30 protein-coding genes and 2 pseudogenes are annotated in these 44289 nt (G+C 38.2%); 24 read left to right on the top strand and 8 right to left on the bottom strand.

Translation table 11 applies throughout. The annotated features are described in order from the left end of the window. From AWW78_RS00800 to AWW78_RS00750, 13 genes are all read left to right on the top strand, one after another. The coding region (locus AWW78_RS00800) for a LacI family DNA-binding transcriptional regulator (protein ID WP_047133799.1) at positions 1-855 on the top strand (855 nt) is incomplete at its 5' end. Between the two features lie 18 nt (positions 856-873). Next, positions 874-1386, top strand: coding sequence for a carboxypeptidase-like regulatory domain-containing protein (locus tag AWW78_RS10255; protein ID WP_082359529.1), 513 nt, complete (start codon positions 874-876; stop codon positions 1384-1386). Next, entirely contained in the window at positions 1352-3658 is a 2307-nt protein-coding gene (locus tag AWW78_RS00795; protein WP_218059841.1) for a TonB-dependent receptor plug domain-containing protein, read from the top strand. Before AWW78_RS10255 ends, AWW78_RS00795 begins: the two co-directional genes overlap by 35 nt. A 23-nt stretch (positions 3659-3681) precedes the next feature. Then, positions 3682-7230, top strand: a complete 3549-nt coding sequence (locus AWW78_RS00790) for a fibronectin type III domain-containing protein (RefSeq protein WP_047133798.1) — start codon at positions 3682-3684, stop codon at positions 7228-7230. A gap of 15 nt (positions 7231-7245) precedes the next feature. Beyond that, positions 7246-8256 carry a PorV/PorQ family protein gene (locus tag AWW78_RS00785; protein ID WP_047133797.1) on the top strand — a complete coding sequence of 337 codons (1011 nt, stop codon included), beginning with the start codon at positions 7246-7248 and terminating at the stop codon, positions 8254-8256. A 117-nt stretch (positions 8257-8373) separates the two neighbouring features. Continuing rightward, positions 8374-11130, top strand: a complete 2757-nt coding sequence (locus AWW78_RS00780) for a carbohydrate-binding module family 20 domain-containing protein (RefSeq protein ID WP_075425997.1) — start codon at positions 8374-8376, stop codon at positions 11128-11130. Between the two features lie 177 nt (positions 11131-11307). After that, positions 11308-11673, top strand: a complete 366-nt coding sequence (locus tag AWW78_RS00775) for an endonuclease domain-containing protein (protein ID WP_047133796.1) — start codon at positions 11308-11310, stop codon at positions 11671-11673. A gap of 92 nt (positions 11674-11765) precedes the next feature. Continuing rightward, positions 11766-16013: an alpha-amylase family glycosyl hydrolase gene (locus AWW78_RS00770; protein ID WP_047133795.1), complete on the top strand. Its 4248-nt coding sequence runs from the start codon at positions 11766-11768 to the stop codon at positions 16011-16013. After that, the gene (locus AWW78_RS00765; protein ID WP_047133794.1) at positions 16010-18250 is read left to right on the top strand and encodes a hypothetical protein; all 2241 of its coding nucleotides are present in this window, start codon (positions 16010-16012) and stop codon (positions 18248-18250) included. Before AWW78_RS00770 ends, AWW78_RS00765 begins: the two co-directional genes overlap by 4 nt. Continuing rightward, entirely contained in the window at positions 18250-19482 is a 1233-nt protein-coding gene (locus AWW78_RS10670; RefSeq protein ID WP_082359616.1) for an extracellular solute-binding protein, read from the top strand. The genes AWW78_RS00765 and AWW78_RS10670 overlap by 1 nt, the downstream gene beginning before the upstream one ends. Then, positions 19475-20356 carry a carbohydrate ABC transporter permease gene (locus tag AWW78_RS10665; protein WP_047133793.1) on the top strand — a complete coding sequence of 294 codons (882 nt, stop codon included), beginning with the start codon at positions 19475-19477 and terminating at the stop codon, positions 20354-20356. Before AWW78_RS10670 ends, AWW78_RS10665 begins: the two co-directional genes overlap by 8 nt. Positions 20357-20373: 17 nt before the next feature. Further along, positions 20374-21216, top strand: a complete 843-nt coding sequence (locus AWW78_RS00755; protein WP_047133792.1) for a sugar ABC transporter permease — start codon at positions 20374-20376, stop codon at positions 21214-21216. 20 nt (positions 21217-21236) lie between these two features. Continuing rightward, the gene (locus AWW78_RS00750) at positions 21237-22040 is read left to right on the top strand and encodes an alpha/beta fold hydrolase (protein WP_047133791.1); all 804 of its coding nucleotides are present in this window, start codon (positions 21237-21239) and stop codon (positions 22038-22040) included. A gap of 1 nt (position 22041) precedes the next feature. On the opposite strand, the gene metE is transcribed toward AWW78_RS00750, so the two are convergent. The 5 genes and pseudogenes from metE to AWW78_RS00725 form a co-directional block, all read right to left on the bottom strand. Next, positions 22042-24330: a 5-methyltetrahydropteroyltriglutamate--homocysteine S-methyltransferase gene (metE, locus tag AWW78_RS00745; RefSeq protein WP_047133800.1), complete on the bottom strand. Its 2289-nt coding sequence runs from the start codon at positions 24328-24330 to the stop codon at positions 22042-22044. Between the two features lie 147 nt (positions 24331-24477). After that, entirely contained in the window at positions 24478-25401 is a 924-nt protein-coding gene (gene pyrB, locus AWW78_RS00740) for an aspartate carbamoyltransferase (RefSeq protein ID WP_047133790.1), read from the bottom strand. A gap of 14 nt (positions 25402-25415) precedes the next feature. Next, positions 25416-26357, bottom strand: coding sequence for a carbamate kinase (gene arcC, locus AWW78_RS00735; RefSeq protein WP_047133789.1), 942 nt, complete (start codon positions 26355-26357; stop codon positions 25416-25418). Between the two features lie 29 nt (positions 26358-26386). Continuing rightward, positions 26387-27312: pseudogene (argF, locus tag AWW78_RS00730) on the bottom strand (ornithine carbamoyltransferase). Between the two features lie 40 nt (positions 27313-27352). Next, positions 27353-28687: a cyclic 2,3-diphosphoglycerate synthase gene (locus AWW78_RS00725; RefSeq protein WP_047133788.1), complete on the bottom strand. Its 1335-nt coding sequence runs from the start codon at positions 28685-28687 to the stop codon at positions 27353-27355. 286 nt (positions 28688-28973) lie between these two features. Between AWW78_RS00725 and AWW78_RS00720 the strand changes: the two genes are divergently transcribed. The 3 genes from AWW78_RS00720 (at position 28974) to hflX (ending at position 34514) form a co-directional block, all read left to right on the top strand. Then, positions 28974-30314: a class II fructose-bisphosphate aldolase gene (locus tag AWW78_RS00720; protein ID WP_047133787.1), complete on the top strand. Its 1341-nt coding sequence runs from the start codon at positions 28974-28976 to the stop codon at positions 30312-30314. A gap of 114 nt (positions 30315-30428) precedes the next feature. Further along, complete coding sequence (locus tag AWW78_RS00715) at positions 30429-33170, top strand: patatin-like phospholipase family protein (protein WP_047133786.1); 2742 nt, start codon at positions 30429-30431, stop codon at positions 33168-33170. Between the two features lie 81 nt (positions 33171-33251). Next, the gene (gene hflX / locus AWW78_RS00710; protein WP_234697348.1) at positions 33252-34514 is read left to right on the top strand and encodes a GTPase HflX; all 1263 of its coding nucleotides are present in this window, start codon (positions 33252-33254) and stop codon (positions 34512-34514) included. 4 nt (positions 34515-34518) lie between these two features. Here hflX and AWW78_RS00705 read toward each other — a convergent pair whose 3' ends face one another. After that, positions 34519-35544 carry a bis-aminopropyl spermidine synthase family protein gene (locus tag AWW78_RS00705; RefSeq protein WP_047133784.1) on the bottom strand — a complete coding sequence of 342 codons (1026 nt, stop codon included), beginning with the start codon at positions 35542-35544 and terminating at the stop codon, positions 34519-34521. Between the two features lie 234 nt (positions 35545-35778). Between AWW78_RS00705 and AWW78_RS00700 the strand changes: the two genes are divergently transcribed. The 4 genes from AWW78_RS00700 to AWW78_RS00685 all read left to right on the top strand — a co-directional run bounded on the left by AWW78_RS00700 (position 35779) and on the right by AWW78_RS00685 (position 38988). Next, complete coding sequence (locus AWW78_RS00700; RefSeq protein WP_047133783.1) at positions 35779-36102, top strand: hypothetical protein; 324 nt, start codon at positions 35779-35781, stop codon at positions 36100-36102. A 19-nt stretch (positions 36103-36121) separates the two neighbouring features. Beyond that, complete coding sequence (locus tag AWW78_RS00695) at positions 36122-36385, top strand: 4Fe-4S dicluster domain-containing protein (RefSeq protein ID WP_047133782.1); 264 nt, start codon at positions 36122-36124, stop codon at positions 36383-36385. 86 nt (positions 36386-36471) lie between these two features. Beyond that, complete coding sequence (locus AWW78_RS00690) at positions 36472-37548, top strand: 3-methyl-2-oxobutanoate dehydrogenase subunit VorB (protein ID WP_047133781.1); 1077 nt, start codon at positions 36472-36474, stop codon at positions 37546-37548. Between the two features lie 9 nt (positions 37549-37557). Further along, positions 37558-38988 (top strand): 2-oxoacid:acceptor oxidoreductase family protein, encoded by a 1431-nt coding sequence (locus AWW78_RS00685; RefSeq protein WP_047133780.1) that lies wholly within the window; start codon positions 37558-37560, stop codon positions 38986-38988. A gap of 32 nt (positions 38989-39020) precedes the next feature. Here the strand turns inward: AWW78_RS00685 and AWW78_RS00680 are convergent, their stop codons facing one another. After that, positions 39021-40016: a glycosyltransferase family 9 protein gene (locus AWW78_RS00680; protein ID WP_075458679.1), complete on the bottom strand. Its 996-nt coding sequence runs from the start codon at positions 40014-40016 to the stop codon at positions 39021-39023. Between the two features lie 116 nt (positions 40017-40132). On the opposite strand from AWW78_RS00680, the gene AWW78_RS00675 reads away from it, so the two are divergent. Then, on the top strand, positions 40133-40564 hold the full coding sequence (locus AWW78_RS00675; protein WP_047133778.1) for a bis(5'-nucleosyl)-tetraphosphatase: 432 nt from the start codon (positions 40133-40135) through the stop codon (positions 40562-40564). Next, positions 40561-40692, top strand: coding sequence for a hypothetical protein (locus tag AWW78_RS10825; protein ID WP_255301252.1), 132 nt, complete (start codon positions 40561-40563; stop codon positions 40690-40692). Before AWW78_RS00675 ends, AWW78_RS10825 begins: the two co-directional genes overlap by 4 nt. A 44-nt stretch (positions 40693-40736) precedes the next feature. Here AWW78_RS10825 and AWW78_RS00670 read toward each other — a convergent pair whose 3' ends face one another. Further along, a complete protein-coding gene (locus AWW78_RS00670) occupies positions 40737-43508 on the bottom strand; it encodes a T9SS type A sorting domain-containing protein (protein WP_176693901.1) in 2772 nt (923 codons plus the stop codon). A 223-nt stretch (positions 43509-43731) separates the two neighbouring features. Between AWW78_RS00670 and AWW78_RS00665 the strand changes: the two genes are divergently transcribed. Further along, positions 43732-44031, top strand: a complete 300-nt coding sequence (locus AWW78_RS00665; RefSeq protein ID WP_047133776.1) for an Hpt domain-containing protein — start codon at positions 43732-43734, stop codon at positions 44029-44031. Further along, positions 44031-44289 (top strand): annotated as a pseudogene (locus AWW78_RS00660) (hypothetical protein); the annotation flags it as partial. The gene AWW78_RS00665 and the pseudogene AWW78_RS00660, both read left to right, overlap by 1 nt.

The following is a 44289-nucleotide window of genomic DNA, read 5'->3' as shown; positions in this document are numbered from 1 at the left end:
GCACAAAGATTAGCAAAGCAAAAAGCATACGCAATTTCAGCTGTAATTCCATTTTTTACTAACTATTTCTTCATTGAGGTCCTTCGCGGGGTTCAAAGCAAAATATCCGAGTTTGGTTTTGACCTTGTTCTTTACGGGGTTAATGATCCTGCGACGCAAGTTGAATATTATATTCAAAAGAGCACTCATCGTGGGAAAGTTGATGGTGTTCTTTTCTTCTCGATGAAATTTCCCGAGTCATATACGAGATATTTCATTCAGCGAGAAATTCCAATAGTGCTTGTTGATACCTTCCATCCCAAGTTTGATTCAATTACTGTTGACAATTTTAAAGGGGCTTACATTGCTGTTAAGCATTTAATTGAACTTGGACATGAAAAAATTGGGATGATTGTTGCACGGCTTGAAAGCGTTCCAGCAAGACAAAGATTTGAGGGATTTAAACAGGCTCTTATTGATCATGGCAAAAAATTTTACGAGGAATTTTTTATTGAGACAAAAGATACAAGGCTCGATGGATTTAATAGGGAGGCAGGATATTATGCTTGCAAGGAGCTCTTGAGTCGTAGCAGGAAGCTTCCAACCGCTATTTTTGTTTCAAGTGATATTCAGGCGATTGGAGTTATTGAAGCTTTAAACGAAAATGGGATAAAGGTTCCGGGGGATGTTTCGATCATTGGTTTTGATGATATAGAGCTTGCCAAAGATTTTGGGCTCACAACCGTAAGACAGCCAATGTATGAAATGGGGGTCATAGCGGTTGAAAAACTTTTTGAGAGAATAAATAATAAAAAAACGAAGCCGGAGCATATAAAGTTCACCCCTGAATTAGTTATAAGAAACAGTTGCCCTTAAAGAAAGAATGAGGTTATCATGAATTTTAAAAAATTTTTTATCGCTCTTCTCATTCCTGCGATTGTTTTAGGTGGCAATACAGGGAAGATAGCGGGGCGAGTAACAGATGCTCAAACCGGGGAACCAATAGTCGGGGCAAACATAATAATTGAAGGAACATACCTTGGTGCAGCATCTGATTTAAACGGGAATTATGCTATAATAAATGTTCCACCAGGTGTATATAAAGTTAAAGCATCTGCAGTTGGATATAAAACGGTTGTAAAGGAAGGTGTAAAAGTTTCGATTGATCTTACCACGAAACTTGATTTCCAACTTGAGCAAACAGTTATTGAGCTTGGTCAAGAGGTTGTGGTGGTTGCTGAAAGACCACTTGTGCAAAAAGATTTGACTGCTTCGACGGCTATAATTGGAAGTGAGTTAATAGAAGCCTTGCCTATCACTGAGTTTCAAGAAGTTTTGGAATTGCAGGCTGGGGTTGTTGCGGGTCATATTCGTGGTGGTAGGAGTGGAAGTGGCATATTGGATTGATGGTGTTCCTGTGACAGATGTTTACGACAGAAGCACTGTCATTTCAGTTGATAGGAAATCGATCCAAGAGCTTCAACTTGTGAGTGGTGCTTTCAATGCGGAATATGGGCAGGCGATGTCTGGAATTATAAACATAGCTACAAAGGATGGGGGCAACAGTTTGAATGGGAGTTTCACCACCTATTTTGGTGGGTATGCCACGGCTCATACGAATATATTTACTGGTTTAAGTAAGTTTCAGCCTATGTCAATTAGAAATTTTGAGGGGAATTTAAGTGGCCCAGTTATCAAGGATAAGCTTTTCTTTTATCTCAATGGTAGATGGATTTACTTTGGGGGATGGCTTTATGGAGTAAGGAAGTTTAAACCGGAAAACATAGTTGACAATCGCGACCCTGATCCTAACAAGTGGATCATAAGTTTAAATCCAGAACAAGGATTTGGAGATAGCGCGTTCGTCCCGATGAATTGGAATAGAAAGATATTTTTGCAGAGCAAATTTACATTTTATCTATCGCCGACATTTAAGGTTTCGTATAACTACATGTATGAATACATGAAATATCGGAATTTTGATTTTGCTTTCAAGTATAACCCTGACGGTGATTTGAATCGTTTTCATAAAGGGATTACAAACATCTTTTCGATAAATCACACGCTGAGCAAAACGACATTTTATCAAATGAGTTTTTCATACTTTTTCAAAGATTATAGACACTATGTTTTTCAAGATCCATACGATCCCAGATATGTTCATCCTAAGCTTTTGCTTCAGCCCGGACCTTACAGTTTTATTGCCGGTGGGATGAAAATGGATCATTTTTATAGAAATACTGGCACATATGTTGCAAAGTTTGATTTAACATCGCAGGTTACAAGAGTTCACCAAATGAAAACCGGGGTTGAGTTCAGGTATCATACTATTTATTTTGAGGGGTTTTATCTTGATTTATCTGACGAAGATAGGGCGAGGGACCCGATTCTTGATAAGAATCCGTATGTTAAAACGAGGATTCCTGATATAAGTGAGCCATCACACACCTTATTTAGAAATAACCCGAAGGAATTTTCATACTATATTCAGGATAAAATGGAATTTAACGAGATAATTTTGAATGTTGGGGTTAGGTTTGATTATTTTAATCCCGATTGGCATGTACTTGCTGATCCGTCTGATCCAAATATCTACCAACCTTTAAAACCGCAAAATAGGTACTTTGATACAAACAATAATGGGATTTATGGAGATGAAGGAGATGTTCCCAAAACAGTTGATGATAGAAGAGCATATTGGTATATTCGTGCGAAGCCAAAGTGGCAGTGGAGTCCAAGAATAGGTGTTGCTTTTCCGATAACCGATCGTGGAGTTATACATTTTTCTTACGGTCATTTCTTCCAAATTCCGCCATTTGAATATCTTTACACAAATCCTGAATTTAAACTTGGTTCTGGGACGGGAAATATTGGACTTGTTGGGAATGCTGATTTAAAGCCTGAGCAAACTGTAAGTGGTGAAATCGGTGTTCAACAAGCGATCACAAATGATATAACGGTTGAGTTAACTGGGTATTTCAGGGATATAAGAAACTTAACTGGGACAAGAGCCGATGAAATTTTTATATTCGGTGGCTCAGCTTGGTATAACAAGTATGAGAACACAGACTTTGGGTTTGTGCGAGGGATTGTTTTATCGCTTGATAAAAGATTTTCGAATAATTGGGCTTTGACAATTGATTATACCTTTCAAGTCGCAAAGGGAAACGCATCTGACCCAGCTCAAACGCGAAGCCTTCGGCTTGGTGGGCAATGGCCTGAGGTAAAGATAATTCCGCTTGATTGGGATCAAAGACACACATTGAATGTAACTGCTTCTTATTCAATTCCAGGAAGTTGGGGTTTGAGTGTTGTTGCTCAATATGGAAGCGGGACACCGTATACGCCAAGGCAATCGAAGAACATTGGCACACTTTTAATCAACTCGGAAAAGAAGCCTTCTGTTTTTAATGTTGATCTTAGGCTTTATAAGGACATTAAATTTAAGTTCTTCACACTTTCTTTGTTTGCTCGCGTTTATAATGTGTTTGATACAAAGAATGCCTATGGTGTTTACAACGATACCGGAAGGCCCGATTTTACACTTGATTATCTCAGCGCTTTGAAACAACAGCCAGTTCAGCTTGTGAATCCACTTGGCGAATGGTTTACAAACCCAACTTTTTATTCGGAGCCGAGAAGAATTGAATTTGGGTTGACGATTTTCTTCGGTAGATAATTGAAACAAAATTAAGTTAAGTCATGAGAAAAATTTTAGGTTTAATTCTGTTTTTTTCTATCCTTCATTTGATTTCGTTTGATGTTTCCATTGCTCAAAAGTTAAGGGGCGACAGGACTTTTCGAAAGGTTGGGATACATAATGGTAATCTTGTCAAGACGGTATTTGGTAATTGGGGGGTAATAGCACAACCTTCAAATCAGGGTCCACCGCTTGCGTGGAAATATGATGACAACGGTTATGCGGGTGATGTCAGCATTCTTGTCGGGGTTGAGTTGTATTTCCCAAGATTTGATTCAGCGCTTGGAAGGGTGGTTGTTGATACGGTTCATTCAGTTGTAATTTGTCCGGTTGATAGACCTGGTGGTGCATCGGGTGGTGAGACAGGAAGTGGAGGAAAGTTTTGGGGTTTTGAGCCGGTTCCAGGTTATGCAAATCCAACTCTTCAAGAACCTGGTAAAGGCGTTGCAATGAGTCATTTACCTGAAACTTGGCCACCATTTTGGCCTGATCATCCAGATTGGATAGATACAACAACTGGAAAACCGTTTTGGAATGGATATTTTGGTAAGGGAATTACAAATGCGGACCAGGAAAGTTATTTCGTCATGGATGATAACAACGATGAAAAATACAATAGAAGGTATGGTTTCAGACCCGATTCGACTGATTCAACGAGAATGGGGCACGGGCTTTTTGTGAAGGTAAGGGGAATGCAGTGGTCAAATGTTTTAGCAGAAGATGGAATTTTTTGGATATATGATATAACGAATGAAGGCACAACAGATTATAGGAGAACTGTTTTTGGATTTTTAGTTGGAACTTGGGTTGGCGCTGGTGGTGGTTCGAGTGGTAATACCGAATGGAGAGATGATTTGTCGTTTTTTGATGCTGCTGAGGACTTGACATATTCATGGGATGCTGATAAATATATTGATAAAAGTTCAAATCCGAAATGGATCGGAAGCGTTGGTTACCTTGGATATGGTTTTCTTGAAACGCCGGGCAATCCTTTTGATGGTATTGATAACGATGGTGACAGCAATAATCCAGGCAGTCCCAAATTTAAAGCTCAAGATTTCCCACCTTCTCCTTTAAATCCTGATGGGATGAACAGGGTATTATCACGGTTTGATCCAGGACCAAATCCCGATTTTCCAAATAATAAAATAGTTTTGATTGAGGTTAAAAAGGTTTATTCACAGATGTATGGAGTTTATCAAACCGTTTACGAAAGAAAAGTTGTTTCTTTGGATACGCTTTTCAAAAACGATACTGACACAATTACGGTTTACTCTCTTGGGCTTCCGTTTGTAATTTGGCCTGGTAAAGAACTCGTTGAGATCCCAAACAATGGGATTGACGATGACCTTGATGGCTTGATAGATGAAAACTTTGATCTTCATTATAGACAAATTCGGAAGACTGCTGATGGAAGGGTGATTTTTGATAAGTTAAATCCACTTGCGTATAAGAACTATTTCACAGGTCGAGGTCTAAATGATCCAATGATTGATGAAAGAAGGGATGATGGAATTGATAACGATGGTGATTGGGATCCATACTGGGATGATGTTGGGGCAGACGGGGTTCCTGGGACAGGTGATTTTGGTGAGGGTGATAGGAGTCCAACTCCTGGGGAACCGCATTTTGACGCAACTGATGTGAATGAATCTGATCAAATTGGACTGACGAGTTTTGACTTCTTTGTTCCAGCTGGAGCGATAAACATGGCTAATGACGAAGAGATGTGGAGGCGTCTTGCCCCTGGAAATTGGCAAGTCCCTGAACAATATATCACAGGTTATGTTGAAGGTCCTGATTTTGATGCTGGTTCTGGATATTTTCCGTTGACATCAAAGCAGACTGAAAGATTTTCACTTATACTTTTTATGGGTGAGGACTTAAAGGATCTGTATTTTAATAAAAGAGTTATGCAAGGGATTTATGATGCGAACTATAACTTCCCGAGACCTCCGGAGAAACCAACTTTAAGGGCAATTGCTGGGGATAGGAAAGTTATTTTGTATTGGGATAATGTCGCTGAAAAATCTTTTGACCGTGCGCTTGCCGAGGTTTATAAAAATAAGGGTGAAGATGTCAACAAGGCTTATGATTTTGAGGGTTATAAAATTTATAAAGCGACGGATCCAAATTTCAACGATGCCAGGGTTATAACTGATGGATTTGGAAATCCTGTTTTTTATAAACCGATAGCGCAGTTTGATCTTAAAGATAGTGTTTTCGGGTGGTTTCCACTTGATTTCAATGGTGTTAAGTTCTGGCTTGGAAGCGAAACCGGAATTCAACATCAATTTATTGATACAGATGTTAAGAATGGTGTCACATATTATTATGCGGTTGTCGCTTATGATAAGGGTGATGCTGAACTAAAGGTTTTTCCATCGGAGAATTCAAAATATATTCAAATCACATCAACAGGGAAGTTGATTTTTGATAAAAATACTGTAAGCGTGACCCCAAATGCTCCATCCGCTGGATTTTTGCCCGCTGGAACTGATAGCATTCGTCATATAGAAGGACCTGCTACAGGGAACATCTATCTTTATGTCCTTGATCCTTTTAAAGTCAAAGATAATCATACCTACAGGGTTGTTTTCAAGGATTCATCTTTTAACAGGATAACAACAGCTTATTCCGTTATTGATATCACTAATCAATCTAATCCGGATACAGTTGTGAAATGGAGTCGCATTTTTGAGGGTGAGACGGATTTGTTTGACGGGATGAGATTAATTTTTGACAATCACTGGAATATAAAGTTTATTGATAGTTTATCTGGATGGAACAGGTCGGGTATGCCAAAGTTTACATTTACACAGTTTAGCGCTGGAGCTGTCAGAGGCAAGTTATATCCGGCTGATTATCGGATTGAATTTTACGATGAGGTTGTTGATACATCAATGGCATATTCTCCGCTTAGAATACCTGCTCAACCTGTGAAGTTTAAAGTTAAAAATCTGACTGACGACAAGTATATAGACTTCATTTATGTGAACGTGTATAATGCCTTTACAAAGGTTAGGCAAATTAGCATTGGTTTCTATGAGACATATCAGAACACATCTTCGTTTACCTGGGCTGTTATATTTCAGGGAGATTCAGCGTTTACATTGCCAGGTGCTGGAAATGTTTTAACATTAAGGACAACGAAGCCATTTAGGGAGGGGGATATTTACGAGTTTGAGGTTCGCGCGAATCGCATTGATCCTGAACTTGCGAAGGCACAGCTTGATAAGATACGGGTTGTTCCAAATCCCTATGTCGTTGCTGAAAGGTGGGAACCGCCACTTCCGCCTGGAATTTCAAGTGGTAGAGGTCCGCAGAAGATTGATTTCACACATGTCCCGGCAGGTGCAACGATTTATATTTTTACATCTCGTGGGGAGCTTGTTGTGACATTGAAGCATGATAAAGATATTTCGGATGGGACTGTTTCATGGAATCTAAAGACGAAGGAAAATTTAGACGCAGCTTATGGGGTATATTTCTATGTTGTTGACGCTCCAGGGATTGGTCAAAAGACTGGAAAATTTGCAATTATAAAATAAAAGTTTGGCTAAACTATGGTGAGAAGAGTTTGTTTTATCTTCATCGCAATTTTAATTTTGAGCCTTCCTCTTATATCTCAATCTAAAGTTGGCACTACTGCTGCTCCATTTCTTGGCATAGCGGTTGGTCCAAGGGCTATAGGTTTAGGTGGGGCTTTTACTGCTTTCGCTGGGGATGTTAGCGCGCTGTATTGGAACCCAGCTGGAGTTTCAAGGCTTGGGAGAAATGAGATAATGCTTTCGCACACAAAATGGATTTTCGGGACAAGTTTTGATTGGGTCGGTATCGCAGTTGGAATTGATAGAAATAATTATGTTGGTGTGAGCATCACAAGACTTGATTATGGTGAGGAAGAAGTTACGACGATTGATTACCCGGAAGGAACTGGTGAAAGGTGGGACGCAAGTGATATTGCAGTTGGCATTTCTTATGCGCGGAACTTAACAGATAGATTTTCAGTTGGGGGAACTGTAAAGTTCATTCAACAAAAGTTGTGGAACGAAAGAGCTACTGGATTTGCACTTGATGTAGGTGTTTTGTTCATAACCGAATTTAAAGGTCTTAAACTTGGGGCGAGCATTTCAAATTTTGGAACTGAAATGCAACTTGATGGAAAAGACTTGTTTGTGATTTATGATCCTGATCCCGGAGCTTCTGGAAATAATCCGGCAATAAGTGCAAAGCTTAAAACTGATAATTGGCCACTTCCACTTCTTTTTAGGGTTGGTGCTTCAATTGATGTTTTTAAGACCGAAACAAATTATCTGACGCTTGCGGTTGATGCACTTCATCCGAATGATAACACGGAAAGTTTGAATATTGGTTTTGAATACAGTTTTCGCAATTTGATTTTTTTGAGGGCCGGTTATAAGTCGTTGTTTCAAAAAGATTCGCAAGAAAGATTTACGGTTGGTGTTGGGATAAATTACAAAGTTGGTGGGATTGGATTTAGTTTTGATTATTCGTATCAAGATTTTGGGATTTTAAAGAACATCCAGAGCTTTGCAATTGCTTTGCAGTTTTAAAAACAAAAGTGGAGGTCAAATTCGCAAAAACTTAAAAAAACGAAATTTTTACTTGCTTAATTCGCCTCGTTCTTTTAACTTAATTCTGAAAAACAAAAATAATGGGAGGGTAGTATCATGTTAAGGTCGATTAAAACTTTAGCAATTCTTTTCGTTCTCACCACTGTGGCTCTATCAATTTCTTTTGCGCAGTTAAAACTCTCACCTGTATGGGTTAAGAAAGCAGGGGTAGTGTCCTGGCTTCAGACCGATAATGCGGCACGCGGAATAGCTTATAATCCTGTTAATGATCATGTTTATGTTGTTTCAAGGACTGATGGATTGAAAGTAGTAATCCTTAGCGCAGCAACTGGTGATAGCCTTGGGAAATTGGATGTAACAGGTATAAGTGGTGGGACATTTGCTTTAAATATGATTGATGTTACAAGTGATGGGATAATTTATGCGTGTAATTTGTCCACCAATACCAGTGGTGATACCGTGTTCAAAGTATATCGTTGGGCTGATGAAAGCTCTGCGCCGACAGTAGCAGTTTCGTGGAGAGTTAACGCAAGAGTTGGTGACGCATTTGCAGTTGATGGTTCTGGAACAAATACAAAAATTTATGCAAGTGGCACTGGAAATGACAAAGTGGTAGTTTTTGGAACAACCGATGGAGTAAACTTTACATATGAAAAGTCGGTCACCGTTGGCACTGGTCGTGCACGACTTGGCATTGACATTGATAAAGATGGAAATATTTGGGGTAATGGTGCTGGAACAATTGCTGGTGTATGGGATCAAAGTGGAAACTTATTGGGTGAAATTGCGGGTACATCAGGGACTGCTACAGCTGATTTGGGTTTAACTGCCTCCGGAAGAAAACTTTTCTTCACTTTGGGAATGGGTGCTGGTGTAGCTAGTCCTTATTTTAAATTTTATGTTTATGATGTAACAGAGGGTCCAGCAAAGGCAAAATTAATAGCTGTGACTGATAGTATCACTGGTAACTCAAATGCAAACGGCACTGGAAGAGCGGTATACGATCCTGTACGTCATAGGATGATCGCTCTTGCGACAAACAACTATCTTGCTTCATTCCAGTTGACTTATCAAGTTACATTTAATGTTAACACAGCGACATCGCCGAAACTTTTGACGGATTCATCGCTTGTTGAGGTTCGTGGTTCACATCCATTGCTTGGTCCATGGTCAAGTGCGAACACAAATAGAATGACGAATTTAGGTGGTGATTATTGGAAACTTTCAATTGATTTTCCAGATACGATGATAGGGAAGGGGCTTGAGTACAAATTCTATGCTGAGGATTGGGAAGATGGTCCCAATCATTCATTAATCATACCTGCGGCGGATACGACATTGCCACTTGTTTTCTTCCGCAAGCAAGGTTTTGGACCAAATCCACCGTATACGCCAACTGATTCAATTGATGTGTGGTTTAGGGTTTATGTTTATAACATCCCTGAGTTTGACCCAGCACAACATGTCGTTGGAGTTCGTGGAGCGCAATTGCCAAACCATAACGATTTTGGAGATATAAGTTGGGGCAGGACTTTTGTTCTCAGTCCAGAACCAGCAAATGATAAGATTTGGTCCGGAAGGTTGAGATTCCCGTCGCCATCCGGAATTGCTTATAAGTTCGTGATTGCTTCCAGAGATAACCCCGACAATGTTATAAGGTGGGAATCAGATCCGAATCGCGAGGTCACTATAAAACGAGATACGACATTAGGATGGACGACATTTGATAGAAAAGTTATCGCTCCAGCAAAGCCAGTTGCCCTTTACTTTAGCGTTGATATGAGCGTAATGCAAGGAGCTGGGATTTTCTATCCAGACAGCGGTGATGTTGTTTTGGTTCGTGGCAGTTTCAATGGTTGGGGTGAATCTGACGCGTTGAGCCCGTCAACCCTTGAGCCCGGAGTATGGGAGAAGTTTGTTACGATTACAGCTGCACCTGGCGATTTCATTGAATTCAAGTATTACATCAAGACTGGGACAAATAATCAAGCGAGGGTTCCAAATGGTGGATGGGAAACAGGCGCAAATAGAAAGTACACATTTACTGATGCAGATACCCAGCAAGTTGCAAGGGATTACTTTAACAAACTTGGTCCGGAAGGTTATGTTCAGAAGCCAGAGGGGGTTGAGGTGTGGTTCTATTGCGATATGAGAGGAGTGACTGACAATAGTGGCAATCCAATTACAAGGGTCGATTCATTGTTCATCGCTGGGAGCACACCGCCATTGTTCTGGATTTGGGATGAACCAACGAGGGATCGTTCAAAGTTGAGGATGCATGATGATGGTGCATATCCAGATAAAGTCGCTGGAGATACAATTTATGCTGTCGCTTTGACATTCCCAAAGTGGAGTATAAAGGGACCGATTCAGTTTAAGTTTGCGGCGAATGGAACTGTTGACAATGAGGCTGGCTTCCAAGAGGATCATCTCTTGTTCCTTGATGATATGCCAGATCAACCGGGTACAAAGGCGGTAAATGAACTTGAGGTTGTTAAATTTGGAAGACAGAGAGGATTGGGTGCTTTCAAAGATACAGTTAAGATCGTGAACAAGTTCACAGGTGTTAAGCAAACAGATGAGATTCCTTTGACATACGCTTTGTATCAAAACTATCCGAACCCATTTAACCCGACCACAACGATTAAATATAGCATACCGAATACAGAGCGTGTCACATTGAAGATTTACAATATTCTTGGACAAGAGGTTGCAACACTTGTTGATGAGGAACAGAAGCCAGGTGTCTATGAATTGAAATTTGACGCTGGAAATCTTGCGAGTGGTGTTTACTTCTACAGATTGAAAGCTGGTGGATTTACCGCTGTTAAGAAGATGATGCTGGTGAAGTAACTCACCCCCTTAATCCCCCTCTCTAAATTTTTAGAGAGGGGGTTAAGATGCTAAAAGTTTTAAACTCACCCCCTTGATTTCCCTTCTCTAAGTTCTTGGAGAGGGGTTAGGGGGTGAGTAAAATTTAAATTTATTTGAATTGAGCCGGGAAGCTTAAAGAATAATTGGTTGCTTTTAATGACTAAAAAGCAAATAATTGAAATAGCAAGGCAATTAAGAAAACAGCAGACGGTATCGGAGAGAAAATTATGGGAAATTTTGCGAGGCAGAAAATTTTTAGGACTGAAGTTTTTGCGGCAACACCCAATAATATATATTTGCAACGATAAGCTTCACTTTTTTATAGCCGACTTTTATTGTGCGGAAAAGAAAATTGTTTTAGAGCTTGATGGGAAGGTGCACGATTCTCAGAAAGATAGAGATCAAATGAGAGATTACATCATTAACAGTATGGGATTAAAAGTCTTGAGGATAAAAAATGAAGAGCTGCTTGATATTGAATTAGTTTTAGAACGGATAAAAAACTTTATTGAATCTGTTTAATTAACTCACCCCTTTAGTTCCCCCTCTCTATTTCGATAGAGAGGGGGTTAGGGGGTGAGTTAAAAAACCAAAACATAGGGGAAATTACCTTTATGCTCAAAATTTTTATATTTATTCTAATCTTCGCTCAATCTCTTCTCTCACAAATTGTCCCTGTGACATTTTATTATAAACCACAAACCCCTGTAAATTCTGTTTTTCTGGCTGGCACATTTAACAATTGGGGAAATAATGTTAATGGAATTGTCTCAGATACAACATTTAGAATGCGTTACGATGCTAGTAATGGTGTCTGGTATAAAGTTCAAAATCTCGGCGTTGGAATTCATGAATATAAATTTGTCGAAGATAGAAACGGCGATGGCAAAGGGGAGACATGGATAACTGATCCAAACAACCCAAGAGTTAATTATTCGAATTATAACAATTCAATTCTCATCGTTTCCGATCCGATGGTTTTCCACCTTTTGCCAAAGCATGGCACGATAACGAATCGCGATCAACCGGAGATCTCAGCTTATATTTTTTATTCATCCAGTACGACAATTTCAGAGATTAATCTTTATATAGATAATGTTCTTGTCCCAAATGGAATTACATATTTTAATCCGGGAAATCAAAAGTTTAGCTATACTCCATCTCAACCTCTTTCAAATGGTCAGCATTTTATAAAACTTGAAGTTAAAACATCAACTGGTAAAACTGCTTCTGATACCTCGCGTTTTACTGTTGATGTAACATATAGAATTTATCAGGCTGAATATGAATTTATATTTGACCCGAGAAGTTCAAGAAATTCCTACAGAAATATAACCTCGGTTAGTTTACGCGGTGAGTTCAATAATTGGGGGGAAGACCCGATGCAATACGATTCACTTCGCGGTGTGTGGACAAAAACTTTGAGATTAACCGAGGGGGAATATGAGTATAAGTTTTATCTTAATGGATCAATATGGACTGCTGATCCGGATAATCCTGTGACTCGGGGGACTTATGGAAATTCGGTTGCTTATGTGAGCCGGATATTGAAGCCGTATTTTAAAGTTTTAAATCCGCCGAACGGAAAGATTTACTCTGATACAGTTAACTCAATTAATGTGATCGCGAAAGTTTTTGATAGTTCAAGGGAGAAAGGTATTAACCCAAATAGTGTAAAGGTTTATCTTGATGGGGTTTTGATTCAATCAAACTACGACACAGTTACCAAGACAGTTACGGCGCAAATTAATAACTTAACACATGGAAGGCATGAGTTAAAATTTGAAGCAAGCGATAAAGATGGCAATTATGGGGTAACTTATTCAGCATTTGGGGTTTATCCTTCCAATTCGGGATTCCATTATGTTGATAACACTGGTGATGATTTGGGGGATGGTGATTATGTTTACCCCAATGGATTTAGTCCTGGTTCATGTGATATACAAGAATTTAACGCCCGTGCCAATCAAACAGGGGATACAATTTTCTTTACGATAAAACTTAGAGATATAACTCAAAACACATCCATTGCTTTCTTAATAAACAGTGCAATTGACAATTTTATCCCTGATCCATTTTCAGCAGAGATTAAAATTCCAGATTTCAGCGATCGTGGAGTTTACATTATATCTGCTCCAGGTGTTAATGATCAGCGATTTAATGCGATTTATACAAAGGCTGACCCATTGACAAAAGTTAGAAACATTAGCTATAATGCGAATGCTTCCATAACATCCGACACGCTTAAATTCTATCTTACACTTGATGAGATTATAAACTATCTTGGTTCGTTTAGTGGGAAGCTTTATTATGCGATTTATTCATTTCTTATTGATGCGAACGGTACTGCTGTAAAGATTACATCTGCAAATGGAGGAAACGATCAAAATGGTAATCCGAAGGTTTTTGATCTTGCTTTCATTGACGATGCGATTCAGAGAAAGATTTTAAGTTACTATATCGTCGGTTCAAGTCCAATACTTGCTTCAATTGATAATGAGGGTCGTGGCTTTGCAGGGATAACGCCATCGCAAATTGGGATTGATATGAGCGGTGTTCCAATCGTCAAGATCACAACTCAACCGAGGAAGACGCGGAAAACTTCAATTACGATTCGCGGTGAGATAACACATCAGGATGGAACTCCTGCAAATGAGGTAACATATGTTGAAGTTTTCATCAATGGTAATAAAGGAACATTTGGTGCGTCTGGTGGGAAATTTTCTGTACCTGTTAATTTGGTTGAGGGTGATAACATAATTCAAGTGAAAGCAACAATTGGAAACAAATCGGGTTATTCAAATAAAGTTAACATTTATAGAATCGTTGAACATAAACCATTTGCAAAAATTAAATTTTCTGTCAGCGGTTCGAATATAATTCTTGACGCAAGTGAAAGTTCAGATCCGGATTCTGATCCTTTGACATTTGTTTGGTTTGCTGATTCGACAAATCCAGAAATTATTCCTGGTGTAAATGGTTCGACCACAGCAAGCGTAACTATTTCAAAACCGTCTAAGCCCGGTGAATATTACTTTACACTCATTGCTCGCGATCCGGCTGGAAATGCTGACACTACAAGGAACTATTTCGAAATAAGAACTGATGGCAGCGTTTATCTTCCGGGTTATGCGGATAATCCATCTTGGGTTAAAAATGCGAGAATGTATTTAGTTTTCTTGCACTCTTTTACTCAAGAAGGCACGATAAAAGCAGCTACACAAAAGCTTGACTATGTAAAATCAATGGGATATAATGTGATCTGGCTGATGCCGATAATGAAAAATCAGTATACAATTGACGCTGTTGGGGGTGGATATGGAATTGTGGACTTTTATCAAATTGCACCTGAATATGGGACAATGGATGATTTTAAAGAATTTCTTAACAAAGCACATTCGCTCGGGATAAAGGTTATCCTTGACATAACTCCAAATCATGTTGCAGATGGTCATCCGTGGATCCAAAGCATTAGAAGATATTGGTTGGATTCCCCCTATTGGGATTTTGTCCAACATGAGATTTTTGCACATAATGAAGAATTACCCCAATCTTACGCACCTGATTCAGCTTATGTTCGATATGCCGATTGGACGCTTGCAAATTTAAATTGGTCTGATGTTGATTTAAGAAGTTATATGCTTGATGTGTTGAAGTGGTGGGTGAAAGATGTTGGGGTTGATGGATTTAGGTTTGATGTTTACTGGGGACCACAAAGAAGATATGGTGAACAGAACTTTGGTATCCCAATTAGAAACACTTTAAAACATGTAAAACCTGACATTCTGCTTCTTGCAGAAGCTGCGGGAACTGGACCGGGAACGGAAGTGATTTATGCAGACAGCAGTGGAGGAGTTGATGCTGCTTATGATAGAAATATGTGGAATGTATTTAGAAATGCTTACTCGTTGAGCTTAAATGAAATTAACGACAGGGCGACAAATTATGGGTATTATCCTGGTCCAAATTCTCAATATCTGCGATACATGGAAAATCAAGATGAAACTCGAATTGCTCTTATTTATCAAAGTGATTTGAGGAGAACTAAACCACTTGCGACAATTTTATTTACAATTCCAGGGATTCCGCTTGTTCATGCTGGTCAAGAAGTTGGTTTCGGAAATGGGATGAATGAATTCGAAGGCAGAAGGTTTAAAATTAATTGGAATGATCCTGATAAAGAAATCTTGCAATCCCATTATCAGCGTCTTGCATTTATAAGGGATAAATTCCCCGCTTTTAGAGGTCGAGAGCATCAAATGATAAGTACAAATGATCCAAGAGTTTACGCCTATGTGAAAAAATATGAAAATCAAAATGGACTCGTTATCGTTAATCTTTCAGCAGATGCCAAAACTGTTAATTTGAATGTCAAAGATTATGTCCTGTTTACGGGTGGAATTCAGCCAGGGCAAAATTATTATTTAAATGACTTGTTCTCAAACAGTTATTCTATCGTTAATGGTGACGCATTGCAAAATATCTCTGTAACACTTGAACCTTATGGCTCAGCTGTCTTTACCATTTCTTTAACACGCGATACTGTTTCAGTTCCGCCGATCGTCTCCGTAAAAGATGGTATGGGCGAATTTATTCCACGAAAATTCAAACTTTATCAAAACTACCCAAATCCGTTCAACCCCTCAACATTTATTGAATTTGACATACCTGAAAGGGCTAAAGTTAGGCTTGTGGTGCATGATGTATTGGGTCGAGAAATTAAAGTTTTAATTGATGGAGAACTCGAACCTGGAAGGCATAGGGTTAAGTTTGATTCTGGTGGTTTACCGACGGGTGTTTATTTTTATCGTTTATCTTACAATGGCTTTAGTGAAGTAAGAAAGATGATTTTAATAAAATGAAAATAAAACCACATCGAGTAATGCTTTATATTTTTCTCTTCCTTTTCCTTGCTCCTCCATTACTTTCCCAGCCAAGATTTGAGAATGGTTATGTTGTATTTCAACTGTATGCTCCGGATGCGAAATCAGTTGTAGTTGCAGGGGATTTTAACGGTTGGCGAACTGATGATTTCTTAACTAAAGATGAAACCGGTATTTGGTCGAAAAAATTTAAAGTTAAACCCGGAGTTTATCAGTATAAATTCATCGTCGATGGTAAATGGATGCTTGATCCAGCTAACCCTGTTAAAGTGGAAAATTTTAATCGCACGGATTTTAATTCCATCTTTGTTTTATCTTATGATTGGAAAATTTTATTACAATCTGAACCTGACGCGAAGCCAAATCCTCAAGATATCTATCCAAAGACGAACAGAATCTACCTTAACATAATCTGGCATCAACATCAGCCGTCTTACCTCGATCCTGAAAAAGACGAACTTCAAGGACCATGGGTGAGAACCCACGGGACTAAGGATTATTATGACATGGCGAGCTTGCTCGAGAAATACCCCAATGTCCATGTAACTATAAATTTGACCTCGTCTTTACTTTACCAGCTGAGTGAATACTATGTTAAGAGATTAAAGCCGTACTTTGATCCTAAAAAGAATAGGATTGACGCAGAGAGATATTTTAAAGATAATGTTAAAGTCGATCCATGGATTGATTTGATGCTGAAAGACTCGAAAAATTTCACGGAGTATGAACTTGGCTATATTTATAAAAATCCATGGAATTGTTTCAGTGTCAGCGAAGTTGTGATTGATAGGTTTCCAGAGTATAAGGCTTTGAAGCAAAAGGATCCCGCTAAATATACAGTGGATGATCTTAGAAAAATTAAATTTTTCTTTTACCTTTCAAATTTTGACCCAGATTTCTTAAATGGGAAGGTGAAACTCGCAAACGGATTTGAAGTTGATTTGACTGACCTTGTTCAGAAAAAAGATGGAAAATATTACCTGAAAAAAGAGATCACTGAAGATGATTGCAATCGAATTGTTGCTGAGACATATAAAATTTTATCTGCTGTAATTCCAGTCCATAAAAAGTTGATGTATGATCCTGTTAAAAGAACTGGTCAAATTGAGGTTATAACCACGCCGTTTTATCATCCAATTTTGCCTTTGATATATGACACGGATATAGCGAAGCTGCCTCAACCCAATGATAAACTTCCTGAGAGATTTAGTTATCCCGAAGACGCTGATGCTCAGATAAAAAAATCGATCGCATACTATCAAAAAATTTTCGGGCAAAAACCTTTAGGAATGTGGCCAGCGGAAGGATCCGTATCTGAGCAGGTTGTTTCTCTGTTCGTGAGGAATGGAATAAGATGGATAGCAACGGATGAGAAAGTTTTAGCAAGATCGAAACCCGAAAACCAACCTTTTTATTATCCATATTTTGTTGATGAGGATACTATTTACGGCAAGAAGGACGAAACGAAATCATTACTTATTGTTTTCAGGGATACAAAACTTTCAGATGCCATCGGATTTACTTATCAAAACTATGAACCTGAAATTGCAGCTGATGATTTTATAAGATATGTGTTAAGTTTTGCACCTGAAGATTCAACTGATGAAAGGCTGATCACGGTTATACTTGATGGTGAAAATGCATGGGAATGGTATAGGAAAGATGAAGACGGCAAAGTTTTTTTAAATGCACTTTACAGAAAATTAAGTAAATTGTATGATGAAGGCCAAGTTATAACTGTGACGATGAGCGAGTGGATTTATGGAAATCCCAAGCGTGGCATCAAACCGCACAAGATTACATCTCACGCTGAACTTGAACCGCTCTGGGCTGGAAGTTGGATAAACGCTAATTTTGACACATGGATCGGTGAAGATGAAGAAAATTTAGCTTGGGAATATCTTTTAAAAGTTAGAAGAGATATCGAAAAGTTGAAAGTTCCACGACCGAATCCAGCATCGGATTTACCAAAATTGGAAACTCGAAGATATTTTGAATACAGGGCATGGGAATCACTTTATGCCGCTGAAGGCAGTGACTGGTTTTGGTGGTATGGCAAAGATCAAAACGCTCTTGGTGGGGATGAGCCATTTGATGTTGGCTTTAGAACTCATTTAATAAATGTTTACAAGTTTTTGCAAAATGCAGGTTATAAGATTGAGATTCCGAAGTTTTTATTTAGCCCGATTTTGAGAGATAAAAAAGATCAACCTTGATGATGAAAATAGTTCGATTAGTCGCGATTTTTTTAGTCTTTTTGTTTATCTCATGTTCTAAAGATAATCCTGAAAGAGTTAGAATCGTCATATGGCATCAGAAGCCACCCGGCGAGCGGGAGATACTTGAGCAAGCGGTAAAGAGATACATGGAGCATCATCCAAATGTAAAAGTTATTGTTTTGTATAAAGAGACGGAGGAACTTAGATCAGCATATATCATATCCGCAATAGCTGGAAAGGGACCTGACATAGTTTATGGACCAAGCGATCAAGTTGGACCTTTTGAATTGCTTCAAATTATTAGACCACTTGAGGAAATTTTTGACACAAGCTTTTTAAATCAGTTCGATCATCGGGGGTTGCTTTGGTATAAAGGACATCTTTATCAAATCGGGGATCAAATTGGGAATCACCTTTTTCTTTTGTATAACAAGGAACTTGTCAAGAAGCCACCCCAGACGATGAGCGAATTAATTAAAATTGGAAAGGAATTAACAAAAGATTTTGACGGGGATGGAAAGATCGATCAGTATGGTCTTGTTTGGAATTATACTGAGCCTTTTTTCTTCATACCATTTTTAACTGGATTTGGCGGGTGGGTGATGGATTCTGCGGGGAATCCGACTTTGAACACTGAGGCAACTGTGCAAGCATTGAAATTTGTTCGCGATTTAAGGGATAAATACAAAATTATTCCGAGGGAATGTGATTACAATACTGCTGATGCGTTGTTTAAAGAGGGACGGGCTGGGATGCTTATAAATGGTCCATGGTCCATCGGCGGATACAAGAAAGCAGGTGTTAAATTCGGAATAACTCGAATTCCAAAGGTTGAAGCTACGGGGCTTTGGCCAGCTCCAATGGTTTCAATAAAGGGTTATTTAATTAATGTAAACGTTGATGAAAAAAAGTTGCCATACGTTCTTGATTTGTTCAAATATCTTGTCAGCGCGGAAGTTCAACTTGAGCTCACAAAATCTCTTGGCACGATACCGACACATAAAAAAGCGTTAGAAAATGAAATTGTGATAAGTGATTCGTTGGTTCAATCTTCCATTTGGCAAGCTGAAGTTGGGAGGCCAATGCCAGTTGTTCCCGAGCTTAGGGCAATATGGGATGCGATGCGTCCGTATTATCAAGCGGTCCTTGGCGGAACAATGACCCCAGAGGAAGCAGCCATCAAAATGCAGCAACTTGCGGTAAAAAAGATTGAGGAAATGAATGAATAGAAGAACATTATTCATACTTGTATTTTTGCTTCCCGCTTTGTTGATAATGTTTGGCGTCATCGTTTATCCCTTCTTTTATAATATCGTTCTTTCTTTTTCGAATATGAGTTTACGGCATTTTCGAGATTGGAAGATAATTGGCTTTAGACAATATGTTAAGGTTTTCACGGAGAATACATTCTATGTTGTGTTTTTAAAAACCCTTATATGGACTTTTGTGAATGTAATTTTCCATGTTACGATAGGAGTTTTTCTCGCCTTGCTTTTAAACAGAAAATCGCTTAGGTTCAAACCCATTTTTAGAACGCTTTTGATTTTGCCGTGGGCGATCCCACAAGTTATAACTGCGTTGACATGGCGAAGCATGTTCAATTACGAATATGGTGCGATAAATATTTTCATCGCTAAATATCTTAACATGTCACCCGTTGAATGGCTTTTGAGACCTTTTGAGGCATTTACTGCGTGTATCATCACTAATGTATGGCTTGGCTTTCCGTTTATGATGGTCGTCGCTCTCGGAGGATTGCAAAGCATTCCAAGTGAGCTTTATGAAGCGGCTGACATCGATGGTGCATCGGCTTGGCAAAAATTTAAAAATATAACCGTGCCATTTTTAAGACCTGTGATGGCGCCAGCAATTACGCTCGGCATTATTTGGACATTTAATAATCTTAATATCGTATGGCTCGTTTCAAATGGCGGTGAACCAAGCGATCAAACTCACATACTTGTCTCGTATGTTTATAAAGCCGCGTTCAACCTTTATAGATATGGCTACGCTGCTGCTTTGTCCGTAGTGATATTTTTAATTTTGCTTGTAATTGGAATTTATTTCCTTAAAAAGACAAAAGCGGTCGAATCAATTTACTAAATAAAGTTTGACGCAAGATGAACGGACATAAAATAAAACGAATTTTGCTTGATTTTGCGACATATCTTTTCATCATAATTTTCACCTTGGTTGCAATTTATCCAATTTTAAATGTGGTGAGCATCTCCCTTAGACCTGCGGACAAGCTTCTCTCGACATCTTTGAGGATCATACCTGAAAATGCAACTTTAAATTCGTACATTCAATTGTTTACATCGACGCCGTTTTTAAGATGGCTCTTTAACTCGACTTTTGTCTCTGCTACTGTGATGTTGACAAGCGTGACGCTTGCTTCAACTGCTGGATATGCTCTTTCGAGATTTAGGTTCTTCGGTAAGAAAGCTGTGATGATCGGGATATTGATTACGCAAATGTTCCCCGCAACGATGCTTTTGCTTCCGCTTTACATTATGCTTATTAAACTTCATCTTTTAAATAGTTATCTTGGGCTCATCATAGTTTACACATCTACCGCTTTGCCATTCTGCGTTTGGCAGATGAAGGGATATTATGACACGATACCAGTGAGTTTGGAAGAGGCTGCGAGAATTGACGGCTGCAATCAGTTTCAGGCGTTTTATAAAGTTGTGTTTCCGCTTGCTTTGCCAGCTCTTGTTATAACTGCTCTTTTCTCTTTTATGTCAGCATGGGCTGAGTATGTTGTCGCTGCGCAGATTCTGCAAGAGCCTGAACTTTACACGCTTGCAATTGGGTTGAAGCAATTTGAATCAAGCATGGCAACGGAATGGGGATTATATGCTGCGGGTTCCTTGATTGTGAGCATACCAGCGGTTTTGTTGTTTTTAGTTTTGAGCAGATATCTCATATCTGGTTTAACACTTGGGAGTGTGAAAGGTTAAAAACAAACTTGGTTTGAAAGATGAAGGCGAAAATTAATGGGATAAACATCGACTACAATTTTTATCCTGTTGAGGAGTCACCAACTGTGGTTTTTGTGCACGGTTTTCCATTTAATCAAAAGATGTGGCAACCACAGGTTGAAGTTTTAAAAGGGAAATGTTCGATTTTAACCTATGATGGTCGTGGGCTTGGGCAAAGCGAAGTTGGTGATGGGCAATTTATGTTTGAAAATCTTGTCGATGACTTTATCGAGTTGTTAAGAAGTTTGAAAATTGAAACAGTTATCGCTTGCGGGTTATCGATGGGTGGATATATTATTTTACGGGCTTATGAAAAACAACCGAAGATGTTTCACGCTTTAATCTTGTGCGATACAAGAGCTGAAGCCGATGGAAACGAGGCAAAGTTAAAGAGGGCTCAGATGCTCCATATATTGAAATTTCACGGCAAGGAAAAATTCGCTGACGAATTCATTAAAACAGTTTTATCGCCGAAAACATTTGAATTTAAGAAAGAGATTGTCAACTTCGTTTATGATATGATCGTTCAAAATAATGAGATTGGAATTGCAGGAAATTTAATCGCCCTTTCAACTCGAACTGATACATCGCATCTGCTTGAGAAGATTGATATTCCAGTTTTGATCGTTGTTGGTGAAGATGATACGCTAACCCCACCCACACTTGCGCAAACGCTTCACAGCAAGATAAAAAACAGCTATCTTGAAATAATCCCATCCGCTGGACATTTAAGCAACCTTGAAAATGCCGAAAAATTTAATGACGCAATTTTAAACTTTTTGAAGAAAGTTTGTCAAATCTAAGTCAATCTGCGTATTTGTCACGCATTATCCGAGCAACTTGCACTAAATTTTGAAGTGATGGGATGACTTCTTCCCAATTTCTAGTCTTTAACCCACAATCGGGATTTATCCAAATCAAATTTTTATCGATAACCTTAATCGATCTTTCTGCGATTTCGAGCATTTCTTCCACAGGTGGAACTCTTGGCGAGTGAATATCGTACACTCCAGGTCCAATCCCGTGATCATAGTTAAATTTTTCAAATGCGTCAAGGATTTCACCCTTGCTTCTTGATGCTTCTATTAAAATCACATCGGAGTCCATAGCGTAAATATACTCGATGATTTCATTGAATTCAGAATAACACATGTGCGTTTGAATCTGCGTTTCGGGTTTTACGGCTTCATTTGTTAGCTTAAATGCATTGACCGCCCATTCAAGATATTCTTTTTGTTTAGCTTTTTTAAGTGGCAATCCTTCTCTGAACGCTGGTTCGTCAATTTGAATTACTTTTATCCCTGCTTTTTCAAGGTCAAGAACTTCATCTCTAAGGGCAAGGGCAATTTGATAAGCTATCTCTTTTTTGGGTATGTCTTTTCGGTAGAAAGACCAATTTAAAATCGTAACTGGACCTGTAAGCATCCCTTTAACGGGTTTTGAAGTAAGGGATTGAGCGTATGTTATTTCTTTTACAGTCATTGGTTCTGGTCTTGATACATCGCCATAGATTATCGGCGGGCGCACACATCTTGTCCCATATGATTGAACCCAACCATTTTTTGTGAACGCAAATCCTTTCATTTTTTGACCAAAGAATTCAACCATATCTGATCTTTCAAATTCACCATGAACCAAGACATCAAGTCCAAGTTTTTCTTGAACATCAATCACATGTTCTATCTGTTTTTTGATGAACCCTTCGTATTCCTCCTTTGAAATTTTTCCAGCGTTAAAATCAGCTCTTACTTTTCTAACATCCTTTGTTTGCGGAAAACTTCCAATCGTCGTGGTTGGAAATTTTGGAAGTCCAAGGATTGAAATTTGTTTTTGATATCTTTCGGCGAATGGAACCTTTCTTCCGATTTTTTTCTCATCTATCTGTGCTATTCTTTTCCTTACTTCCTCATCTTTAAATTCATCCCTCAGTGCTTGAAGGTTTTGCGAAGGGATTGGATGACCATCGTTGAAGATTTTTTTAAGTGTTTTAAGCTCATCGAGTCTTTCGTTGGCAAAGGATAAGAGCCCAATTAATTTGTCATCGAGATGTCCCTTTTCGGGTTCAACTGAAACAGGCAAGTGGAAAAGTGGAGATGAATTTGAAATTATTAATCTGTCTTCGTTTACAAATTTTAACAAGTCGTTTATGAAATCAACCGTTTTTTGAAAATCAATTTTCCATGGGTCTCGCCCTGAAACAATGCCAGCGATAAGCTTTTTGTCGGAAGGGAAGCCAAACTTCTTAAGGTTTTCGAAGTTTTCTTCATTTATCGTGAAATCGAGACCGATGCCGTGGACAGGAAGTTCAAAAACTATCTTTTCGTACTTCGATAAACTCTCGTAATATGTATGGACGAAAATTTCAATTTCTTTAAGCCCATCGGTTAGAATTTTATATGCTTCGATTAAGATTTGAACATCGTTATCGTCAATATCAAGCACAAGAGCTGGCTCATCAAGTTGTACTGTTTTAACCCCGTTTGCTTCAAGTTCTTTTAGAATTTGGTTGTAAACTTTAGCTGCGGAAAGAACAAGGTCTTTAAACTTTGGAGATTCGTTTGCTTTTACCATGTGAACTAAAAGTTTTCCCTCCTGCTTCTCTGGAACTTTACCAAGCCAAATGTATGTAAAGGGACCTACGAGGACAGGCTTTGTTTCAATGCCAAGTTTTTCTTTGGCAAATTTATATGATTCAAGCGGACGATTTTTTAAAAGTTTAAAATCATTTTCAAATTCTGGGACGATGTAATGATAATTTGTATCAAACCATTTCGTCATTTCGCAGGCGATTGCGGTTTTGCTTCCGCGAGCCATCGCAAAATATGTGTCAAGATCTAGACTTTCGCCAAATCTTTTGGGAACGACGCCAAGCATTGTTGATATATCAAGGATGAAATCATAAAGTGAAAAATCGTTTGATGGGATGAGATCAAGATCTGCGTTTTTTAAAACGGTGAGTCGCTGTATTTGAATTTTTTCAGCTTCGTTGTAAAGTTGTTCTTTCGTTATTTCACCTGCCCAGTAGCTCTCAACGACTTTTTTGAGCTCTCTGTTTGGACCGATTTTAGGATAACCGAATGCAGTTGTTCTTATTGCCACTTCTTTTTTAAGTTTTGTTTTTAAGTTGAACCTTAATTGCGTTAATTATAATAAAATTTTTACAAAAAATCCAGCCCTTAAGCGTGAAAAAATTAGTTTTTAAATCTTCCCCTCCCTTAAGCAAAATGTTTTCGCTGGGGATCAAAGAACCATTGTCAGCAGAGCCATCCTTATTAAAAGTCCATTACGAGCTTGCTTGAAGTAAGCAGCCCTTGGATCGAGATCAACATCGGTAGCGATCTCATTTAGTCGCGGAAGTGGGTGCATAATTATCGATTTTTGTTTCATCTTTGAGATAACATCCTTATCGATAAAATATTTTTTCACGGTTTCATCGTAGATGTCAGCCTTGTCTGCAAATCTTTCCTTTTCAATTCGTGTTATGTATATGACATCAACCTCAGAAATGACTTTGCTCAAATCATTTTCAAGTGTAAACCATACATTATGTCTTGTCAGATAATTTTGAATGTCTTCTCTTATTTGCAAAAAATCTGGAGCGATGAAGTAAAGCATTACTCTTTCAAACTTACCAAGCAAATAAGCAAGGGATCTGACAGTGCGACCCTGTTCGAGGTCTCCAACGAAAGCAATTTTCAGACCATCAATATATCCGAGTTCTTTGTAAATTGTATATAAATCAAGCAGTGCTTGCGTTGGGTGTTGTCCACCTTTGCCATCGCCAGCATTGATGACAGGTACTGATGAAACAAGCGAAGCCCTTTTGGCAGCTCCAACTTCAGTGTGCCTTAAAACAATCACATCACAAAAGTTTGACACAACTCTTATGGTGTCTTCGAGCGTTTCACCACCAATGACGGAAGAGAAAAGATGTGCTTGTTCAGTTGAAATTACCTTCCCGCCTAACCTGTACATTGCAGATTCAAAAGAAAATCTCGTCCTCGTTGAAGGGGCGTAGAAAAGCGAAGCCATTATTTTGTTTTGGTAGTCGAGCGTCCCGCCTCGCTCGAGAATTTTTTCCATCTGATCAGCGGTTTGAAAGAGTTCATGAATTAACGGTAATGTAAACTGTTGTGCTTCAATTACATGCTGTAATTTCGCCATTTGATTTGTCGAGTTTAATTTATTGATTTAACGATTTTTGTTCCAGCGTTTCCAAAAACTGCCTCCTTTAGGTTTTCGGGAGATGTTATAATTGCACACTTCCCACCATTTTCAATAAAATCTATAACCGCTTCAATTTTCGGTCCCATACTTCCCGCTGGGAAATGCCCTTCATCGTAAAATTTTTTGATCTCTTCAAGGCTGACGACATCAAGCGCTTTTTGATTAGGTTTTTTATAATTCAAATAAACTTTGTCAGTATCAGTTGATATAATAAAATAATCAACCTCAAGATATTTCGCCAACACAGCTGAGGCTCTATCTTTATCAATAACTGCTTCAACCCCGATGTATTCACCATCTTTTTGGATCACAGGAATTCCACCGCCACCGACGGCTATAACCACCATTCCATCATTCAAACATTGCCTTATCGCTTCTTTTTCAATTATGTCAATAGGTTTTGGTGATGGGACAACTCTGCGATAACCTCTGCCAGCGTCTTCTATTATTTCCCAACCGAGTTGTTTTTTTCTTTCAGCTTCCTCTTTAGTGTAAAAGGGTCCGACGGGTTTAGTCGGATTTTTAAATGCGGGGTCATCTTCGCTTACGACAACTTGGGTTACAATTGTGACCACAGGATTTTTAATTCCGTTTTTCCACAGAGCTTTTTGTATTGAATTTTGAAGTATATATCCAATTTCTCCTTGGGTTGAGGCGACACATACATCAAGGGGCATTGAATAAACCTGTCCAGAGGCAACCTCTGACCTTATCAATTGTGCTCCAACCTGTGGACCATTGCCGTGGGTTATGACAAGGTTAAACCCCATCTTTATCAATTGAGCAATATATTCAGCCGTTTTAAGTGCATTTTCAAATTGTTCTTCGATTGTTCCCCTTTGACCTGCTCTTATGAGAGAGTTTCCACCTATGGCAAGTAGTGCGGTTTTCATTATTAGATTTAATTAGTTTGTTAAACTCCTCACATTTTCTCGCGCATCAATTCATACATGATCGCCTTTTGAACATGGAGTCGATTTTCAGCCTCGTCAAAGACAACGCTGTTTGGTGAATCGATCACATCGTTTGTAACCTCTTCGCCGCGGTGAGCTGGCAGACAGTGCATAAAAAGTGCATCTGGTTTTGCCTTTGAAAATAGTTCTTTATTTACTTGATACGGTTGGAAAATTTTCTTTCTTATTTCTGCTTCGCTTTCCTGTCCCATGCTTGCCAAACATCTGTGTAAACAACATCCGCATCTTTTACGGCTTCAAAAGGATCGTTTACAATGGTTATCTTTACACCTGTTTGTTTTGCGTCTTCAATGGCAAGTTCATAAATTTCCTTCTTTGGTTCATAGCCCTTTGGTGTAGCAGCCCAGAAGTTAACACCAAGTTTTGCTGCACCAAACATTAAAGAATGACAAACATTGTTGCCATCTCCGATGAATACAACTTTTAGATTTTTAAGATTTCCTTTTTTCTCAAGCATTGTAAAGTAATCAGCCATCGCTTGACATGGGTGTAATAAATCCGTTAAACCATTTATCACTGGGATCTTGACAGATCTTGCAAGTTCAAGCACAATATCATGCCCAAATGTTCTTATCATTATTCCATCGACCATCCTTTCAAGTGTTTTCCCAACATCATAAACAGATTCCCTTTTTCCCATTTGAATGTCCGATGGCGCAAGGTAAATTGCATCGCCACCCAATTGTCTTATTCCAACTTCAAAGCTAACCCTTGTTCTCAAGGAAGGTTTTTCAAAAATAAGTGCAAGTATTTTGCCTTCCAAAGACTTGGAGAATTTTTTGGGGTTTGATTTCATTTCCTTTGTTAGTTCGAAAATCTGATGAACTTCATCAACGGTTAGATCATGAATCGAAATAAAATCTTTGTGTCTCATCAATTTAAAATGTTTTTGTTTTTAAGGTTTAATTCAAAAATCAAACTTTTAGCTTTTTTGATTTGACAAAATCTGTTAATATATCTACAAGATCTGGCTTTCCGATTTCTTGTAATTCGTATTTAACACGCACGCTTGGTTTGTTAAGTTTTAATACTCGTCTTAAATCAATAGGTGTTCCAATTATTACAATATCAGCAGGCGTTCTATTTATCGTTTTTTCGAGTTCCTTTATTTGCTCTTTTCCATATCCTACCGCTGGCAGTAGGTTCCTTATTTGTGTGTACTTTTCAAATGTTTCTTTAATCGAACCAACAGCGTAATCACGAGGGTCGACAAGCTCTTTAGCTCCAAATTTTTTCGCAGCCAAAACAGCAGCACCGTAGGACATCTCCCCATGTGTGAGAGTTGGACCATCCTCAACAGCGAGGGCTCTCTTACCACGGATCAGAGAACCATCCTCAACAAAAATTGGTGAAGCAGCTTCAATTATTATTGCTTTCGGATTTACGCTTTTTATGTTGTTTCTTACAGTTTCAACATCGGCTGGGTTTGCAGAATCAACTTTGTTTATTACAACGACATCAGCAATTCTAAGATTTGAACTACCAGGGTAATAGGTTAATTCATGTCCAGGTCTGTGTGGGTCGGTGACGACAATTGTTAAATCGGGTTTGAAAAATGGCATATCGTTATTTCCGCCATCCCAAATTATTACATCAGCTTCTTTTTCTGCTTCTCGAAGTATTTTCTCATAGTCAACCCCAGCATAAACAACCCCACCGTTTGCTATGTGAGGTTCGTATTCCTCCATCTCTTCTATGGTACAATTTTGCCTATACATGTCTTCAATCGAAGCAAACCTTTGAACAACCTGCTTTCTGAGGTCGCCATATGGCATTGGATGCCTTACCACTACGACTTTTAATCCCATTTCCCTTAGTAACCTTGCAACTTTCCTTGAAGTTTGACTTTTTCCGCATCCCGTTCTTACGGCTACAACCGCAACTACTGGAACTTTGCTCTTAAGCATCGTTTGGTTAAGCCCCAAGAGCCGAAAACTCGCACCAGCTGAGATCACCCTTGATGCTCTTTCCATAACATACTGATGGGATACATCTGAATATGAGAAAACGACTTCATCAACTTTGAATTTTTTTATAAGTTCTTCAAGCTTTTCTTCGGGATAAATTGGAATTCCTTTTGGGTAAAGCTTTCCAGCTAATTCAGGTGGGTATTTCCTGTTTTCTATGTTTGGTATTTGTGTGGCTGTGAAAGCAACAACTTCGTAGTTTTCATTATCACGATAATACATGTTGAAATTGTGAAAATCTCTTCCAGCTGCACCCATAATTATGACTTTTTTCCTGTCCATGAAACCTCCATAAAATGTTTTTATTTTAATTCGACAAATGAAAATAAAGGTCAAAAAAGATGGTAATTCAAGGTTAGAGCAGAAGGGAAATAGATTGGATTATTGTAGGAAGCACTAAGTTTTGTAGTCTTTGGGGGTTAAACCTGTGAGATTATTTAGCTTTGGTTTAAACATAGTACAACAGTAGAAGTTTGCTTAAAAATTCAATAATTTTTAAATTTTTCAGTGTAAATTTAAGCAAAAAATTTCGGAAAACAAAAACGAAAATTTTAAAGGAGGTGCCATTATGTTCAAGGATTCAATTGAACTAAAAAATTATCTTGTTGGTGTAGTTGAATTTGATGGTGATGTTAATGTAATTGATCCTGTAAAACTTAGGGAGAAGGCCATCGATGAGCTTGTTTATAACGCTGTTTTTAATCCCGATGAAAATTTAAAGATGGAAATACGCAATCTTATTCGCAAGATAGCTAGAAAATTAGGTGTAATTCCTGCTTCTATACAAAGTTTTTATGAAGCGATGGGAAGAGGGGAAGTTGGTGGATTTACCGTTCCAGCGGTTAACATTCGTGGTTTAACTTATGATGTAGCGAGGGCTTATGTGAGGGCTGTTAAGAAACACAATGTCGGTGCATTCATCTTTGAAATCGCTAAATCAGAAATAGGTTACACCTTCCAAAGACCAAGTGAATATACCGCTTGCGTTCTCTCTGCATGCATAAAGGAAGGGTATCAAGGTCCTGTTTTTATCCAAGGTGACCATGTTCAAGTAAGTGCTAAAAAATATGCAGAGGATCCAGAGAAGGAAATTAATTCGTTAAAAGCTCTTGTGAAGGAGGAAATAGAAGCAGATTTTTACAACATTGATATTGATAGTTCAACTCTTGTTGACTTGAGCAAACCGACGCTTGATGAACAACAGAGGCCAAATTATGAAGTTGCTGCTGAAATGACGGAATTTATAAGAAAACTTCAACCAGAGGGAATCGAAATTTCAGTTGGCGGTGAAATTGGTGAAGTTGGAGGCAAAAATAGCACACCTGAAGAATTAAGAGCATATATGGCTGGATATCTTAAGCTTCTTTCGGAGAAAGGGAATTATAAAGGTATAAGCAAAATAAGCGTTCAAACTGGGACGACGCACGGTGGAGTTCCATTGCCAGATGGAACAATCGCACAAGTTAAAATCGATTTTGAAACCTTGCGTGTGCTTTCTGAAATTGCACGCAGAGAATATGGCTTATCGGGTGCAGTTCAACACGGTGCATCAACTTTGCCTGAGGAATTATTCGATAAATTCCCACAGGTTGGAACTGCGGAAATTCACCTTGCGACGGAATTTCAAAATATGATTTATTCAATGCTTCCAGATGATTTCAAAAATGAAGTCTATGAATTCCTTAAAAAAGAGTTTAAGGACGAATGGAAATCAGGAGACACTGAGGAGCAATTCATTTACAAGACTAGAAAGAAAGGCTTCGGACCATTTAAAAAGGAATTTTGGGATCTACCACAATCGCTTAAAGATGAAATTGGCAATGCGCTTGAGAAGAAGTTTAGCTTGCTTTTGCAGAAGTTAAATGTCGTCGATACTTATGACCTTGTGAGAAAGTATGTCAAGGTTTGAATAACATTCCAAAGGAAACTTATCCTTGATCTCTAAATTTTTAAAGAGTAGCAAGATTTTACCCCCTGTTTTTGCAGGGGGGCTTGAAAATTTTAAAGTTTCATTTAAAATAAAATGAAAAGAATACTTCAAATTTTATCCTTCTTTTTGCTTTTTGATATCTCTGCAAATTCTCAGCAAAGTTTACAGATAAAGTTTTATGACATCGATGGAAATATCAAGATAGTCAATTACAAAGTTAAACGCCCTAAAATTGCGCTTGTATTAAGTGGCGGGGGCGCAAGAGGGCTCAGTCATATTGGGGTTTTAAAGGTGTTTGATGAGTACAATATCCCTATCGATTACATAATTGGCACGAGCATGGGAAGTATAGTAGGTGGTTTATACTGTGCTGGGCTTAAAGCAGAAGAAATTGAAAGAATCGCTACCACAACAAATTGGGATTATGTTTTAACACTTGGGGAAAGAGAAGATAGGGCAAACTTGTTCCTTGAGAGAAAATATTTAATTGAGAAAAGTTTTATCTATTTTCGATTTAAAGGTTTTAAGCCACTTATCCCTTCTTATGTGAGCTCAGGTCAGGGTATAACCGAATCCCTTTTGAAAATTTTCTTTAAGACACCGTTTCACTATGTGACAAATTATGAAGAGCTAAAACCAAAGTTTTATTCAGTTGCAACCGACCTTATAAGTGGACGAAGAATTATCTTCTCAAAGGGGAATCTTGTTTATGTCGTCAGGGCGAGCTCAACAATTCCACTTGCTTTTCAGCCTGTTTCTATGGATTCCCTTGTTCTTGTAGATGGAGGATTGATTTCAAATATACCTGCTGATGTAGCCAGAGAGCTTGGGTGTGATATTGTTATAACTGTGGATGCGACAAGCCCACTGCGTAACCCCACTGATATTCAATTGCCATGGAACACAGCTGACCAAATAGTTGGAATAATGATGCAACTTTCAAACGAAGTCCAACTTGAAAAATCTGACATAGTTCTAAAGCCGAACCTTGATAACATAAACTCTACTGATTTTGAAAAGGCAGATTTAATAATAAAAAGAGGCAAAGAAATCGCCAAAGAAAAAATCGATGAGATAATTTCTCTTATAGAGTCGAAATGTGAAATTTTAAGCGATGGAGAAACACAAAAATTTTCCAATTACAAGTTGAAAGTTTATGGTGATGGTTTACCTGCCGATGTTGTTTCAACGATCTTCCAAAAGAATGAAATCACCGATGAAGAAATTGTTAAGAGCTTAAGCAAGCTGTTATCCGAAGGTGAATATGGCAAGATTGATATTGAGGTTCATAAAAATTCAAACATTGACGAAATTATAATTTGGACTGAGCTAAATCCAAGGGTGAAAAGGGTAAATGTTTATCCGCAGTCGATGCGAAATTTTCAAATGGACTTCTCAAGATTTAAGAGTGATATATTTAGCTCTGTAGAAATTAGCGATTCATCTTTTGTTTTTCATCCAAAGAGTGTTGTTTATTTTTCGGAAAGCGAGATTTATAAAATTTCACGGGAGATTTTGAGCGTTTTTCATTTTTATGGATATCCGTTCGTTAAAGTTCGGACACTTGAATTTAATGATTCGTCTAACGAGCTTAACATCTATTTAACCGATGGATATGTTTCTGACATAAGGATTTCAGGGAATAAAAATACGAAGAATTCTGTTGTGCTTCGTGATGTTATGTTTAAAAAGGGTGAAGTGTTAACAGATGATAAAGTTATAAAGACGCTTCAAAACCTGTGGTCTACAAATCTTTTTTCACAGATAAGGTTTGATTATGAGGTCAATGATAGTGTTAAAGTGGCGCTTCATCTTCAGGAATCACCATCCCAATTTTTGAGAATAGGCATGAGAATTGACAGTGAGCGAGGGGGACAGTTTTTTTCGGATTTTAGAAATGAAAATACATTTGGGCTTAATGATGATTTTGGTATGACTCTTCAAGGTGGTATGAGAAATTTGCTTTTCAAACTTGAATATAAAGTCGATCGACTTTTTAATACGATGTTTACTTATAGATTGAATTTTTACAACTCGGTAAGAAAAGTTTACACTTATGAAACGATTTATGGAGATAAAAGTTTCTTCTTAAAGAACAATGGTGAGATTAAGTTCGGGTATGGGGGATTTGAATTATCGGTTGGAGGGCAGTTTGAAAGGCTTGGAAATACATTGCTGAAGTATCAGGTAGAAGAAGCGTTTGTAAAGAATGTTTCAAGAGTTGAATTTAAAGATGAAAAAAATTTGCTCTCAAAATTACAGTTGAGCATAGTTGTTGATTCAAGGGATAGGGCTTATTTCCCAAACCGTGGTATTTATTTGAATGCCTATTACGAGACATCTCAGAAGTTTCTTGGTTCGGATATCGCTTATTCAAAAATTTTCTTTTCGTATGAGAACTACAACACCTACTTCAAATACGGGGCTCTGAGATTAAAATTTTTGTTTGGTTTATGTGATGAATCGACCCCTTTATCTCAGCAATTTTTCATCGGCTCGATAACAGGATTAAATTCCTTTGCTGGAATGAGGGAAGATGAAATTTATGGGAGGCAGGTTATTATCGGTGGGGTTGAGGCGAGATTTAAAAGTCCTATTAAAGTTATGTTTGAAAATTTTATCTCTTTGCGCTATGATATTGGAGCAGGGTGGGAAAAACTCGAAGCGGTGAGGTGGAAAGATTTAAGACATGGCGTAGGAATAGAAATTGGTTTCGATACCCCGATAGGGGCGTTGCGAATAATTGTGGGTAAAAGTTTTATTTTAAAGAAAATTGAAAAAAATGAAGTGCTGTGGGGTCCGATCGTGTCTCAGTTTTCGCTTGGGTTTGAGTGAAATACTTGGAACTTGATTTCTTAAAAATGTTTTTTAAATTATAAATAGTACCAAAAACAAAGGTGTAAAATTTTAAAAATTTTGGCGAATTACGATAGGGAGCGAGAGAGGGCAGTTATAGTTGGTGTGATTTTCCCGCATCAAACAAGAGCGCAAGTTGAGGAATATCTTGATGAGCTTGAGCTTCTTGCTGACACGGCGGGGGCTGATGTAGTTTGTAGGGTTTATCAAGAAAGAGACAAGCCAGATCCTGCTTTTTTCATCGGTAGGGGTAAAGCAGAACAAATAGCCAAAATCGTTGAGGAAGAAAAAATTGATTTAGTAATTTTTGACGATGACCTGTCAGGAGTTCAAATCAGAAATCTGGAGAATATAATAAATTGCAAAATTATAGATAGAACGACGCTTATACTTGATATATTTGCGTCCCATGCGAGGACGGCGCCTGCCAAGATACAGGTTGAGCTTGCCCAGCTTGAGTATTTACTGCCGAGATTGACGGGTAAATGGAGGCACCTTTCGAAGCAATATGGTGGCATCGGCACAAAGGGACCTGGTGAAACTCAACTTGAAACGGATAGACGACTCATCAAAAGAAAAATTGCAATTTTAAGGAGGAAATTAGGTGAAATTGACAACCAGAGAAAAGTTCAAAGAAAAGGTAGGCGTGATATTTTCAGGGTCGCACTTGTTGGTTATACAAACGCTGGTAAATCGACCCTTTTAAATGTTATGGCTAATACGAATGTTTATGTTGAGGATAAACTTTTTGCAACCCTTGATGCGACAACTCGAGTTATTAAATTTTCCCCAACTAAAAAAGTTCTGTTAACAGATACGGTCGGTTTCATAAGAAAACTTCCACATCATCTCATCGCATCTTTTAAATCAACACTTGACGAAATTATCGAAGCGGATATTTTAATTCATGTTGTTGATATATCAGCCCCTAATTTCAGGGAACAAATAAAAGTTGTTGAGGAAACCCTTGAAGAACTTAACTCACTTGACAAACCAACAATTATCGCATTTAACAAGATAGATAAGTTGCAGGATAGAAGTATAATTCATACTCTTGCGAAGGAATATGAAAACGCTGTTTTCATATCGGCGTCTCGTGGAGTGAACATTCAAGCGTTGAAAGATAAAATTCTTCAATTGATAGATGATCATTATGTTGAAATAACTGGCAAGGTTAATGTTTCAAATCCTGAAGCTATGTCGATTATCTACAAATTGGGGGAAGTTCTTGATGTAAAGTATGACGATGATAATTACATAACATTAAGAGTTAAGGTCGAGAAAAGACACCTACCGAAAATTTCAGCATATATTTTAACTTGAATTTTTACTTCCAGCTGTCATACTCAACTGTGCACCAAGCTTCGTCATCAACATAAAGTTCGTGGGTTGACTTTAACCGCGGTAGTTTTTTAAGTTTGATTTTATCATACGCCTCCACCCTGAAAAATGAGGATCTAAACCAGTTAATATTAGGTATGCCGATTTTAAGTTTTTTATTGATCAAATAATGGTTGTAGTTCTCAATCCATTGATTCTCATCCTCTGGGTAATAAGAGAAATCTCGAATTATATCCGTTATAACCATTCCTGTTGAAAGAATAAATCTTTGTATATGATACCATTTCTCAAGGTTTGCTTCGATGTGAGTCAAACCGAAGTATCCCGCAGAGTTTCTCTTTTTTAACGCCTGCATACATCTGTATATGAAAAGGATGAAACCTTGGAGCGTTTCAACGGGATCTGTTAAGAATGTGTCATATTTATTCATCTCTTTTCTCGGGAATGAATCAAGAACATCATGAGTTATCGTTGTTATGTTGAGATCATATTCTTTTGATACATCGTTTATGAAGTCAGTTAATCTTTTGTCGATTTCAAGGACGGTTATTTTCTTTGCAACTCCAAGCAAGCCAATTGCTATGCTTACGAGGTCGTCATCACCAAGGATAAATATTGCCTTATCTTCAATGTCACCTCTCTCATACATGAAAATTGCACGCCTTATTGCGTCTTCAGCGCTTATGAATCCCTGGTCATACTCAATTGATGGAAGGGGACGATTTTTGACAATGTTTTTGTAAGTTTCGAAGATTTTTAAATATTCACCTTTTATTTGAATTCCGCCACGACAGTGTTCACATCTTGGATCTGGATAAAATTTTGTTTGTATTTGACCATCGAGATAAAATTTGTCCCCTTCCCTTTTTATGATTTTTTCTTTTAGAAGTTTGTTCAATACTTGATAAAGTTCCTTTAAAGTGCCATCTTGTCTGTTTACTATTTCCCAAAAAGTTTTCTCGCCTGAAGATAAAGCACGCAGTATCTGATTTTTAATCTTGCTGTTAGCCATGACTGTTCCGCTTATCTAATTTTTATAAAATTTACAAATTTATTTTGTTATTTCAAACTGAGTAAATGTCAAAAATTTTGTCCTGCTAAGTTTTTAATGTGGCATTTTTAGACAAGTAAGAGATTTTAAACTTTTTTCTCTGACTAATTTATAGCTAAGTTTGTTTGGCATAGTGTTTGATTTTTATTTAAAATGAAGTTATATTAAGAAGTGAAAAACAAATCTTGGATTGTGATGAAAAATTTTAATCTCACCGAACGCATTCAGAGAGTCAGAAGATATTTTCGGAAAACTTCAAAGGAAGAGGTAATACTTCTAATAAATCAAGCCATAAAGGAGCTTGGGGAAATTGAAAATAGGACCGATGAGATATGGGCTCATATTATGGATATGAGTAGGGGTAAGAAGAAGGATAGGAAAGTTTACATTGAGTTGATCGGTGAGGAGCTTGATAAGATAATTGAAGGGGTTGAGACGGTGAAGGAAATTTTGAATAAGGCGAAGGGGAACATCCGTTTATCCCAGAGAAAGGAACATGAAATTGACCTTTGGATTTAAAAAAGAAAATAGATGAGAGATGCAAGTAACACTTCAAAAAGCCTTCATTAAAATTGACAAGGAGCAATGCAAAGGTTGTACACTTTGCATTGAGACATGTCCGGTTGATGTTTTAAAAATTTCGGATAAGTTTAATTCGCGCGGTTATCATTATGCGGAATATGTCGGAGATGGTTGCACCGGCTGTGGGGTTTGTTTTTATGCGTGCCCTGAACCAGGGGCTATAACTGTTTATAAACGCGGTGCAATCGTCGATGAAGAAATTTTAAAATTCTTTAACTGAACGAAGCATAGATTGCTTCGTTTTCATTTAAAAAAACCGCTGATAAAGCAGCGGTTAAAAAGAAAACAAAAAGGAAATTTTGAAGTATGCCTAAACAACTGATGAAAGGAAACGAGGCAGTTGTAAGAGGGGCAATCTTGGCAGGTTGCAGAGCATTTTTTGGATACCCAATCACACCAGCAAGTGAAATCGCTGAAGCTGCTGCACTTTTAATGCCCGAAGTTGGTGGGGTTTTCATTCAAGCTGAAAGCGAGGTTGCGGCAATTAATATGCTTTTCGGCGCAGCAAGCGGTGGTGTGAGAGCGATGACCGCTTCCTCAAGCCCAGGGATAAGTTTGATGCAAGAAGGAGTTTCATATGCAGCGGGAGCAGAATTGCCGATGGTTATAGTTGATGTTATGCGAGGTGGTCCAGGGCTTGGCAATATAGCACCTGAACAAGGGGATTATTATCAAGTTGTTAAGGGTGGAGGGCATGGCAATTATAAGGTTATAGTCCTCGCTCCTAATTCCGTTCAAGAAATGTGTGATTTAACTTATCTTGCATTTGACCTTGCTGAAAAATACAGAAACCCTGTTTATGTTCTCGCTGATGGATTTATTGGGCAAATGGTTGAACCAGTTGAATTCCCAGAACCAAAACTTCCCCAGATTGATAAAACATGGTGCGTTGATGGAACTGCCGAGACAAGACATAACCTTATAACATCAATTTATCTTGCGCCAGAGGAGTTAGAACAACACAACTTGAGGTTAAAAGAAAAATACGATCGCATCAAAAGAGAAGAGGTGAGATACGAAGCCTATAAAGTTGATGATGCCGAGCTCGTTTTGGTTGGTTATGGGATAGTTTCAAGAATTTTGAAGAGTGTTGTTGATATAATGAGAGGGGATGGATATAAAGTTGGTTTGTTAAGACCGATAACATTGTTTCCATTCCCTGATGAAAAAATTAGAGAGATCGCCAAAACTGCGCAAGTATTTCTCGTTGTTGAGTTAAGCACAGGTCAAATGGTTGATGATGTAAAGCTTGCATTAAATGGGATGCGTGAGGTTAAGTTTTATGGAAGGTGTGGAGGTATGGTGCCGTCCGCTGAGGAAATCATTGAGCAAGTTAAATCTATTTTTGAAGAACTCGAAAAGGAAATTGAACATCAAAAGTGAGGTCGAAAAATGGCAACAACAATATTGAAAAAGCCCAGCACTTTTTACGAGGTTTTTACAAGAAAACCAGATGCGGATAAGATAAATACGCACTACTGCCCAGGCTGTGGTCATGGAAAACTACATAAGTTAATAGCTGAAGCAATTGAAGATTTGGGGATTCAAGATAGAGTCATAATCATCAATCCAGTTGGTTGTTCAGTTTTTCTTTATTACTATTTTGATACTGGACATATACAAGTTGCTCATGGTAGGGCTCCAGCAGTTGCGACAGGCATCAAGCGTGTTCATCCACATAGCATAGTTATAAGTTATCAAGGTGATGGTGATCTTGCAGCGATCGGTGGGAATGAGATTTTACACGCAGCAAATAGAGGGGAACATATAACTGTTTTCTTTGTCAATAATGCAATATACGGTATGACTGGTGGCCAGATGGCTCCAACTACGCTACCTGGTATGAAGACAACTACAACGCCACGAGGTAGAGATATCCACAATGAAGGTTATCCGCTAAAAATGGCTGAATTGATAGCGACGCTTGAAGCTCCTGTTTACGTTGAGCGAGTGGCTTTAACTGATGCAAAAAATATGGCAAAAGCAAGAAAGGCAGTTAGAAAAGCGATTCAAATTCAAGTTGAGGGAAAGGGATTTGCTTTTGTTGAAGCACTTTCTGCCTGTCCAACTGGCTGGGGGATGAACCCGCCTGATGCGGAGAGATGGATAAATGAAGTTATGACAAAATATTTCCCACTCGGCGTTTTTAAAGACATTTCTGATAAAGTTGAGCCTGTAAAATTTGAAAGGAAAATTCTTACGCCCGAGGATATCAAAAAAGCAATTGGAATTGATGGTGGAGAAATTACACAGGTAAAGAAATATCAAAGAAATACTGTCGCTGAAAAGTACAAAAATCCGAAGATAAAAATAGCTGGCTTCGGTGGTCAAGGAATTCTTTTGCTTGGGTTAGTGTTAACTCAAGCTGGTATGCTTGAGGAGTATCATGTCTCCTGGCTTCCATCTTACGGACCTGAGATGAGAGGTGGAACAGCAAATTGTCATGTAAATATATCTGAGACCGAGATTGCTTCACCGCTTGTGTCAATTCCAACGGTGTTGATCGTCATGAATAGACCATCGCTTGAGAAATTTGAGAGAACTGTTAAGCCTGGTGGGATTATATTTTATGATAACTCATTGATTGACATTGAACCATCAAGAAAAGATGTTGAAGTTGTCGCAGTGCCTGCCACGAAGATTGCGGATGACCTTGGCTCGACTAAAGTTGCAAATATGGTGATGATAGGTGCTTACATTGGATACACTGGCATTCTAACCAAGGAAAGCGTCTTTGATGCTCTCGACATGATGGTTAAAAGAAAAGAATTTAACGAGTTAAATAGGAGAGCGGTTGAAGCTGGGATGAAGTTTGTTATGTGAATTTTTTAAATGCTCAAAAGGGGCTGAATAATTCAGCCCCTTTTTAATAATTTTACAACCTCGTTGAAAACCATATCAACTGTTAAAAGCTTCATACATTTCATGTAATTTTCGCCTTCCTTGTTGCAGAAATCAAGATGACATGGGTGACATTCAACATCAACTCTCAATGCTTTGTGTCCCTCGCTATTCGGATACGGAAACCATATATCTTCTTCCCCAGGTCCGAAAATTCCAATTGTTTTAGTTCCAACCGCAACAGAGATATGCATCGGACCACAGTCGTTCGATATGTAAAGATCAACCAGAGATAACACGCTGGCAAGTTGACGCAAATTTAAAGCATCAAGCACAAATATATTTTTTCTTGAAGTGAGGTTAAAAACTTCAATGGCAAGTTCCGTTTCATTTTCAGAATGAGTTATGATTACATTAGCGTTTAATTTTAAGGCAATTCTGTTAGCAAGTTCTGCGAAATTTTCTTTAAACCACATCTTTGCTGGCCATGTTGCTCCAGGATGGATTCCAACTGTTTTTTTATTTAGATCAATGCCTTTGCTTTTCAAGTATTCCGTTGCCCAACTCTTTTCATTATGGCTTAAAAAAATTTCTGTTTTCATATCTTCATATGACAATGGTTCACTAAATGTTATTCCAATTGGTTTCAAATAATCAAGGTGGAATTTGATCGCATTTTTTCTTTCTTCGCTTCTTGGAATCGGATGTGTGTAAAGATATTTCCTCCATCCAAATTCCCCTCCAATCCTTGTCTTCGCACCACTTAAAAACGATAAAATTGCGCTTCTTGGATTCCCAAATAGATCAATGACGAGGTCAAATTTTTTGGTTCTTAAAGTTTTGATAAAATTAAGTTGTTCTTTAAGGGTCCACGAAAAGTCAAGTGGGATCAATTCGTCCAAGTACGGGTTGTTTTCAAGTAGGGTGATGGCATTTTTATCCGCAAGATAGGCAATATATGAATTGGGAAATTTCTTTCTCACCGCTCTTATCACTGGAGTTGTGAGCACAATGTCCCCAATAAATCGAAGGCGTGTTATGAGAATTTTCTCAAAGGTACCCATTTTTGGGAATTTGAAATTTTTTTGACAAATTTAAACAGAAAAAACAATTTGAAAAAGAAAAATTGCTTCGTGAACATTCAGCGGGTGCGGTAATTTATAGGGTAGAGGGTGGCGACTTCAAGTTTTTAATTTTAAAATATGGGCTTGGGCACTGGGATTTTCCGAAGGGAAATGTTGAAAAGGGAGAATCTGAACTTGAGACAGTTAAAAGGGAAGTATTGGAGGAGACGGGGATCGATAAAATTGAGATAATTGATGGTTTTAAGGAAAGAGTAGGATATTATTACAGGATGAAGGGAAATTTAATTTACAAGACTGTGAATTATTATCTTGCTCGAACTGATCAAAAGGAAGTTAAGCTATCTTATGAGCATGAAGATTATGCTTGGGTTACCGTTGATGAGGCGCTTAAATACATAAAACACAAAAATAGCATTGATGTTTTAAATAAAGCCTACCAATATTTAAAAAATAAAGGGGGTGAAACAGGGTGAGAAAATTTGCTAATTTTTTACTTCTTGTTCTTCTTCCGATTGCCTTGGTTGCGGTTATAATCCTTTTGGTAAGGTTTTTAGCTGTTGATGAGAAACATCTTTTTGATGAGAGTGAAATTTTCTATTAAAAAATAAAAAGCCGGACGCTTTAGATGCGCCCGGCCTGTGAACCTTACTTTATCAGCATCATCTTCTTAACACTTGTGAACTTACCTGCTTCAAGGCGATAGAAGTAAACCCCACTTGGATATCCGCTCATATTGACATCAACGCTATATCTGCCAGCGTTAAACTCCCCATCAATTAGTTTCATAACTTCTCTTCCAAGAATGTCGTAAATTGTGAGCTTAACATGTTCTTTCTGTGGTATTTCAAATTCTATCCTTGTCGTTGGATTAAATGGATTCGGGTAGTTTTGATGCAGTATATAATTTCTTGGGATTTCAACATAAGGAGTCTCTTCAACTGTAGTTGCGATATCTTCTGCATAAGGACGAACAATAAAGAATGGAATTGGGTAATAATTATTACCATCGTAGATTGTAGAAAAGCGACCTCCAATATAAACATGTCTGTGTTTGGGATTAACCTCAATAACATCTGAAGATGGGGTTGCCCCCAGTGCCCACCTTTGACTTATTCTTTTGCCTGTTCTTTTGCTCAGCGCTTCAACCCCTGAACCAGCAAGGTAAACAACTGAATCAGTTAAAGCAACTGAATTATAAAAAGAATACTGTAAGAAGGGTATATCGGGTTTCCACCCTGTTACTTTCCCATTGTATGTGTAAATTGAAGCAATTTTTTGTCTCGCTGAATCACCGGTGATGGTGAAAGGACCAGTGATATAGATTACAGAGTCATCTATTGCTATATCTGCTACTGCGGTTGTGATTCTCCCATATTGATCATAACCAACTTGAAACGGACCTGTTTGCCAGTTGAGAAGTTTAACGCTGTCAAGTCGTGTTAAGAATGCAGCCATAAAGGTTCTCGGTATCGTATCAAGTGCTTTTGTAAACCATCCTGCAACAAATAATGTATCGCCTTTGATACCTATTGAGTTAACTCCTGCGGACAAGCCAGCCTTCCAGTCTAAGATTGCTCCAGTTCTTGGGTCTATAACCGCGAGACCTCCTTTTCCTTGAAGTCCCCAAAAACCGCCCGCAACATAAATTGCTTGTGGAGTTGGTATTATCTTTTTCACACCTGTATATCCTCCCCAGTAACTAAAGTGCGAACCCAAACTCCATTTTTTCTTTATCTGACCCGTCTTTAAATCAAGAGCGACAAAGATTTCAGGAGAATAGTAAAGCGGATCTGCGTAATTATACCAACGCCCACCGACCAATGCTATGCTCCCGCCAACATAAAGAACTGAGTCCATCACAGCAAGAGCAGATACGAATTTAACGGGTATATATGAGGTACCTTGTTGATTATTAATTTCCATGACAAAATTGAACTCAGGTCCGACCCAATCTCTTATTACCTTTCCTGTCCTCGCATCAATTGCAGAAAGTGAGTTTCTTTGGAGCACTTGCCTTCCAAGTGAACCCATTATTCTTGTCCTGAGGTCAGCGGCAACGAGCAATTTACCATTCCATATGTGCAGTCCATAAACAGTTGCCCCTGCCATACTCCAAACGCCTGGACCATCGGTATCGTTGAAAAGAACAGCACCTTTCCAATCCTTCACATTTCCATTAGTGGCGTCAAGAGCTATAACTCCGTATCTAAATATTGTGTCAGTGCCAGTTAGTACACATGTTAACAGGCTTCCTGCAACAAATATAGTATCCCCAGCAAATGCTAAGTCATTTATGTCACCGCCAGTGCTATATATAATCGAGCCTCGAGCTGTGAACTCGTATCTAAAGCGTGTATTCACCTTCCAACTTGTTAATTGACCTGTTGAAAGATCAAAGCATGCTATATCTCTTCTTTCTTCCGAATTAATGTAGCTGAACGCCCCGCCTATATATAACTTTGAATTGTGTATTTTAATAAGCTTTACTGTTCCTGGCTCACCACTATTTGGACTATATACAGTTACACTTGGATTCCATTCTTTAATTTCGCCTGTTACTTTGTCAATCAGGGCAAGCGATAGTCTTCTATATGTTCCAACAGAATCAAATCTACCGCCGATATAAATGTCGTTGCCGTTAATAGCGATTGCGTAAACCAAACCTGCAGATGTTCCATATTTGACCATAGGATTCCATGGCAAAAGTTTTCCTGTCTTAAGATCAAGCGCTGCAATACCATATCTTGTTGAATCCCCAACCTTTTGAATTTTCCCGCCAATGTATAATACTGAATCTGAAACAGCTATCGCTTTGATTCCACCATATTCTACAACTATTGAATCGGTTTTCCAAGGTAATACTTTACCAGTTTTTGCGTCAAGTGCAACAATATAAGTTCTTGTAGAATCCCCAACCTTGGTGAAATTACCAACTGCAAAAAGTATGGAGTCAACTAAGATCATATTCTCGTAGTCGGTAAAGGCAGAGAGAGTGGGAGGGTTAAAATTAAGATCAATGGTTCCGTCAGAATTTACATGCATAATTCCATTGAAAGATTTTACAAGACCATCTCTCAGCATGACTTTGAATTCATAACCACCGCATATATAAAAGCCACCTTTACCATCAGGGATAAACTTTTTTAGCCCATCTGATCCATAAAAATTAACTACTCTAAAAAAGTTCGTATCGACATCACCTGTTTTAAGGTCAAGCGCTCCAAATGGACCTATCGGTGGTCCCCAGAAATGAAAAGCTCCACCAACGAAAACGGTATCACCATGCGGAAGTATAGAGTATACAGGACCATTGGGGACATCGGGATTATCGAAAAACTTAAAGATGAGGCTCTGTTGCGAGTAAGCAGTGATAAAGTTAAGCACCCAAAATATGGTTAAAAGAATTCTTCGCACCATTTTTGAGTCTCCCTTTATTTTTTTAATCCAAAAACTTACTCGCTTCATCGCAGTTTATTCGATTTACATTAAGTTAAAAAATTTTTGAAAGGGAGCCGTGTGATTTATATCACAATTATGGTTACTTTAAGCTTTGCTAACAAGGGGTGAACATACCTTTGAAAATTTGGCTTCATTTTTTTAAATTTTTTAAAAATATTAAAAATATAAATTTATTTACACAATGGGCGACATTCCAGCAGATGAGTGGAAAAAGCTTATCAAATTTTTTATAGATACCGCAGAGGAAAAGGTAAATCAAATGAAAAAAGCACTTGAGACTAAGGACCTTAAGGTAATTCAATTATATGCCCATCAACTTAAAGGTTCTGGTGAAGCATTTGGTTTCCAGGAAATCACAGAGATCTCGGAACTGATAGAGCAAAAGTGTATTTTAGATTCTTGTTCAGATGATGAACTTTGCAAAATGATTCAAAAACTATCCGATACAATTGAAAAGTTTAAGTCAAGGTACATCAATTAATGATTTTACTTCTGTTATTTTTCTTCATTTCGGAGCCATTTCTCATAGCGCAGGTAAAAGTTGAACATGTTGAAAGGTATGCTGTATGTTATTCGAAGGTCGCACCTGATGAAGCGAAAGATTTTGAACTTTTGATCCTTGATCCCGACCATTACACAGCGGATGAGGTAGCGGAGCTTAAAAAATCTGGCGCAATTTTAATAGCATATCTTAACATAGCAGAGCTCGAGTCTTATCGTGGTTATTCTATCCCTGAGT

It is taken from the genome of Candidatus Kryptonium thompsonii, from assembly GCF_001535985.1.
In the GTDB taxonomy this organism is placed as follows: Bacteria; Bacteroidota; Ignavibacteria; order Kryptoniales; family Kryptoniaceae; genus Kryptonium; species Kryptonium thompsonii.
This window is presented reverse-complemented; position numbering and strand designations above follow the sequence as displayed.

Bases quoted from the DNA above. Each gene is read 5' to 3' on its own strand.
- AWW78_RS10255 (WP_082359529.1), top strand. From the start codon at position 874: ATGAATTTTAAAAAATTTTTTATCGCTCTTCTCATTCCTGCGATTGTT.
- AWW78_RS00790 (WP_047133798.1), top strand. From the start codon at position 3,682: ATGAGAAAAATTTTAGGTTTAATTCTGTTTTTTTCTATCCTTCATTTG.
- AWW78_RS00785 (WP_047133797.1), top strand. From the start codon at position 7,246: ATGGTGAGAAGAGTTTGTTTTATCTTCATCGCAATTTTAATTTTGAGC.
- AWW78_RS00780 (WP_075425997.1), top strand. From the start codon at position 8,374: ATGTTAAGGTCGATTAAAACTTTAGCAATTCTTTTCGTTCTCACCACT.
- AWW78_RS00775 (WP_047133796.1), top strand. From the start codon at position 11,308: ATGACTAAAAAGCAAATAATTGAAATAGCAAGGCAATTAAGAAAACAG.
- AWW78_RS00770 (WP_047133795.1), top strand. From the start codon at position 11,766: ATGCTCAAAATTTTTATATTTATTCTAATCTTCGCTCAATCTCTTCTC.
- AWW78_RS00765 (WP_047133794.1), top strand. From the start codon at position 16,010: ATGAAAATAAAACCACATCGAGTAATGCTTTATATTTTTCTCTTCCTT.
- AWW78_RS10670 (WP_082359616.1), top strand. From the start codon at position 18,250: ATGATGAAAATAGTTCGATTAGTCGCGATTTTTTTAGTCTTTTTGTTT.
- AWW78_RS10665 (WP_047133793.1), top strand. From the start codon at position 19,475: ATGAATAGAAGAACATTATTCATACTTGTATTTTTGCTTCCCGCTTTG.
- AWW78_RS00755 (WP_047133792.1), top strand. From the start codon at position 20,374: ATGAACGGACATAAAATAAAACGAATTTTGCTTGATTTTGCGACATAT.
- AWW78_RS00750 (WP_047133791.1), top strand. From the start codon at position 21,237: ATGAAGGCGAAAATTAATGGGATAAACATCGACTACAATTTTTATCCT.
- pyrB (WP_047133790.1), bottom strand. From the start codon at position 25,401: ATGGCGAAATTACAGCATGTAATTGAAGCACAACAGTTTACATTACCG.
- arcC (WP_047133789.1), bottom strand. From the start codon at position 26,357: ATGAAAACCGCACTACTTGCCATAGGTGGAAACTCTCTCATAAGAGCA.
- AWW78_RS00725 (WP_047133788.1), bottom strand. From the start codon at position 28,687: ATGGACAGGAAAAAAGTCATAATTATGGGTGCAGCTGGAAGAGATTTT.
- AWW78_RS00720 (WP_047133787.1), top strand. From the start codon at position 28,974: ATGTTCAAGGATTCAATTGAACTAAAAAATTATCTTGTTGGTGTAGTT.
- AWW78_RS00715 (WP_047133786.1), top strand. From the start codon at position 30,429: ATGAAAAGAATACTTCAAATTTTATCCTTCTTTTTGCTTTTTGATATC.
- AWW78_RS00705 (WP_047133784.1), bottom strand. From the start codon at position 35,544: ATGGCTAACAGCAAGATTAAAAATCAGATACTGCGTGCTTTATCTTCA.
- AWW78_RS00700 (WP_047133783.1), top strand. From the start codon at position 35,779: ATGAAAAATTTTAATCTCACCGAACGCATTCAGAGAGTCAGAAGATAT.
- AWW78_RS00695 (WP_047133782.1), top strand. From the start codon at position 36,122: ATGCAAGTAACACTTCAAAAAGCCTTCATTAAAATTGACAAGGAGCAA.
- AWW78_RS00690 (WP_047133781.1), top strand. From the start codon at position 36,472: ATGCCTAAACAACTGATGAAAGGAAACGAGGCAGTTGTAAGAGGGGCA.
- AWW78_RS00685 (WP_047133780.1), top strand. From the start codon at position 37,558: ATGGCAACAACAATATTGAAAAAGCCCAGCACTTTTTACGAGGTTTTT.
- AWW78_RS00670 (WP_176693901.1), bottom strand. From the start codon at position 43,508: ATGGTGCGAAGAATTCTTTTAACCATATTTTGGGTGCTTAACTTTATC.
- AWW78_RS00665 (WP_047133776.1), top strand. From the start codon at position 43,732: ATGGGCGACATTCCAGCAGATGAGTGGAAAAAGCTTATCAAATTTTTT.